Raw genomic sequence first — 55382 nt, 5'->3', positions numbered from 1 at the left:
CCAGCGTCATCGGCGTATCGTCACGCAGTCGCGCCCACTCTTCGCGCGAATAGACGCGGTAGGGGTTATACTGCTGCTCCGGTGCGCGGATATCCATGACGCGACCTCTCCACCTCGGCTAGTTGCCGCTCTTGCGCGACGCTTTCTCTTCCAACCCTGACATATTCGTACGCTTGTCCAGCGCCGCTTCCACCTCTTCCAGCTTTACGCCGCGGGACTTGAGCAGCACAAGGAAGTGATAGAGCAGGTCGGCACTTTCAGCGATCAGATGCGCGCGATCGTTTTCGACTGCTGCGATTACGGTTTCGACTGCTTCCTCACCGAACTTCTTGGCGCAATGCTCGGCGCCCTTGTCGAGGAGCTTACGGGTATAGGAGGCCTCGCCACCGGACGCCGCGCGGGCGTCGATGGTCTCGGCGAGATGATGGATCGTGAAACGCGCCATACAGAACACTCAATACACGTCCGGCTGAACGAGCCGGTCTCGCCCGCCTATGTAGCATTTTTATGAAGCGGAGTCGTCAGGCATCAAGGCGCATGGCTAGCCCGCGCCGGGCCATATGCTCCTTGGCTTCGCGGATGGTGAATTCCCCGAAGTGGAAGATCGAGGCGGCCAGCACCGCGGTGGCGTGGCCGTCGCGGATACCGTCGACGAGGTGGTCGAGATTGCCGACGCCACCCGAGGCGATCACGGGAACGGGAACGCTGTCGGCGATTGCCCGGGTCAGCGGGATGTCAAAGCCCTGCCTGGTGCCGTCGCGATCCATCGAGGTGAGCAGGATTTCGCCGGCACCGAGCGAGACCACTTCCTGGGCATATTCGATGGCATCGATGCCCGTGGAGTTGCGCCCGCCATGGGTAAAAATCTCCCAGCGGTCGCCGCCCGGGCGCTTCACCCGCTTGGCGTCGATCGCGACCACCACGCATTGCTCGCCGAACTTTTCGGCGGCTTCCTTGACGAACTCGCGGCGCGACACCGCGGCGCTGTTGATCGAGACCTTATCGGCGCCGGCGCGCAGCAGCGTCTTGATGTCGTTGACCTCGCGCACCCCGCCGCCGACGGTCACCGGCATGAAGCAGGCCTCGGCCGTGCGCCGGACCACGTCGAGCATGATACCGCGGTTCTCATGGGTCGCAGTGATGTCGAGGAAGGTGAGCTCGTCGGCGCCGGCGGCGTCATAGGCGATCGCGGCTTCGACGGGATCGCCGGCATCGCGCAGGTCGACGAAGTTGACGCCCTTGACGACGCGGCCGTCCTTGACGTCGAGGCAGGGGATGACGCGCACCTTGAACATGTGTCAGCTCCTGCGCGCGTCGCGGATCAAGGTGAGGGCGGCGGCAGGATCGAGCCGGCCGTCGTAAAGCGCGCGGCCGGCGATCGCGCCGGCGAGCTTTTTCGCGCGCGGCGTCAGCATGGCCTTGACGTCCTCGATCGAGGCGAGGCCGCCGGAGGCGATCACCGGAATCGAGATAGCGTCGGCAAGCGCGATGGTCGCATCCAGGTTCAGGCCCTTGAGCAGGCCGTCGCGCGCGATGTCGGTGAAGATGATGGCGGCGACGCCGGCATCCTCGAAACGCTTTGCGATCTCCAGCACCGTCACTTGCGAGGTCTCGGCCCAGCCTTCGACCGCGACCTTGCCGTCGCGGGCGTCCAGCCCGACCGCGACGCGGCTGGGGAATTTCTTCGCAGCAGACTTCACCAGCTCGGGATCGCGCACCGCGGCGGTGCCGATGATGACGCGGGTGATGCCCTTGTCGAGCCAGGCTTCGACGGTCTTGAGATCGCGAATGCCGCCACCGAGCTGCACCGGAATCTTGATCGTCTTCAGCATCGCCTCGACGGCCTCGGCATTCACCGGCTTGCCGGCAAACGCACCGTCGAGATCGACGACGTGGAGATACTCAAAACCCTGCTCGGCAAAGCTCTGCGCCTGCGCGGCAGGATTGAGGTTGAACACGGTCGCGCGCGCCATGTCGCCTTGCTCGAGGCGCACGCATTGGCCGTTCTTGAGGTCGATCGCGGGAAAGAGAATCACGGTTTCCATCGCAAGAAATTCGAGATCAGGGCCAGACCAAAACGCTGGCTCTTCTCGGGGTGAAACTGCGTGCCGACCGCGGTGTCCTTGGCGACGATCGCGGTGACAGGTCCGCCATAATCGGCGCGCGCGAGCACGTCCGCCTCGCTGGCGGGATTGAGGTGGTAGGAGTGCACGAAATAAGCATGCTGGCCCTTGGGGCCGAGCGGCAGCTTGTTCAGCACCGGATGCTCGCGCAACACCTCGAGCGTATTCCAGCCCATGTGCGGGATCTTCAGGTTTTCATCGCGCGGCGTGATCTTCTCGACGTCGCCGCCGATCCAGTTCAGGCCTTCGGTGATGACATGCTCCTTGCCGCGGCTCGCCATCAGCTGCATGCCAACGCAGATGCCGAAGAACGGCCGCGCCTTGACGCGGACCGCCTCGGTGATCGCCTCAACCATGCCGTTGACGGCATCGAGCCCGCGCCGGCAATCGGCGAAGGCGCCGACGCCCGGCAGCACCAGACGGTCAGCCTCATAGGCCTGATCGGGATCGCTGGTGACGAAAACCTTTTGCGGATTTTCCAGGCTGCGCGCGGCGCGCTCGAAGGCCTTCGCGGCGGAATGCAGATTCCCGGAACCGTAATCGATGATGGCGACGCTCATCTTGACCCTCCCGGTTCTGGAAACAAACCAATGATGCCGCCGGCCGGAATCGGCGGCGGGTTCGAGAATTGCTGGCCCGGCACGCTGCGGGTCGGCGGCGGGCCGCCGCGATCGACCGCCCATTGATCGTTGACGATGCCGTGCTGCTTCTGGCTCCAGCGCTCGAAGAAGCGGCGCTCGGCGGTGTCCTCGTCGTCGGCAATCACGACGTCGAGCTGCCGCCATTTGCCGCGCGACAACGTCCAGCGACGCAGGCTCGAGGCCTCAAAACCCATCAAGAGCGCGACGATGAGATCTGAGAAGAAGATCGACGAACGTCCGACACCGAGGCTGGACAGGCCGGCGTTGAATGCGGCCACGAAAATCAGATAGCCGATCAGCGCCAGCCAAAGCCGGTTCCACAGCAGCCAGAACGGGCCGAAGATCATCGCCCAGAAATGAAAGCCGTCGCGCACGAACACGAACTTGTCGGTCGCGCGCAGATCGGCTCCGGCAGGAGAGGGAGCATGAACTGTGTAGACAGGCATGGCGATGCCCCGTGCTCGAGAATTGAGTAGAAAGCGCAAGCGGCGCATGCCGCCGGCCGGAAGACGTCAGCCGCCGAGCGAGCCCTTGGTGGACGGGATCTCGCCCGCAGCCTTCGGATCGATCGCGACCGCGGTGCGCAGCGCCCGCGCGAGACCCTTGAAGCAGGACTCGGCGATATGGTGGCTGTTATCGCCATATAGGGTCTCGACGTGGAGAGTCACGCCGGCGTTGATGGCGAAGGCCTGGAACCACTCGCGCACCAGCTCGGTGTCGAACTCGCCGATCTTGTCGCGGGGGAAGTCGGCCTTGAACACCAGGAACGGGCGGCCCGAGATGTCGATGACCACGCGCGACAGCGTCTCGTCCATGGGCATGTGCACGCCGGCATAGCGGGTGATGCCCGCCATGTTGCCGAGCGCCTGCTTGACCGCCTGGCCGAGCGCGATGCCGGTGTCTTCGGTGGTATGGTGATAATCAATGTGCAGGTCGCCGACCGCCTTGACCGTGAGGTCGATGCGGGAATGGCGGGCGAGGAGATCGAGCATATGGTCGAAAAAGCCGATGCCGGTCGCGATATTGGCCACGCCGGTGCCATCGAGGTTCACGGAGACCTCGATGTCGGTTTCCTTGGTCTTGCGCTTGATCGTCGCGGTGCGCATGGAAAATCGGTTTCCACGTTGGTTTTGAGCATGATCTTGTCGGAAAACCGGTAGCCACTTTTCCGGATCATGCTCTTTGAGCCGAAAACGCCAGTCTCTTAACAGCCAAATGACGCCTTCGCTACTGCGGGAACGGCTGGCGGGGCCTCTACTTCTGCCTATGGTGAGCGAAATTCGGCCCGGAACGGCCCGTTGTGCGCCTGTTGTCCCTTGGCTCCCGACCCCCTAAATCAGCCCGGACAACGAGGATTACGATGCAGGATTCCCAGAACAGCTCGCCGGGCTGGCACGGCACCACGATTTTGACGGTCCGCAAGGGCGGCAAGGTGGTGGTCGGAGGCGACGGCCAGGTCTCGATCGGCCAGACCGTGATCAAGTCCAACGCCAAAAAGGTCCGCAAGCTCGGCAAGGGCGACGTCATCGGCGGCTTTGCCGGCGCCACGGCCGACGCCTTCACCCTGTTTGAGCGGCTGGAGAGCAAGCTCGAGCAATATCCGGGGCAATTGACCCGGGCCGCCGTGGAGCTGGCCAAGGATTGGCGCACCGACCGTTACCTCAGGCGGCTGGAGGCCATGATGATCGTGGCCGACAAGGACGTCTCCCTGGTGCTGACCGGCACCGGCGACGTGCTCGAGCCCGAGGCCGGCGTGATGGCGATCGGCTCCGGCGGCAACTATGCCCTGGCGGCAGCGCGGGCCCTGATCGACACCGACAAGGACGCCGAGACCATCGTCCGCCGCTCCCTCGACATCGCCGCCGACATCTGCGTCTACACCAACCGTAATCTGACCATCGAGAGCCTGGCGACCGGGTAGAGCTTGCCCGTGATTGGACGGCGGAGCTCAGGAGCCGTTGTAGCCTCTCCCGCTTGCGGGAGAGGTTGGCGCGTAGCGCCGGGTGAGGGCTCTCTCCACCCAGGGAGTGTCCCGATGCTGAGATACCCTCTCCCCAACCCTCTCCCGCAAGCGGGAGAGGGGGCGAAGCACCGTTGTGGCGGCTAGATGAGCCTCTCCTACACTTTCCGCCCGATGAGACCAGCCGACCTGCCGCTGATCCGGCGGTGGCTGAGGGAGGCGCATGTGCGGGAATGGTGGGGCGATCCGGACGAGCAGTTTACGCTCGTCAGCGGCGACCTCGATGAGCCCGCCATGGACCAGTTCATCGTGTTGGCTGACGACAAGCCGTTCGGCTATCTTCAGTGCTACCGCCTGACCGCCTGGAATACGGGCTTCGGGCCGCAGCCGGAGGGCACGCGTGGGATCGACCAGTTCATCGGCGAAGGCGACATGGTCGGGCGCGGCCACGGCTCGGCGTTCATCCGCCAATTTGTCGATGATTGCTTCCGGCACGGCCTGCCGCGCATGGTCACTGACCCCGATCCGCTCAACGCGCGCGCGCTGCGCGCTTACGAGAAGGCAGGTTTCGTCCGCGACCACATGGTCGACACGCCCGACGGGACGGCGCAGCTGATGGTGCGCGAGCCATGACGCTAGTCCACGCGCGCGCGAGTAGGGCCGCAGTCTCGCCGCTCGCCTGGGCCGGGATCGCGCTGTCGCTGCTGGCGCTGCAGGCCGCGGTGCTGTTCGCGATGGGGCGTGTGCCGATCTGCACCTGCGGCTATGTCAAGCTCTGGCACGGCGTGGTGAACAGCTCGGAGAATTCGCAGCACATTGCCGACTGGTACAGTTTCTCGCACGTCCTGCACGGCTTCCTGTTCTATGGCCTGACCTGGCTGCTGTTCGCGCGGCTGCCGCTGCTACGCCTCTCCTGGCCCGCCCGGCTGATCATCGCCATGCTGATCGAAGGCGCCTGGGAGATCGTCGAGAATTCGCCGTTCATCATCGAGCGTTACCGCGCCGGCACGATCTCGCTGGATTATTACGGCGACAGCATCGTGAATTCGGTCTCTGACACGCTGTTCATGATGCTCGGGTTCCTCGCCGCGCGTGTGCTCCCCATATCTGTGACCGTCCTCACCGGGCTCGCCTTCGAAATCATGCTGGCGCTCCACATTCGCGATAATCTGACGCTCAATATATTGATGCTGATCCATCCGATCGAGGCCGTGAAGCAATGGCAATCGGGCCCGCCCATCATCTGACCTAAAATGCGGCTTGTCCTTGGCCGCCTCCAGCCCTAGCTAAGCAGACATGACAGACTTCTCCCCCCGCGAAATCGTATCCGAACTCGACCGTTTCATCGTCGGCCAGACCGACGCCAAGCGCGCCGTCTCGATCGCGCTGCGCAACCGCTGGCGGCGGCAGCAGCTTGAAGGCTCGCTGCGCGAGGAGGTGCTGCCGAAGAACATTTTGATGATCGGACCCACCGGCGTCGGCAAGACGGAGATCGCGCGGCGGCTCGCCAAGCTTGCGAATGCGCCGTTCCTGAAGGTGGAAGCGACGAAGTTCACCGAGGTCGGCTATGTCGGCCGCGACGTCGAGCAGATCATCCGCGATCTCGTCGAGGTGGCGATCGCCCAGGTCCGCGAGCGCAAGCGCAAGGACGTGCAGGCGCGCGCGCAGCTCGCCGCCGAGGAGCGCGTGCTAGACGCGCTGGTCGGCGCCAACTCAAGCTCGGCGACGCGCGAATCCTTCCGCAAGAAGCTGCGCGCCGGCGAGCTCAACGACAAGGAAATCGAGATCGAGACGCAATCGTCCGGCAGCGGCATGCCGATGTTCGAGATCCCCGGCATGCCGGGCGCGCAGATGGGCGCGATCTCGATCGGCGACATCTTTGGCAAGCTCGGCGGCCGTCCCAAGACGCGGCGGCTGACAGTGGAAGGCTCGCACGAGATCCTCGTCAACGAGGAATCCGACAAGCTGCTCGATTCCGATCAGCTGACGCTGGAAGCGATCAGCGCCGTCGAGAACAACGGCATCGTGTTCCTCGACGAGATCGACAAGATCTGTGCGCGCGAAGGCCGCGCCGCCGGCGACGTCTCGCGCGAGGGCGTGCAGCGCGATCTGTTGCCGCTGATCGAAGGCACCACGGTCTCGACCAAGCACGGCGCGGTCAAGACCGACCACATCCTGTTCATTGCCTCCGGCGCCTTCCACGTCGCAAAGCCGTCGGACCTCTTGCCGGAATTGCAGGGCCGGCTGCCGATCCGCGTCGAGTTGCAGGCGCTGACCCGCGACGACATGCGCCGCATCCTGACCGAGCCCGAGGCCTCGCTGATCAAACAATATGTCGCCCTGATGCAGACTGAGGGCGTCACGCTCGACATCACCGACAGCGCCGTCGACGCGCTCGCCGACGTCGCGGTCGCCGTCAACTCCACCGTCGAGAATATCGGCGCGCGGCGGCTCCAGACCGTGATGGAGCGGGTGCTGGACGAGATCTCCTTCACTGCCCCCGACCGCAGCGGCGAGACCGTCAAGGTCGACGCCGATTTCGTGCAGAAGCACGTCGGCGACCTCGCCAAGAACGCGGATCTGAGCCGGTTTATTTTGTAGTTCGCGAGAGATCGGCTATCTATTCCGCCGTCGTCCCCGCCAACGCGGGGACCCATAACCACCAGCGGTCCTTATTGAAACAGATGGCGGCTCCGATTCCGGCACACACGACCTCCTGTGGTTATGGGTCCCGGGTCGCGCTTCGCTTGCCCGGGACGACAGCGGAGATAGATCGCGCCAGCTCAGGTGCGGCGTGATCGCTGACATCCAGAAAAATCCCTGGCGCGTGCTGCTCGCGATCAACGCGGCGGTCATCGTCGGCGTGTTCATTCACAAGATCCTGCTGCCGCCTTACGTCCCCTACATCCACCTCCTCGTCGACTACCATTTCGGCTTCATCAAGCGCGCGCTGATCGGGGCGATCGTCGCGCTGTTCACGGACAAGGTGCCGGTGTGGCTCGTGTTCGCCATCTCAGGCGCGGCGTGGCTGGTGACGCTGGGGCTGTTCCTCAGGCTCTTCCAGAAGACGTTCGGCTTCTCCAATAAGACGCTGCCGCTGTTCGTCCTGATCGCGGGCTCGCCGTACTTCCTGAAGAACTTCATGCACACGCTCGGCCATTTCGACATCTATGGCTGCGTGTTCGCGCTCATCCTGCTGCTGATGCCGGCCGGCTCGCTGCTGTTCGTCGCGACAGCCACGCTGTTCGCGATCATCCTGGTGCTGATCCACCACATCCATCTGCTGATGTATGTGCCGACCATCATCACCATCGTCGGAATCAAGCACTATCTCGTGCACGGCATCACCAGAACGAATATCGCATTCGGTTTTGTGGCGCTGCTGTGCGTGAGCACGCTGTTCCTCGCTGCGCAGTTCCTGGGAACGATGCCGATCCCCGAGGCGGATTTCCTGGCCTATCTGAAGAGCCGCATGGCCGATCCGTCCCGCACCAGCCTGCTCCAGTTCAGCTACATCTGGTACCAGCCGCTGTCGAAGGAGGTGTCCGACACCTGGAAATGGCTGCCGCACAACAGTCTCGGCCTGCCCGTGTTCGCGCTGCTGCTCTGGCTGCACACGCCACTGTGGCGCTATTTCGCCGACCTGATCGCCGCGCTCGCGAACGAGCTGCACCGGCGCTTGGTCATCGCGGCGCTGCTCGGCATCAGCCTCGCCTATCTCATCATGTTCGCGATGGTGTTCGATTATTCGCGCTGGATGTCGAACTGGGCGGTCTGCATGTTCCTGATCCTGCACGCGGTGAAGACGCTGCCCGCCGCGCGCGAAACCGCGTTGATCCCGTCGGACGACAAGAGGACCAACATCTTCGGCCTGGTCCTCACCCTGATCCCGCGCGTCGGAATCGTCCGGCCGTTCTAGCGGATTTAAAATCTCGCCCGCCTGATCCGCACATACAGCGCACCCTCGCCGCCGTGGCCGATTGCGGCCTCCTCGAAGCCGACGACGAAGGCGCGGAATTCCGGCAGGCTCAGCCACTCCGGCACTTGCCGTCGCAGCACGCCGCTTTCGCCGCCGCTGCGGCCCTTGCCGGTGATGACGAGCACGAAGGTCAGGCCGTCATGATGGGCGCGGTGCAGGAATCCGGTGAGGGCACGATGGGCGCGCATCTGGGTCATGCCGTGCAGGTCGAGCCGCGCCTCGATCTCGCTGCGGCCACGCGACAGTTTTGTGCGCTCGCGCTTGCCGAGCGGCGCCAGCGGCGGCATCGCCGGTTTTGCCACGCGCGGCGCGGGCGCAGCCGCAACCGGCCGCGGTGACGACGCAGGTCGCATAGCCGGCGCGGCGGGCGAAGACTCCGCGCGCTGCCCGGCCGGCGGCTTTGGCGCGCGATGCTTGCGCAGCGGCTTGACGTGCTTGGCGACGAGGTCCCACAGCTCGCGCTCCTCCTCGCTCAGCGCGCGGCGGCGCGGCGAGGGACGAGGCTCCAGCACGGGCGGACGGGACGATCGCTTCATTGCTGCCGATGGGACCGATTCTTCACCGGCCGCCGCGGCTCGGCAGCGGGCTCGATCACGGGACGTGGCACCGGTAGCGGGACCGGGCCGGCGGTAGCGACCGTCTCGCTTTTATCCGGCGTTGCGACCGCGGCAGGCGTGCCCTTGGCCAGATCCTTCGTGGGCCCGGTTTGCGGAAACAGCCTTGCGATCTTCTCCGACGGCCTGGGATCCGGCACCGGCAGCCGGGCGGCCCGCGCCGCGGGATCGATGCCCTTCGGCACCAGCATGACAAAGTGCATGGGATGGCGGAGCCGCCCGGAAACGCGACCGGCCTCCTGGCCGGCACCAAAGTAGAGATCGGCGCGCGCAGGGCCGATGATGGCCGAGCCGGTGTCCTGCGCGATCATCAACCGATGGAACGGTGTCTTGGACCGTTCGGAATCGATCGGCAGCTCGCCCTCGATAAAGAACGGCGTGCCGTAGACATGCAGCGACTTGTCGACCGCGATCGAGCGGCCGGCGGTGAGCGGAATGCCTTGCGCGCCGACCGCCTCGTCCTTGTCGGAGAGATTGACCTCGCGGAAGAAGATGTAGGAACGGTTCTGGCGCCGCAGCTCCTTGGCGCCGTCAGGGTTCTGCGCCATCCACTCCCTGATCTTCTGCATCGACATCTCTTCCTTCGGAATGATGCCGCGCTCGATCAGGATGCGACCGACGGCGGTGTAGGGATAGCCGTTATAGGCGTCGTAGTTGAGCCGGACGGTGCCGCCGTCGTCGAACTTGATCCGCGCCGAGCCCTGGATCTGGGCGAACAAGAGATCGGTCGGATCCTTCAGCCAGGCGATCTCGAGCCCGCGGCCGGCGATCTTGCCGTCCTCGATCTCACCGCGATCGTAATAGGGCACGAGCTTGCGGCGGCCGATCTTGCGGTACACCGGCCCCTTGTTGGGCAAGCTCACCGAATCCTGCTTGTAGCCGCGCACGAACAGGTTTGACGGGCGGCGATAGACCGGCACGTTGAAGACGTCAGTCTGCGTGCGCGATCCCTCCAGCACCGGCTCGTAATAGCCGGTGACGAAACCGTCGGGCTCGCCAAGGCGGGAGATGCGCAGCGGCGCGAAATTCTGCTCGAAGAAGGCTTTTGCTTTCGCGTCGTCGCTGAGGTCGAGCGATTTGGCGGCGCGGCAGGGCTCGTTCAGCGAGGCGCCGAGCGCTTTCGGCTCAGCCGCACCCGACTGTGCATTGATAGACTTGCAGCTCGCGCGAAAGGTCTTGTAGGCGGCGAGATGGTCGTCCTCGCTCCAGCCCTTCACGTCGGCCCAGGCCAGCGGCAGGTATTGCGCGCCTGATATCTCGAATGGCAAGGGAAGCTGCGGATAGGGCAAGGCCCGCGGAGGGTGGGCAGCCAATTCCGGGAGATGATGGTGATGACTGCGATAGTGGCGGCGGGCCGCCTCGGCGCCGAGCGAAAACGACGATAGCGCGACGACACCTGCGCAGAGCGCCGTCGCGCTATTCTTCAGAAGGGTCTTAATTCGCGCTTCCGGTGCCAACCAGCTTCCAGTTCGGATCGCGAGAGGTGGTGTCGCGGGCGAAAGTCCAGATGTCGGTGATGTCGGCCACCGTGTCGGCGCTGCCGTCGACGATGGTGCCGGTCTTGTCGCGGGTCGCCGAGATCATCTGCGAGACGAAGCGCACGGTGAGCTGGGCGGTACGGTCGCGCAGCTCGGCGCCGACGAGCTCGGCCTTGTCGATCGAGACGAAGCGCGTCTCGGTCTTCTGCTCGTTCTTCTCGCGCTCCTTGATCGCGGCGTCGAAGCTCTCATAGACCTCCGACGACAACAGGTCGCGCAGCGCGCGGCGGTCGCCATTGGCAAAGGCCAGCACGATCATCTCGTAGGCGCCGCGCGCGCCCGAGATGAAATGGCGCGGGTCGAAGGTGGAATCCTTCTCGACGATGGCGTCGAGCCCCTGGGCGAGCGGGGTGCCCGGCTCGGCGAGGCCCTTCCAGCGATCGGAGGGCGGGGCCGGCTCGGTCGCCGGCGCCAGCGGGGCCTGGTCGATCACCTTGCCCGGCATGGTCACGACGTTCTTGTCCTGGGCGCCCTGAAGCGCGTTGCGGTCGAACGGCGGCGGCCGCTCGTTGCCCGTGCGCTGCCCCAGCACGCTGCGCAGCCTCAGGAAGATAAAGACCGCCAGCGCCAGGAAGATGATGGTGTAGATGTCCACGTCGTATTCGCTTTCTGGTCTTATCGAGAAGGGTCTTCGGGATCGTTGCCGGGAAAATCAATCCGGCCAGTAGACCGTTCCATACGGGAACGGCAAGTCTACATCACCATTTTAGGTCCACGTCAGGTCCGTGGGATGTAGGCACGGAATCTTGCCCGGCCAATGGCGCCTTTTGGCACAGCCGCGAGTGTAGCGCGTTTTATCCTTAAGGGGAAACCCGATCGTGCCCGGAAATCGCGCATCTTCAATCATTTAAGGCGTAATTTCGCCAAAAGGCCGGGCCGAGCGTCACAGTTGTGGGCGCGGCCCCGGATACCTCATCCGGCACCGTTCGTCCTTGTGGAACGAGGCGGCCCTATGTTAGCCAACCGCCGCGAAATTCAGCCCCAATCGGGTAAGGAGAGACTTTCATGACCAACGGTAACGGCACCCCTCCCGAGGCGGCCCAGGCTCCCCAGCTCAACGTGCTGGCGCAGTATACCAAGGACCTGTCGTTCGAAAATCCGAACGCGCCCAGCTCGCTCCAGCAGCAGAGCCAGCCGCCCCAGATCAACATCCAGATCAATGTCAGCGCCAACAATCTCAGCGAAACCGAATTCGAGGTGACGCTGTCGGTCGACGGCAAGGCCGAGACCGCGGGCAAGATCATGTTCTCGTTCGAGCTCGCCTATGCCGGCGTGTTCCGCGTCGCCAACGTGCCGAAGGAGAACCTGCATCCGCTGGTCATGATCGAGTGCCCGCGCCTGCTGTTCCCGTTCGCACGCGAGATCATCGCGACCGCCGTGCGCGACGGCGGCTTCCCGCCCCTGATGCTGGACCCGGTCGATTTCGTCGGCCTCTACCGCCAGAACATGGAGCGGCAAATGGCCGCCCAGGGCGGTCAGCCCGGCCAAGCCTGATCAGCAAGCCTGATCGGCGAGCCTAACCGGCAGCGACGGCGGCTGGAGCGGCGAGGTACTCGTTCCAGATCGCCTTCTCGCCGAGGGTTGCGATGAAGGCCTTGTGCGCCTCGCGCTCGGCGTCTGAAACCCGCGGCGCAAGCGGCACCAGCCGCTGCCGCCGCGGCGCATCGCCGGTTGTGCCGACGCGAATCTCCTCGGCGTCCGACGCCAGCAGCAGCTGCGACTGCCGTGCCCCGACCAGATCGACATAGACTTCGGCCAGAAGCTCGGCGTCGAGCAGCGCGCCGTGCTTGGTGCGGTGCGAGTTGTCGATCGAATAGCGCGAGCAGAGATCGTCGAGCCGGTTCGACACGCCGGGATGCTTGCGTCGCGCCAGCAGCAGCGTATCGACCAGCCGCTCGCGCGGGATCGCCACACGCTTGATGCGGTCGAGCTCGGCATTGATGAAGCTGATGTCGAACGAGGCGTTGTGGATCACCAGCGGCGCATCGCCGATGAACTCCAGAAACGCGTCGACCACCTCGTGGAACAGCGGCTTGGTCGACAGGAATTCGGCCGACAGCCCGTGTACCGCAAAGGCTTCCGCCGGCATGTCCCGCTCGGGATTGATATAGACGTGATACGTCTGTCCCGTCGGCATGCGGTTGAAAATCTCGACGCAGCCGATTTCGACCAGGCGATCGCCGCGGAGCGGATCAAGGCCGGTGGTTTCGGTGTCGAGAACGATTTCGCGCATGATCTTGAGGAAGCCGGGTGGGTCGACGAATCAGGTCCGCCGCTGCGGCATCTTAACGACCTCGGCCAGGATGTGCGCGATTTGCGCCCGCACGGGTTCAAGTCCGTGTGACGTATCCACCACGAAATCGGCGCGCCTGCGCTTTTCGGCGTCGGGTGTCTGCTTGGCGATGATGGCGTCGAGCTTGGCCTCGTCCATCGTGCCGCGCGCCAGCACCCGCTCGCGCTGAAGTTCCGGCGAGGTCGAGACCACGACCACGGCATCGACACGTTTTTCGCCGCCGGTCTCGAACAGCAGCGGGATATCGAGAACCACGACCGGCGCCTTGGCCGCTTCGGCATCGGCAAAGAATTTTTGCCGGGAGGCGCCGAGCATCGGATGAACGATCTGCTCGAGCTGCTTGATCGCGGCGGGATCGTGCACGACGCGCGCGGACAGTTTGGGCCGGTCGACCTTGCCGTTCACGGTGGTGCCGGGGAAGGCGGCCTCGATCGCGGGAGCAGCCTCACCTTCATAGAGCTGGTGGACGGCGGCATCGGCGTCGTAGACGGGCACGCCGGCCTCCGCGAACAATTTTGCGGTGGTGGATTTGCCCATCCCGATCGAGCCGGTCAGTCCGAGGATACGCATCAGCGCCGAGCCATTCCTGTTCACTCACACCGCAACTAGCCGTTCGCGCCGCAGGAACGCAAGCAGCGGCAACAGCGGCAGGCCGAGAATGGTGAAATGGTCACCCTCGATGCGCTCGAACAGGTGCACGCCCAGGCCTTCGAGCTGATAGGCGCCGACGCTGGTTGTGACCACCTCGCCGGCGGCGTCGAGATAGGCGGACAGTTCAGCATCGGTCATCGACCGCATGGTCATGCGGGCGACCGAGACATCCTCAAAGACGATCTTGCCGTCATGCGCTACGGCCACGGCGGAATTCAGCTCATGGCTGTTGCCGGCGAGATCGCGCAGTTGCGCCAGCGCCTGGGCGCGGCCGGCGGGCTTGTTGAAGAGGCGATCGCCAAGCGCCAGCGTCTGGTCGGCGCCGATCACGTAGCTTCCCGGATGATGAGCCGAGACCGCCTTCGCCTTCTCGCGCGCCAGCAGCAGGCCGATCTCGCGCGGGCTGGAAAGTTTTGACGCAGCCTGTATGCCGCGCTCGTCGATGTCAGCGGTGAGGGCCTTGAACTCGAGCCCGGCATTGGCCAGCAGCAACTTTCGCGCGCTGCTTTGCGAGGCCAGAATCAACGGAGTTTTGCCGCGCCAGAGAGCCATTATTCCGACGGCCGGTTGCGCTGACGATCGCTGTAGAGCTTCATGATCGCCGCCGCGGTTTCCTCGATCGAGCGGCGCGTGACGTCCAGCAGCGGCCAATCATGCTTGGCGCTGAGCTTGCGCGCAAACGCGACCTCCTCGGTGACCGACTGTCTGTCGGTGTAGGTGTCGCTGCCGGAGTCGGCGCCGAGTGAGAGCAGGCGGTTCTGACGGATCTGGATCAGGCGTTCCGGCGTTGCGTGCAGGCTGACGACCAGCGGCCGTGTCAGCTTCTCCAATTGCTCGGGCACCGGGATGCCGGGAACCAGCGGCACGTTGGCGGTGCGGATGCCGCGATTGGCGAGGTAAATCGACGTCGGCGTCTTCGAGGTGCGGGACACGCCGACCAGCACCACGTCGGCATCGTCGAGGCCTTCGACATGCTGGCCGTCGTCATGAATCATCGTGTAGTTCAGCGCGTCGATGCGCTTGAAATATTCCGCATTCAGGACGTGCTGGGCGCCGACGCGGCCCGTCGTCGCAGCACCGAGATAAGCTTCGAACAGCTGCATCACCGGGCCGATGATCGACAGGCTAGGAACATTGATCCCCTTGCACTTGTCCTCGAGCCTCGAGACGAGGTCCTTCTCGAGCAGCGTGAACAGCACGATCCCCGGCGCCTCCTCGATCTCGTCGAGCACGCGGTCGAGCTGCTTCTGGCTGCGCACCAGCGGATAGACATGCTCGACCGGGGTCACGTTGGCGTATTGGGCGGCGACGGCGCGCGCCACGGTGATCAGCGTCTCACCGGTCGAGTCGGAAACGAGATGCAGATGGAAATAATTGTTCGAGGTCGGCACAAAAACCCTTTGAATTTCGTTGGGGCGGTTTGTGGATTTCTGTGGAGCTTAACCGCTCGGAAAGGGATGCGCGACACCAGGGGCGGGACAAGTGCCAATTTTCTTCACACCGCTGCCCATCAGAACAAGTCCGGCGCCCTCGCGGCAGGAAAACGGGATTGCGCGGACAACTCCCTTGATAAGCTGCCGACGGAAGCGTGCAAGCCTTTGAAGCTGGGCGACTTATCGGAAGTCGCCGGAGCTTGCCGGGATATGTTGATGGATGTGAACAAGCGCGCGCGAACCGGCGGACGGCGTTGCGTGAGTCCAATCCACGGTCACTCAGACTCAAACCTTTAAGAATCTAAGATTCTAGATTTGAGGAAGGCGCTACGGACGGATATGTGTGCAGGGGAAGACCTTAACGAGTTCTTACTATCCCCAGCCTTCCCTAGGCTGGGCGGGAATCCGGGCGCAGAGCATGTTCGAAGACGTCTATCTCTGGATCAAGGCGCTGCATGTGATCGCCGTCATCTCCTGGATGGCGGGCATGCTCTATCTGCCGCGGCTGTTCGTCTATCACTGCGAGGCCGAGATCGGCTCGAAGCAGTCCGAGACGTTCAAGATCATGGAACGCCGGCTGCTCAAGGCGATCATCAATCCCGCCATGATGGTGACCTGGCTCGCCGGCCTCTATCTGGCCTGGTCCGGCCACTGGTTCACCTTCGGCTGGCTGCACGTAAAACTGGCACTGGTGCTGGCGATGTCCGCGGTCCACGGCTTTTTTTCCCGCTGGGTGAAGGACTTCGCTGCCGACCGGCGCCCGCGCAGCCAGAAATTCTATCGAATTATCAATGAGGTGCCGACCGTCCTGATGATTGTCATCGTCATCATGGTAATCGTGAAGCCGTTCTAGGCAGCCCGCGCGACGTTTCGCTCAGCGCTTCGTCTTGCAGAGCCGAAAGCGATTTTCTATATTATCGCCATCCCACCCAACGCAGGCGGATGTGGTTGTGTCTGAGCTTTCCAGAGGCCGGACACCGCATCAGGTTTGAAGCCTCACCGGCACTCTCCTTGCCAGACCTGCGGACCTTACCTTCTCACGTCCGCATTTCAGAGCCTCCTCGCACCCCCTCTCCCCAGGTTACCCCACAGGACCACCCCAATGCGGGAAATTAAACTCCAGGACCTCAAGTCGAAGACGCCGGCCGAGCTCGTCTCGTTCGCGGAAGAGAATGGGGTCGAGAACGCCAGCACCATGCGCAAGCAGGAGCTGCTCTTCGCCATCCTCAAGCAGCTTTCGCTCGCCGAGACCGATATCGTCGGCGAAGGCGTCGTCGAGGTTCTTTCCGACGGCTTCGGCTTCCTCCGTTCGCCCGACGCGAATTATCTTCCGGGCCCTGACGACATCTACGTTTCGCCCTCGCAGATCCGCCGTTTCGGCCTGCGCACGGGCGACACCATCGAAGGCCACATCCGCAGCCCGAAAGAGGGCGAGCGCTACTTCGCGTTGCTGAAGGTCAACACGCTCAATTTCGAGGACCCGGAAAAGGCCAAGCACAAGGTCAATTTCGATAATCTCACCCCGCTGTTTCCGAATCAGCGTTTCCGCATGGAGATCGACGATCCGACGCGGAAAGACCTGTCTGCACGTGTGATCGACATCGTGGCCCCAATCGGCAAGGGCCAGCGCGCACTGATCGTGGCGCCGCCGCGCACCGGTAAAACCGTGCTGATGCAGAACATCGCGCACTCGATCACGCACAATCATCCCGAATGCTATCTGATCGTGCTCTTGATCGACGAGCGTCCGGAAGAAGTCACGGACATGCAGCGTTCGGTGAAGGGCGAGGTCGTGTCGTCGACCTTCGACGAGCCGGCGGTGCGTCACGTCCAGGTCGCCGAGATGGTGATCGAGAAAGCAAAGCGCCTGGTCGAGCATGGCCGCGACGTCGTGATCCTGCTCGATTCGATCACGCGCCTCGGCCGTGCCTACAACACCGTGGTGCCGTCATCCGGCAAGGTGCTGACCGGCGGCGTCGACGCCAACGCGCTGCAGCGTCCGAAGCGCTTCTTCGGTGCCGCCCGCAACATCGAGGAGGGCGGCTCGCTGACCATCATTGCGACCGCGCTGGTCGATACCGGCAGCCGCATGGACGAAGTCATCTTCGAAGAGTTCAAGGGCACCGGTAACTCGGAACTGATCCTGGACCGCAAGGTCTCGGACAAGCGCACCTTCCCGGCGATCGACATCTCGCGCTCCGGCACCCGCAAGGAGGAGCTCATCACCGATCCGCAGGTGCTCAAGAAGATGTACGTCCTCCGCCGCATCCTCAATCCGATGGGCACGATGGACGCGATCGACTTCCTGCTCGACAAGCTGCGCTCAACCAAGAGCAATTCGGAGTTCTTCGACTCCATGAACACCTGAGTGCAGTGCAGCAAAAGATCAGAGGGCGCCTTTGGGCGCCCTTTTTGTTTGTGCGGTCTTGCTGCGCAAAAAGTGCAGCATGGCTGGTGAGTACGATCGAAACTATCGGGTTTAGTAACTTGTTGATATACAATCAGAATGCTTGACTTTTATCGCCGATGAGTCGTGCGCGGGAGTAAGGTATTACAGTAAAGGCGGTGTGTTTTGCTGCATTGCAATATCGATTTTGTTGCGCGCGGAACCGCAGCAAAACTGGCGACTGAGGCTGCTTGGAAAGCTGCGTTTGCCTTTTCCCCGCCAGCCGGACAAATAGGCCATGCATCCGCGAGACCAGACCATCTTTGCGCTGTCGTCCGGCCGTGCACCGAGTGCGATCGCGGTGGTGCGCGTCTCGGGTCCGCAAGCTAGCGCGGTCCTGACGGCGCTCGCGGGCAGGCTGCCGGCGCCGAGGCAAGCCAGCCGGCGACTGCTGCGAGATGGCGCGGGCGAGCCGATCGACGACGCGGTCGTGCTCTGGTTCCCGGGGCCAGGCAGCGCGACCGGCGAGGACGTCGCCGAATTCCATGTCCATGGCGGACGAGCAGTGCTGGCTGCGCTCTTCGCCGCTATTTCGTTAATTCCGAATTCGCGCACGGCCGAGCCGGGTGAGTTCACGCGCCGCGCGTTCGAGAACGGCAAGCTCGATCTCACCGAGGCCGAAGGCCTCGACGACCTCATTCATGCCGACACCGACCGTCAGCGGCGCCAGGCGCTACGTCAGCTTGAAGGCCTGCTCGGCAATCGTGCGCGCGACTGGCGCGAGCGGATCATCGAGGCGTCGGCGCTGATCGAGGCCGGCATCGATTTTTCCGACGAGGGTGATGTGCCGGCCGCGCTGATGGCGCCGGCGGTGCACGCGATCGGGGCGCTGCATGATGAGATTGCAAAAGTCCTTGCGGCACAGGGACATTCTGAACGCCTGCGCGACGGCATCGTGGTTGCGATCGCCGGCGAGCCGAATGTCGGCAAGTCGACGCTGATGAACCAGCTCGCGCGCCGCGAGGTCGCGATCGTCTCGCCGCATGCCGGCACGACACGAGACGTGATCGAGGTGCAGCTCGACCTCGACGGCTATCCGGTCACGGTCATCGACACCGCCGGCATTCGCGAGACCAGTGATCCGGTCGAGCAGGAGGGCGTCCGCCGGGCGCGGGCGCGGGCCGAAGACGCCGACCTCGTGCTGTGGTTGGTGGAGGCTGAGCAAGTCGTCGATCCGGACGCGATGCGGTCGCTTCGGAAATCCGGAGACGATCATCAGTCAGGCGGCCCGGTCTGGATCGTGCGCAACAAGATTGATCTCGGGTTCGAACCCCGGTCGTCGGGAGAGTTCGCCATTTCGGCAAGCCGGGGGGATGGCATCCCGGCCATGGTCGACGCGCTCATAAAATTCGCCGCCGAGTTTTTCGGTACCAGCGAGGGCGCGTTGGTGACCCGGGCGCGCCAGCGCGAGCTGCTGGGCCAGGCGCGAGATAGCTTGCGCCGGAGTCTGGAGCTTGTAGAAGAGGGCGAGGAGCTCGCCGCTGAAGAGCTTCGTTCCGCTGCCTATGCCCTGGGACGGCTTTTGGGCCGGGTGGATGTCGAGGACGTCCTCGGGGCTATTTTCCAGAAATTCTGCATTGGAAAGTAGAGCTAGTTCTTCATTCTAGAACTAGTGCTTCTTCCATTACTTGTGTTTCACGTGAAACAACGCGCCGGCTGGCTCGACCAGGTTTTGCGTGAAACGCGACTAGAGTTCGCGTCCGAGAGGGCATGGGTTCCAACGCGCCGATCGATTTCGCTGCGGGAACGGTGCGTGCTGGGGCTGACGAGTTTGCCTCGATCTCCGTCATTGCGAGGAGCTCTTGCGATGAAGCAATCCTGGCTGCTTCCGCGGTGGCATTCTGGATTGCTTCGCAACGCTCGTCATGACGGGCGTAGTGTCAACCTCGCTCTCCTACGCCTGCGCCCCGGTGTCGCGGTGTTAGCTCTGTCGCCACCCTGTCGCGCCGTCGGACCAGCTTGTTTCACGTGAAACAGCAGTCCGCTCAGCGCCCGCCTACTGTGCATGGGGTTGTTTTCACCACAACGCATTCGCCCCCGCCGTCCGTTTCACGTGAAACACCCGCGCACCCAGTTTCTACTTCCGGCTTTCACACCTCTGAGCTAGAAGTCGGCCCATGCGAACAGAGCGAGAGAGCTTCGACGTCATCGTGATTGGCGGCGGCCACGCCGGCTGTGAGGCCGCGGCTGCGTCTGCACGGCTGGGCGCAACGACCGCCCTGGTGACGCACCGTTTCGCCACCGTCGGCGCGATGTCCTGCAATCCCGCCATTGGCGGTCTCGGCAAAGGCCATCTCGTCCGTGAAGTCGATGCGCTCGACGGCCTGATGGGCCGCGTCGGCGACGCCGGTGGTATCCAGTTTCGCGTCCTCAACCGCCGGAAGGGTCCCGCTGTGCGTGGTCCTCGGGCCCAGGCGGATCGGAAGCTCTACGCCGCCGCGATGCAGGCCGCGATCCGGGAGACCGTGGGTCTTTCGGTCATCGAAGGTGAGGCCGACGAGCTGATCGTGGTCGACGGCCGGGTGACTGGGCTGCGCCTGGCAGATGGCCGGGAGCTTCGGGCAGGGGCTGTTGTGGTCACGACCGGCACCTTCCTGCGCGGTCTGATCCATCTCGGTGAGAAGAACTGGCCAGCCGGTCGAGTCGGTGAGGCCCCTGCGATGGGTCTTTCGACCTCCTTTGAACGCGCCGGCTTCACCCTGGGACGGCTCAAGACCGGCACCCCGCCGCGCCTGGACGGCACCACGATCGACTGGTCTGCGGTCGAGATGCAGCCGGGAGATGAGCCGCCGGAGCCGTTCTCGGTGATGACGGAGCGGATCACGACCCCGCAGATCCAGTGCGGCATCACCCGGACCACGGCCGCGACCCATGAGGTGATCCGGGCGAACGTCCATCGTTCCCCGATGTACTCCGGCCAGATCAAGAGCTCCGGCCCGCGCTATTGCCCCTCGATCGAGGACAAGATCGTCCGCTTCGGTGACCGCGACGGCCACCAGATCTTCCTGGAGCCGGAAGGGCTCGACGACAGCACAGTTTATCCCAACGGCATCTCGACCTCGCTGCCGGAGGAGGTCCAGCTCGCGATCCTCGCCAGCATCCCCGGCCTCGAGCGGGTCAAGATGGTCCGGCCGGGCTATGCCATCGAATACGACCATATCGATCCCCGCGAGCTCGATCCGACCCTCCAGACCAAGCGTCTGCGTGGCCTGTTCCTGGCCGGGCAGATCAACGGCACTACTGGATACGAGGAAGCCGCCGGGCAGGGCATCGTGGCCGGCCTGAACGCCGCGCTCGCCGCCAGTGGTGCGGCGCTGACCGTGTTCGACCGCGCCGACGGCTATCTCGGGGTGATGATCGACGACCTCGTCACCCGCGGGATCACCGAGCCCTATCGGATGTTCACGTCGCGCGCCGAATACCGGTTGACGCTGCGGGCTGACAATGCCGACCAGCGCCTGACCGAAAAGGGGATCGCTCTCGGCTGCGTCGGGAGTGCCCGGACCCAGCATCACCGCGCCAAGATGGACGCTCTGAACGCCGCCCGGACCCTCTCGAAGTCGCTCACGATCACTCCGAACGAGGCGATCAAGCATGGACTGTCCCTAAACCGGGACGGCCAGCGCCGTTCGGCCTTCGAGCTGATGGCCTATCCGGAGATCGGCTGGAGCCAGGTCCGATCGATCTGGCCCGAGCTGTCCGCGATCGATCCCGTCATCGCCACCCATCTTGAGATCGACGCCAAGTATGACGTCTACCTCGAGCGCCAGAGCGCCGACGTCGAGGCCTTCCGGCGGGACGAGGGCATGGTGCTCTCGGATGTCGACTACAAGCTGGTCCCGGGTCTCTCCAATGAGGTCCGCGCCAAGCTGGAGAAAGCCCGCCCGTTCACGGTCGGCCAGGCCGGCCGGATCGACGGCATGACGCCGGCGGCGCTCGGCATCCTCGCGGCCTATCTCCGCCGCGAAGCGCGGAAAACCTCCAAGGCAATCGCATAAGCCAATCGTATAGGCGTTTCACGTGAAACAGCGCGGACCGGGCGGGGACAGACCGCTATCCCGACGACCCGGAGCGGGTGAGGGCGCCGCTCGCCGATCCGACTCGGCGCAGGCCAAACCGAAGATCGACAAGGCCAGCGCGAACGATCAATCGCTCGACGCCGTCATCGCCGCCGACAAGATTGCCGCGCTGAAGCTCGCTTCCGTTTCACGTGAAACCGAGGACCGGCTCGATCGCTACATCGCGCTGCTGCGCGAATGGCAGGCCAAGACCAATCTGGTCGCGCCCTCGACCCTACCGAACGTCTGGACGCGGCACATCGCCGATTCGCTTCAACTGGTCGATCTGGCGCCGACCGCAAGGCGCTGGGCCGATCTCGGCAGCGGCGGCGGCTTTCCCGGCGTGGTGCTCGCCTGCACCATGGCGGGGACGCCGGGTACGAGCGTCCATCTCGTCGAGCGAATCGCCAAGAAGGCCGCGTTTTTGCGTGAAGCAATTCGCGTCACCGCATCTCCGGGGGTCGTACATCTCGCTGAGATCGGGGATAATGTGGATAGAATCACTGGCCCCGTCGATTGCGTCACCGCGCGTGCGCTGGCTCCGCTACATCAACTCATCGGCTTTGCGGAGCCGCTGATGCGCCAGGGCGCAAAGGCGCTATTTCTCAAGGGTCAAGATGTAGAGGCTGAATTGACCGAAGCCGCTAAATATTGGAATATTGAGCCGCGACTCTACCAAAGCCGGACTGGGGACGGCTGGATCGTCGAGCTGACTTCAGTTGAACGGCGCGGGTGAAACGTTCAGGGGTTGAGTGGGGAATTTGCGATGACCGTGATTGACGAGCCGCAGCAAGAACAGACCGCAGAAGTCCCGCAGGGCCACCCGCGCATCCTGGCGCTGGCGAATCAGAAGGGCGGTGTGGGAAAAACAACCACAGCGATCAATCTCGGCACGGCACTCGCCGCGATTGGCGAGCGTGTCCTGATCGTCGATCTCGATCCGCAGGGCAACGCCTCCACCGGCCTCGGCATCGACCGCCGCAACCGAAGCTGCTCGACCTATGACGTGCTGATCGGCGAAGCGAGCTTGCGTGAAGCGGTGGTCTCGACCGCGGTGCCGCGGCTGCACATCGCGCCCTCGACCATGGATCTCTCCGGCCTCGAACTCGAGCTCGGCACCACGCCCGGCCGCGCCTTCAAGCTGCGCGACGCGATCGGCGCGCTCAACAACAATGTCTCGCCGGACGCCGACTACACCTATGTGCTGATCGACTGTCCGCCCTCGCTCAACCTGCTCACGGTCAACGCGATGGCGGCATCCGACGCGATCCTGGTGCCGCTGCAGTGCGAGTTCTTCGCGCTCGAAGGTCTGTCGCAATTGCTGCAGACGGTGGAGCAGGTGCGCTCGACGCTCAACCCGAGCCTGTCGATCCACGGCATCGTGCTGACCATGTTCGACTCGCGCAACAACCTCTCGAACCAGGTCGTCGCCGACGTCCGCCAGTTCATGGGCGAGAAGGTCTACAAGACCATGATCCCGCGCAACGTGCGCATCTCCGAGGCGCCGTCCTACGGCAAGCCGGTGCTGGTCTACGATCTCAAATGCGTCGGCAGCGAAGCTTACTTGCGGCTCGCCACCGAGGTGATCCAGCGCGAGCGCGAGCTGCGCGTCACACATTGACGGTGCCGTAGGGTGGGCAAAGGCGTCTTCGCCGTGCCCACCATCTTCCGCACATGACCAACCGGTGGGCACGCTTCGCTTTGCCCACCCTACGATTCGAAATTCAGTTCTGGAGTGCTGCACCGTGAATCCAAGGGAGTTGGCAATGGCCGACGAAGCGCGTTCGCGATTGGGCCGGGGTCTTGCGAGTCTGATCGGTGATGTCGGCGGCGAGGCTCAGCACGTCGACCGTCCGCGCACGCAGCGCAAGGTACCGATCGAATTCCTCAAGGCCAATCCGCGCAACCCGCGCCGCACCTTTTCGGACACCGAGTTGAAGGAGCTCTCCGAGTCCATCAAGCAGCACGGCGTGATCCAGCCGATCGTGGTGCGGCCGGTGAAGGGCGCTCAGGACCGCTACGAGATCATCGCCGGCGAGCGGCGCTGGCGCGCTTCGCAGATGGCGGGCCTGCATGAAGTGCCGATCGTGCCGGTCGACATCAGCGACAGCGATGCGCTGGAGTTCGCGATCGTCGAGAACGTGCAGCGCGAAGATCTCAACCCGATGGAAGAGGCGCTCGGCTATCACGCGCTCGCCAACGAGTTCAAGCGCAGCCAGGACGACATCGCAAAGGTCGTCGGCAAGAGCCGCAGCCACATCGCCAACATGATGCGGCTGACAAAACTGCCGACCGAGGTGCAGGCCCTGATCACCAGCGGCGATCTGACCGCCGGCCATGCCCGCGCGCTGATCGGTGTGCCCGATCCGCTTGCGGCCGCCAAGCGCATCGTCGAGGAAGGTCTCAACGTCCGCCAGGCCGAGGCGCTCGCGCATGAAGAGGGCGTGCCCGAGCGCAAGCCGCAGAAGGCGCGCTCGACCGGTGGCAAGGAAAAGGACCCCGACACCATCGATCTGGAGAAGCGCGTCAGTGACGCGCTCGGTCTCAAGGTCACCGTCAACCATCGCGACCCCGGCGGCTCGGTCCAGGTCAACTACCGCAACCTCGATCAGCTCGACGAGGTGATGAAGCGGCTCGCCAAGGGCGTGCTGTAGACGTACCCACTCTCTATCACCGTCCCCCTGAGGTGGCCGCTTCTTCAGCGTCCCTCGAAGGGCGACGGCCCGGCTGCATCGGGGCCGTTCATCCTTCGAGGCTCTCCGCGCGCCGCGTTGCGCCACGCGGCTCGCACCTCAGGATGACGGATCTGACGTTTCGCTGCGTTATTGCGGCGCATCGGTTTCCACATCGTCATTGCGAGCGCAACGAAGCAATCCAGAATCTCCCCGCGGAGGGACTCTGGATTGCTTCGCTTCGCTCGCAATGACGGCAGTAAGAGTGGAGATCTCAGCCCCGCCGCTTCGCGTTCGCGGCAATCGCCATCAGTGTGCGCTGGGCGATGGCGGCGGCGAGGGTCGATTGCTTGCGGGTGTCGAGCGCGGCGGTCGCGAGTTGCTCGATCACGGCGGTAAGCCGCGCCACGCTGAAATTGCGCAGTGCCGTTTCGACCATGGGCTTGCGCGAAAAATGCAGCCGCGGATAGCCGCCGTCGAGCACCGCGGAGGCAGGCTGTCCGTCGGCGATCGCGAGCGCGGATTTGTGCAGCCACGCCGCCTGGCGCTGCGCGGCCGAGATGATTACGCCGGGATAGGTGCCGGCGATCATGGCTTTTGCGAATTCGGTCTCGACGATATCGGGCCGGCCGGCGAAGGCGCCGTCGACTATCGGATCGAGCTTCAGTTCGGACGCATCGGCGACCACGGACATCACATCATCCAGCGTGATCTCGCCCTTGCCATGAGCATAGAGCGTGAGCTTGCGCAGCTCGTTGCGCGAGGCCTGGCGGTCGCCACCGAGGAAGGACATCAGCGCGGCGCGGGCATCCTGCGTGATGCGCAGATTGGCGATGCGGAGCTCGTCTTCCATCAGTTTTGCGAGGTCGCGCTCGGTGTCGGGATAGCAGCCGATCGCCACCGCGGTCTTGGCCTTCTCGCAGGCCTTGCGCAGCGGCGACTCGGGGCGCAGCTCGCCGGCCTCGATCACGATGCGGCAATCCTTCACGCTCATGTCCGCAAGCGTGTCGACGCCGCTGGCAAAGCTGCGCGAGCCGGCGCGGATGCGGATGGCGCGGCGGCCGCCGAACAGCGGCACGGTCATGGCTTCATCGACCAGGCGCGACGGCTCGGCGGAGAGCTCGTCGCCGTCGAGCTTGACCAGCGAGAAGGGATCGTTGGGATCATCGACCGCCGAGGCGATCAGCGCATCGGCGCGCTCGCGCACGAGGCCGGCGTCAGGTCCATAGAGCAGGATGATCGGACGGCCCGCATCGGGACGGGCGAGGAAGGCATCGATCTCTTTTCCGCGCAGCGCGACCATGTTGCCTCAACGGCGTCATTCCGGGGCGCGCGACGCGCGAGCCCGGAATCCAGAGGTTGGGGATCGAGATTCCGGGTTCACGCTTCGCGTGCCCCGGAATGACGGAAGGGTTTTACGTACCCGCGGTGAAGAACGCGGCCAGCCGGGTCGTGATGTTCTCGGCGATCTCGTTGGCGGCGCGATCCTCGGCGTCGCGCACGGCGCGGTTGCGGGCGAAGCGCTGATAAGAGCCCGGCATGTCGTAGGACACGCGCGAGAACGTGGTGCCGGTCATCACCGACTTGCCGGTGGCGACTTCGATCAGGTTGTACTGGGCGTCGATCCCGTAGTTTTCGCTGGTCGGCAGGGCCGTATTGGGATCGACCAGCAGCGACGACTTGCTGGAAGTGAAGCGGATGTCGAGGCGGTGGGTCGGCGGCATGCCGGTGGCGGTGCCGTAGAGCTTGAAGGCCAGGGCGTTGCGGACCTCGACCCCGACACGGGCCTCGCGGGAGGCGTTCGGCTTGGCGATCGGCGGAAGCTCGACCCCCATCAGCTTTTCGCGCAGGCCGGGGGTGCCGTCGGTACGCTCGGCATACATCGGCTGGAAGCAGCCGGCCGTCAGCGCCGCCAGAGCGGCAACCGCCACCAAGCGGGCTGCGATACGGATCCTAGCCGACAACATTCACGATCCTCTTGGGGACGATGATCACCTTGCGGACGGGCTTGCCGTCCAGGGCCAGCTTTACCGCATCGAGGGCCAAAACGGCAGCCTCGATTTCCGGATTCTGGGCCGCTGTTGCAACTGTGACCTCGCCCCGCTTCTTGCCGTTGACCTGGACCACCAGGGTCACGCTGTCTTCAACCAGCAAATCGCGTTCGATTTGCGGCCAATTGGCCTCTGAAACCAGCCTGGAGTGACCCAGGACCTGCCAGCACTCCTCGGCCAGGTGCGGCATCATCGGGGAGAACAGCTGGACCAGGATCTGGCTCGCCTCCCGGATCGCCCAGGCCAAATCAGGGGCCGGCTGGCCGGGACGCTGCAGCACCTCCGAAAACGCATTCGTGAACTCGCGGATATGGGCGAGGCATACGTTGAAGTGCAGCCGTTCGATGCCGGTGGTGATCTTGTCCAGCGCACCATGGGCCGCCTTGCGCAAGGCGGTCGCGTCAGGGCCGAAGGAGGCGGGCCGATCCGCCGGCGCGGCCTTGCCGAGATCCACGGAGTCGTTCACCAGCCGCCACAGCCGCTGCACGAAGCGCGAGGCGCCCTGGACGCGCTCGTCGCTCCAGATCACGTCGCGGTCGGGCGGGGAGTCCGACAGCATGAACCAGCGGGCGACGTCGGCGCCGTAGGTTTCGATGATGTCGTCCGGATCGACCGTGTTCTTCTTCGACTTCGACATCTTCTCGATCGGGCCGATCGTGATGTCGTCGCCTGATGCCAGCAGCGTCGCGCGCCTGCCATTAGCGCCGACCTCGATCTTCACCTCGGCCGGCTGCACGTAGGTGCCGTCGGCCGTCTGGTAGGTCTCGTGCACCACCATGCCCTGCGTGAACATGCCGGCGAACGGCTCGTCCAGCGCGATGTGGCCGGTCGCCTTCATCGCGCGGGTGAAGAAGCGGCTGTAGAGCAGATGCAGGATCGCGTGCTCGACGCCGCCGATATACTGGTCGACCGGCAGCATCCGGTTGGCGACCGCAGGCGTCGTCGGCGCGTTCTCGTTCCAGGGATCCGTGAAGCGCGCAAAGTACCAGGACGAATCCACGAAGGTGTCCATGGTGTCGGTTTCGCGTTGCGCCTTGCCGCCGCATTTCGGGCAGGTGACGTGCTTCCAGGTCGGATGATGGTCGAGCGCGTTGCCCGGCTTGTCGAAGCTCACATCCTCCGGCAGCACCACCGGCAACTGGTCGTCCGGCACCGGCACCACATCGCATTTCGGGCAATGGATGACGGGAATCGGGCAGCCCCAATAGCGCTGGCGCGAAATGCCCCAGTCGCGCAGGCGGAAATTGACCTGGCGCTCGCCTACCGGCGCATTGCCGCGCAGCTCGCTCTCCAGACGCTTCGCCACCTCTTCCTTGGCCTGATCGATGGTCATGCCGTCGAGGAAGCGCGAATTGATCATGCGGCCGTCACCGTCATAGGCGGTGTCGGTGATGACGAATGATTTCGGGTCCTGGCCTTCGGGGCAAACGACCGGCGTGTTGCCGAGATTGTATTTGTTGACGAAGTCGAGGTCGCGCTGGTCGTGCGCCGGGCAGCCGAAGATCGCGCCGGTGCCGTACTCCATCAGCACGAAATTCGCGACATAGACCGGCAGCTTCCAGGAGGGATCGAACGGGTGCACCGCGCGGATGCCGGTGTCAAAACCCTGCTTCTCCGCGGTGTCGATGATCGATTGCGCGGTGCCGATCTTCTTGATGTCGGAGATGAATTCCGCAAGCTTCGGGTTCTTCGCGGCAGCGGCCTGCGCCAGCGGATGATCCGACGAGATCGCCATGAATTTCGCGCCGAACAGCGTGTCGGGGCGCGTCGTGAAAATCTTCAGCTCGCTCTCGCCGGCAGGTGTCGTCGCCTGATCCAGCGCGAAGCGGATCAAGAGGCCCTCGGAGCGGCCGATCCAGTTGCGCTGCATCAGCCGCACCTTGTCGGGCCAGCGGTCGAGCCCGTCCAGCGCGGACAGAAGCTCCTGCGAGTACTTCGTGATCTTGAAGACCCACTGGCTCATCTCGCGCTGCTCGACAATTGCGCCCGAGCGCCAGCCGCGGCCGTCGATCACCTGCTCGTTGGCGAGCACGGTCATGTCGACCGGATCCCAGTTGAGCTTGCGCTTCTCGCGCTCGGCGAGGCCCGCGGCGAGCATGTCCAAGAACATCTTCTGCTGATGCTTGTAGTAGCTGGGGTCGCAGGTCGCGAATTCGCGTGACCAGTCCAGCGACAGCCCGATCGAGCGGAGCTGCTTCTTCATCGCGGCGATGTTGTCGTAGGTCCAGGACTTCGGCGCGACCTTGCGTTCGATGGCGGCGTTCTCGGCCGGCAGGCCGAACGCGTCCCAGCCCATCGGGTGCAGCACGTTGTAGCCCCTGGCGCGCATGAAGCGGGCCAGCACGTCGCCGAGCGTGTAGTTGCGGACATGACCGATATGGATGCGTCCGGACGGGTAGGGGAACATCTCGAGGACGTAGTATTTCGGCCGCGAATCGTCGTTCTTCGAGACGAAGATCGCTTGTTCGTCCCATTGGCGTTGCCAGCGCGGTTCGGCGTCGCGGGCGTTGTAGCGTTCGGAGGTCATGGAATCGTTGGTTTTCTTGGATTCGGCCGTCTAAAGACGGCGGACTAGGCCATAGAAGTCCTCAGGGGGTCAATGGGTTGCCGCGATTTGGAACTTTGGCCAGCGGCATCCGCATAAGTACTGAGCCCTCGTTGGGGGGTGATTAAGGGCTCGGTGCGAGGTTGCGGCCTGCTAAGGCCCAGATGCCGCGATGGATTCCAGCTTCGACGATCCCGATTACGACTATGCCGCGTCCATCGCCGGACGGGCGATGCGGGCCATGGCCGAACAGCAGATTCCGCCGACGCCGATCAATTTTGCCGTCTGGTTCCAATATTTCGCGGGCAGCCATGACGATCTGCGCAACGCCATCGATCTCCTGATCGACCACAACCGGCCTTTCGACAGCAGGACCAATCTGGATCTGTTCGAGACCTATGTCGCGCCACAGGTGAGCGCCGTCGTCGCCGACACGTCCGAGCGGCTGCATACGCTGATGGGTACGGCGAGGGAGTTTCTGACGACCGCGATCGCCGATAATCATTCCCAGATGCAGGCGATCAGCGAAGTTGCGGACCAGGGCAAGGCCGGCGTCGATCCGAAGGTGCTGGTCGCCCAGCTCATGAACGAGCTGGCGCGGGCCGCGACCAGGGCGACGCGGCTCGAGGCCGGCTTTGCCGAAAAGACCCGCGAGCTCGACGTGATCCGCGATTCGCTGTCGCGGTCCGAGGAGCGCGCCCGGACCGACACGCTGACGGGGCTCGCCAACCGCCACGCGCTCGACGAATTCCTGCGCAAGGCGCAGGCGACCGCGGATTGGGGTGAGCCGCTCAGCGTGCTCCTGCTCGACATCGATCACTTCAAGACCTTCAACGACAATTTTGGTCACGGCGTCGGCGACCAGGTGCTGCGGCTGATGGCAAAAGTGTTGCGCGAAAAGGTCCGCCCGCAGGATCTGCCGGCGCGCTATGGCGGCGAGGAGCTGATCGCGGTGCTGCCGGACGCCGACCTCGCCACCTGTGCCGAGCTCGCCGAGCGCATCAGGCGCGCGATCGCCGAATGCACGATCACGCGCCGCTCGACCGGCGAGACCCTGCCCGGCATCAGCGTGTCGATTGGCGTTGCGCAGTACCGGGCCGGCGAAGCGATCACTGATCTGATCGAGCGCTGCGACCGCGCGCTCTATCTCGCCAAGGGCGGCGGCCGCAATCGCGTGGTGACGGAGATCGAGCTCGATCGCGCCGGCGCTGCCGGCTAGGCGCTGGCGGCTATCATCATCTGTGCGCCGCCGGCGTCGATCACCTGCACGCCGTGCTCGACGACGTTGTTGCGGCCGCGGTGTTTTGCGGCGTAGAGCGCGGCATCGGCGGCTTCGATGAGATCGCCGGGACGCAAGGCCTCGTTCGGCTTGGTCGCGGCAACGCCGATCGAGACGGTGACGATCATGTGGCTGGAGGTGATGTGCGGCAGGCACAGCTTCAGCACGGCCGCGCGCACCTGCTCGCCGATCTCGACGGCGCGGTTCACGTCGGTGTTCGGCAACAGCAGGCAGAACTCCTCGCCACCATAGCGGGCTGCAAATCCCATCGTATCAGCGGCGATGCCGGACAGCGATTCGCCGAGCCTGGTCAGGCAGGAATCCCCTTCGAGATGGCCATAGGTGTCGTTGAAGAGCTTGAAGTGGTCGACGTCGATCATCAGCAGCGCGAGCTCGCTGCCATATTGCTGCGCGCGCATCCATTCGAAATCGAGCCGGCTCTGAAAGCCGCGGCGGTTGGCGAGGCCCGACAGCATGTCGATCGAGGCCATCACGGTCAGGCGGTCGTTGCTCGCGATCAGCTCGCGCTCGCGCTGGCTGAGCTGCGCCGCCATCGCGTTGAAGGCGCGGGCCAGCGGCACGAACTCGGCGGGCAATCGGTTGCGCGCGGCGCGCGCCGAGAGGTCGCCTTCGCCGAGGCGCTTGGCCATGTCGGCCAGCATCTCGATCGGCTTGATCACCAGCTTCTCGGCCGCGATCAGCGCGCCGAGTAGGACGAACACCACGACGAAAGCGAGCTGAAGATAGGCGGTGCGGATGTCGCGGCTGACCGCCGCGGACACCTTGTCCTCGTCGATGCTGGCGATCAGGCGGGCATTGGTGCCGGCAATGCGGATGTAGCTGACCGCGCGGCGCGAGCCGTCGGCGGCGAGAAAGGACAGCGAGCCTTCGTCCTGGTCCGACCGCAATGCCTTGTCGGCGATCGCCGACATCAGCGGCATGTTGTCGAGGGGGCGGCCGACCGCGCTATGCTGGTCGGCGGGCGCGGCCAGCACCGTGCCGGCGCTATCGACCAGCACCGCGGTGATGCCGGCGCGGCCGCCGAGATTGCTCATGACCTTCGACATCCAGTCGAGGTTGACGGTGGCGAGCACGACGGCATCCGTGACGCCGCTGAAGGCGGACACCGGATAGACGGCCATCACGGTCGGCGATGGCACCGGCCGCGACAGGATGAAGTCGCTCAGCACGAAGCGGCCGGTTTCCTGCGCCTGCTGGAAGTAGGGCCGGTCACTGAGGTCGAGGCCGACATACATGTTGTTGGTGGCGCACTGGATGCGGCCGTCCTGGCCGGCGATCAAGAGCGTGCGGATCCAGGGAAGGTTCGACGGTAGGCTCGCGCGCAGCACGTCGCAGCTCTTGCTGATGCCGCCGGCGGAGGCGCGGATGAAGGCTTCCGATTTCAGGATGGTCTCGACCGACGAGATCACCTCGCGCTGCGCATCGGCGCTGTGCCTGGCAATGGTGGTGAATTCGGCCGCAGCCTGCGCGATCTGCTTGGCGCGCGTGTCTTCGAGCGAGCGGATGCGCTCGAACATCAAGGGCGTCACCAGAATCACCGCGAGCAAGGCGAGCCGCGCCCGGATCCCGAGAACCTGCTTGAGTTTCGCTCGTTTGCGGTTGAAACTGACGTTTGCCATCTTCGCTGCCCACCCCGCGGGCAAGGTAAAGCGAAGGGTTCAAAAACTCTTTCTTGAACTCGGTAAAATTGGACTTACCTCCCGTACGTTCACGGTCAATCGACGTCATGACAGAACACAACGACGCGCCGGTAACCGGCGATTCACCAAGCGCGCTCGCCGCGGTCGAAGCCGAGATTGCACGCGCCTGCAAGGATGCGCAGCGCGATCGCGCCTCGGTGACGCTGATCGCGGTGTCGAAGACGTTCGCCGCGGATGCAATTACACCGGTCATCGACGCCGGACAGCGCGTATTTGGCGAGAATCGCGTGCAGGAGGCCAAGGGCAAGTGGCCGGCGTTAACGTCTGTTTACCTCGATATCGCGCTGCACCTGATCGGGCCGCTGCAATCTAACAAGGCGAAAGAGGCCGTTGCGCTGTTCGACGCCATCCATTCGGTTGACCGCCCGAGCATTTGCCAAGCGTTAGCCAAGGAAATCGAATCCCAGATAAAGCACCCGCAGCTGTTCGTCCAGATCAACACCGGCGAGGAGCCGAAGAAGGCGGGCATCGCCCCCGGCGAGGCCGACGCCTTCCTCGCGAGCTGCCGCGACACCTATGGGCTGACGATCTCCGGCCTGATGTGCATCCCGCCGGTGGACGAGCCGCCGGCGGCGCATTTTGCGCTGACCGCGAAGATCGCCGCGCGAAATGGATTGAAGAACCTGTCGATGGGCATGAGCGCGGATTTTGCGACAGCCATCATGCTGGGCGCCACCCATGTGCGGGTGGGGAGCGCGATCTTCGGGCACAGGTAGTCTTTGTCGTCCCGGACAAGCGCAGCGAAGCGGAGCGCAGATCCGGGACCCATAACCACAGGGAGCAGTTTGGCGAAGACTCGTGGTTGCCAACTCGCGCCACGCCCCTCCCTGGGGTTATGGGTCCCTGCTTTCGCAGGGACGACAGTGGGTGTGCTACCTACGCAAACCCCACCGACACCTTCCCCAGCACACCAAAATCCACCGCAAAATAATCGCCGGCCTGGATCGGCAGCGGCGGATGGCAGGTGCCTGTGGTCACCACCTCCCCTGCCCGCAAGGTGATGCCGAGCCCGCGCAGCTCATTGGCGAGCCAGGCGAGCGCAACGCGGGGGTCGCCGAGCACGTTCTTGCCGTGGCCGGTGTAGTGCTGGCCGCGCAGCGTGATCTGCGGCCGCTCGTCGACGAGATCGATCGCGCGCCAGTTCGCCGATGTCGCCGCGCCCAGCACGAACAGATGCGCGCAGGCATTGTCGGCGATGAGCTGCGCTTCGCCGGCGCTGGCGAAATCGGCAAAGCGCGAATCGGGAATCTCGATCGCAGGATGCAAGCTCTCGACGGCCGCAAGCACCTCGTCGACGCTGTAGGACGCGGCACGTGGCGGCAGGTCGTGTCCCATGCGAAAGGCGAATTCAGGTTCGCCGACGCGCATCTCGTTACCCTTCATCGACGCGGTGCCGCCGTCGGCGATCACCGTGTCGCTCATGATACGACCGGCCAGCGGCCCCGCGACGTTGATGTGCTTCTGGCCGGCCTCGCTGGTTGCTGCGATCTTCCAGCCGAAAAGTTTTCCGAGCGACTGCGTTTCGAGCGCGGCCTGGATGGCATAGCCGTCAGCGCGGCTCTGCGGCCGCAAACTCGTCTCCAGCGCGCCGAGCTTGGTGCCGTCGCGCCAATGCTTGACCAGGACGTTGGAAGCTGTGGCGATGTGATCCTTGCCGAGCATGTGCCCTCACCCGATGATGATTTTTGTTTTGGGTCCGAGCCGTCGCAGCAATTGCAGCATCGCCGCCTTGGTCATGGAGACGCAGCCTGCTGTCGGCCCGAAATTGTCGCGCGCCAGGTGGAGGAAGACGGCGCTGCCGCGGCCGGCGATGCGCGGCCTTGTGTTGTGGTCGATCTCGATGATGAAGTCGTAGAGATGGTCGTCTCGCTTGAGACGGTCGCCGCCCTCGCCCTGCCCGCGCCGGATCCACTGGTTGTAATGGCGATCGACAGGATCTTCGCACCAGGCGTCCGCGCCGGTGATGGTCCTGGCCGGAAGGAAGGTCTTGGGACGGCTGTGCCGGTCGGCGCGCCACCACAATTGCCTGGGACGGAAACTGCCCCTGGGGGTGCCGCCGTCGCCCTCGCGCTTGTTGGCGAGAATGCCGCCCCGCCCCAGCGCCACCGGAATTGTCAGCGCGCCGGCGGTCAACCAGCCCCGGCGTGGATTCCCGGCGGCAGGCCTAACGCGGATCGCAGGCAGCGGTCCGGCGCTCCGATTTCGGGTGTAACTAGCTGATATAGCTTTGTTTTTCATGTGACCGTGCAATGTCGAATTCATTACAGGACATTCATCAAATCGCCCTGCTATTCTGCGTTAGAGTGGTTCTGGCTTGAGAATCGGCAACAGCCCACTACTTCAACACGAACAACAATAATAACGGCGACCCCTAACTTTCCCTCGCGGCTGGGTGCAGCATGTATGCGCGCTGAGCCGGACTCCAAAAGGATGACCCCCTATGGCCAATGCCCGCAAGATCCTGATCGTGGATGACGATACCGATCTGCGCGATACGTTGGTGGAGCAATTATCGCTGCACGAAGAATTCGAAGCCTCCGCCGTCGATACCGGCGCCAAGGGTGCAAGCGCCGCAAAGGCCAATTCCCCCGATCTGGTCCTGATGGATGTCGGCCTGCCCGACACCGACGGCCGCGAGGTGGTCCGCTCCTTGCGCAAGGGCGGCTTCAAGGCCCCAATCATCATGCTGACCGGGCATGACACCGATTCCGATACGATTTTGGGGCTGGAATCCGGCGCCAACGACTACGTCGCAAAGCCCTTCCGTTTCGCCGTGCTGCTGGCCCGTATCCGTGCCCAGCTTCGGCAGCACGAGGCCAGCGAGGACGCGGTGTTCTCGGTCGGCCCCTACTCCTTCCGTCCCGGCTCGAAAATGCTGACCGCGGCCAATGCCCGCAAGGTGCGGCTGACGGAAAAGGAAACCGCCATCCTCCGCTTCCTCTACCGGGCAGGCCAGATGCCGGTCTCGCGCGAGACCCTGCTCCAGGAGGTCTGGGGCTACAATTCCGGCGTCACTACGCACACGCTGGAAACCCACATCTACCGTCTGCGCCAGAAGATCGAGAAGGACGCCGCGAACCCGGAGATCCTGGTCACGGAAGCCGGTGGCTACAAACTGGTGCCGTGATACGCTTCGGGGGCGCGCGAATCGTTTTAGATATCGTGCCCTTGAGCCTCGGACCTGAATGTCAATCGACGACGACGTAGCGCTTCTCGAGCGTGTCCCGACCTTGCGCCTGTTGGGAGACGCCTCGTTGCGCATGCTGGCGATCGGCTCCGAGCAGCGCAACTTCGTCCGCGGCGACGTCCTGTTCAATCTCGGCGACGAGGCCGATGCCGGCTTCGTGGTCCAGCGCGGCGCCTTCCGGGTCGACGACGGCGCCGGTGCCGAGATGATCGCAGGCCCCGGCGCGCTGATCGGCGAGCTCGCGCTGGTGGTGCCGATGAAGCGGCCGTCGAGCGCGGTCGCGCTGGAGCACGCCTCCGTCATCCGTGTCGCGCGCAGCCTTTTCCAGCGCGTGCTCGAAAGCGATCCCGCTGCCGCGGTCCGCTTGCGGGATGAATTCGCGGTGCGCTCGAGCCAGATTGCCAGCGATATCCTGATGGCGGGCGCGAAGCTGACGTCGTGAGGTCGGTCTCTCCACCCGTCATTCCGGGGCGCGCGTAGCGCGAGCCCGGAATCCATTGAGCGTCAGCGACGGTGGATGAGTGGATTCTCAGGTGCGCAATTGCGCACCATCGCCTGCGACTTTGTCGCGCCCCGGAATGACGGCAGGGGTTTAAACCTCCAGCGTCACGGTCACCGGCACGTGGTCCGACGGCCGTTCCCAACTGCGCGCATCACGCAGGATCTTGAAATCGCTGACCGCATCCTTCAGCGCGCGCGAGACCCAGATGTGATCGAGCCGGCGGCCGCGGTCGCCGACGGTCCAGTCGGCGGAGCGGTAGCTCCACCACGTATAGACTTTTTCCGACATCGGGATGCGGTCGCGCGCGACGTCGATCCATTCGCCGGCGGCAAGCGCAGCCTTCAGCTTCTCGGTTTCGACAGGCGTGTGCGAGACCACCTTCAACAGCTGCTTGTGCGACCACACGTCGTTCTCGTGCGGGGCGACGTTGAGATCGCCGACGAGGATGTGACGGTCCTCGCCGCGTGGATGCAGCGGCTCGCACGCCGTCATCTCGTCGAGGAAGCGGAGCTTGTGGTCGAACTTCTCGTTCAGCGCGGGATCGGGAACGTCGCCGCCGGCGGGCACGTAGAAATTATGCAGCACCAGCGGCTTTGCGATGTTGGCCTTCTCACCGAACGACACCGAGACATGGCGCGAATCCACCTTGTCGCAGAAGGTGCGGATGTCTTTCGATTCGAACGGAATCTTCGAGACGATGGCAACGCCGTGATAGCCTTTCTGCCCGTTCAGCGCGACATGCTCATAGCCGAGCCGCTTGAAGCGCTTCAGCGGAAAGGCATCGTCGATGCACTTGGTTTCCTGGAGACACAGCACGTCCGGCCGCGCGCTCTTGAGGAATTTCGCGACCAGGTCGATGCGCAGCCGCACCGAATTGATGTTCCAGGTTGTCAGGGAAAGACGCATGAGGGTTGCGTCTTAGCATGGATTGGCGTGGGCAAAATGCTTGTCCACAGCAAGCCCTCGTAGGATGGGCAAAGCGAAGCGTGCCCACATTGCCTCCACGAGGACGAGATGGTGGGCACGGCGCAAGCGCGCCTTTGCCCACCCTACGGCAGCGGAGCGCTTATCCCGGCGCCGGGCCGTAATTGGTGAAATCGATCTTGAACATGCCGGGATCGAGCTTCTTGCTCGAATCCAGATTGTAGACCGCGATCGTGGTGTCGTAGCCCTGCGGGTCGGTGACGGTCCATTGCTTGAGCTGGCCGTCCTTGGCGCCGAACATCAGCAGCAAGCGGCTGGTGCCGACCAGCGCCTGCTTCTCCTCGATGGTCACGCTGACGAAGAGGTCGTCGGCCGTGACGTTGACGACATTGGTGTCCTTCATCAGGTCGATGCGGTCGGACAACAGGAAGCGCAGCGGCGTCTGCGACAGCGGATAGACGTCCTGGGTCGCCAGCTTGCGGTCGCGCACCACCAGCGAGGAGCCGTCGGCGACGATGTCGATCGGGCTCGGCGCGTCATATTCGAAGCGCACCTTGCCGGGCTTCTGGATGTAGAAGTCGCCCTGCGTCTTGCTGCCGTCGGGACCGACCTGGACGAAATTCCCGACCAGCGTCTGGAGCGAGGACAGATAGGCGCTGACCTTGGCCGCCTGCGCCTTCTGCTTGTCGTCGAAGGTCTGGAAGATGCTGCTCGGCACATTGCGGCGCGGATCCGGGATTACCGGATTCGGCGGCTGCTGGGTCGCACCGGTGACCGCGGGGCCGCCAGCGGATGCCCCGCCATCGCGGCCCTTCGGCGCGGGTTTTGGCACGGGGACGTTCTGCGCGAGCGACGCAGTGGTCACCATCGCGGCGGTGACGAGAAGCACGCCGGCCATGCGCGCGCTTCGCGCGGCAATGCTGGCAGCGAATCGAGTGTCCGGATGTCTGATCAACGCGTCGTCCTGTGTGGCTGGGCGTCTTTTAGCGTGATTTCGGGCAAAAGCAGATATCGATTCTACGTGAAATTTCGTTCAGAGGCAGCTGCCTCACATATGGCTGTCTTCTTCCTCGACCAGAATCTCGCGCTTTCCGGCGTGGTTAGCGGGTCCGACGATGCCTTCCAGTTCCATGCGCTCCATCAGCGATGCGGCGCGATTATAGCCGATCTGCAGGCGGCGCTGAATGTAGCTGGTCGAGGCCTTGCGGTCTCGTTTGACGATCGCAACGGCCTGCGCGAACAGGTCGCCGCCGCCGTCCGCGCCCATGCCGGTGGCGTCGAACACCGCCCCGTCCTCGTCCTCGGTCGGCTCTTCGGCGGTAACCGCTTCGAGGTATTCCGGCTGGCCCTGCGTCTTGAGGTGACGCACCACCTTCTCGACTTCCTCGTCGGACGCGAACGGTCCGTGCACACGGCTGATGCGGCCGCCGCCCGCCATGTACAGCATGTCGCCCTGGCCGAGCAGCTGCTCGGCGCCCATCTCGCCGAGAATGGTGCGGCTGTCGATCTTCGACGTCACCTGGAAGGCGATGCGGGTCGGGAAGTTGGCCTTGATGGTGCCGGTGATGACGTCGACCGACGGCCGCTGCGTCGCCAGGATCACATGCAGGCCGGCGGCGCGCGCCATCTGTGCGAGGCGCTGCACCGCGCCTTCGATGTCCTTGCCCGCGACCATCATCAGGTCGGCCATTTCGTCGACGATGATGACGATGTAGGGCAGCGGGTCGAGCGAGAGCTTCTCTTCCTCGTAGATCGCCTTGCCGGTCTCCTTGTCGAAGCCGGTGTGTACCGTGCGCGTCGGCTCCTCGCCCTTGGCCTTCAACTCGCCGAGGCGCGTGTTGTAGCCGTCGATGTTGCGCACACCGAGCTTGGCCATGTTCTTGTAGCGCTCTTCCATCTCGCGCACGGCCCATTTCAGCGCGACCACCGCCTTCTTCGGATCGGTCACGACAGGCGTGAGCAGATGGGGAATGCCGTCATAGACGGAGAGTTCGAGCATCTTCGGATCGACCATGATCAGCCGGCACTGATCGGGGCGCAGCCGGTAGACCAGGCTGAGGATCATGGTGTTGATGGCGACCGACTTGCCCGAGCCGGTGGTACCGGCGATCAGCATGTGCGGCGTGCGCGCGAGGTCGATGATGACGGGGTCACCGCCGATGGTCTTGCCGAGGCAGAGCGGCAGCTTCGCGACCGTCTCGGTCGCTTCCTTCGCGACCAGCAGTTCACGCAGGTAAACCTTTTCGCGATGCGCGTTCGGCAGCTCGATGCCGATCGCATTGCGGCCCGGCACGACGGCGACGCGCGCCGACAGCGCGCTCATCGAGCGGGCGATGTCGTCGGAGAGGCCGATCACGCGTGAAGACTTGATGCCGGGCGCCGGCTCCAGCTCGTACAGCGTGACGACCGGACCCGGATTGGCCTTCACGATTTCGCCGCGCACGCCGAAATCTTGCAGCACGCCTTCGAGCGAGCGCGAATTGGCTTCCAGCTCGGCCTTGCTGAGTGGTTGGCGATCGCCGGCCTTGGGCGCGGCCAGCACGGAGACGGACGGAAGCTCGAACTTGTCGGAGGATTTCTTGGAAGCGGCCTTCGGCGCAGCCTTCTTGCGCGGGGCGCGCGCGGCGGGCTCTTCCTCTTCTTCCTCTTCCTCCTCGCCTTCCTCTTCGTCCTCCTCGTGCTCGCCCTCGTCGTCCTCGTCTTCGGACTGCGGCGAGATCGAGGGCGCGGTGCGGCCGCCGCCGAGATTCGGCTCCTGGCGGCTGAACGCAACGGCCTTGGTCTTCGGTCCGCTCGAGACCAGCGCGCGGTAGGCGGCACCACACAGCCAGATCAGGCGTGCCTTGGTGCTCATCAGGGCGTGGAACAGCCAGCCCAGCGACACCGAGCCGCGATCGCTCCCCTCGTCCTCATCGAGCGGCTTGTCGTCATCCTCGATCTCGGCGAGCTCGTCGTCATGCTCGCGTGCGCCGAGGCCGCAGGCGATCAGGAACGTCGCAGTCATCGCGGCGAACAGGATCGTGCCGAGTACCATGCGGTAGATCGTGCCGGCGGGTCCGAAAATCACCGCGGGCGCGCGCACCAGGGCGTCGCCGACCACGCCGCCGAGGCCGGTCGGCAGCGGCCAGGCGCCGCCATGCGGCCAGCAGCTGACGAAGCCCGCCGCGATCACCGTGCAGAGAATCCAGGAACCGAGCCGCAGCGCTTCGCGGTCGAACGGGCGATGCGTCATCATGCGCCAACCCCAGACCGCGACGGTCAGGACCAGCATGATGGCGCCGAGCCCGAGGATCTGCATCGCAAGGTCGGCGCCGATCGCACCGGCATAGCCGAGAATGTTGCGGATCGGCCGCGAGGTCGCGTGGCTGAGGCTGGGATCCTGCACCGACCAGGTCATCAGCGCGGCCGAGGCCACGCCCGCCAGCCCGACCATGCCGAGGCCGGTGAGCTCGCGCATCCGCCGCGCCAGACCCTCGCGGATCGACGGCGGCAGATGGCCGACCAGTGGAATGACACGTTCGATTGCCGACATGCTCATGGGCCCCGCCTAACCCAGAGTTTCGACCAGCCGGTGCAACGCCTGCGCCGTGGTCTCACTATCCTGCACCAGCGCCAGGCGAATGTAGCCGGCACCGGGATTGAAGCCGTCAGGTTGAAGCCGCGCGAGATAGGAGCCGGGCACCACGCGCACGCCGGCTTCCCTAAACAGCTTCAGGGTCACCGAGACGTCGTCACCGATCTCGGACGTGTTGAGCCAGACGCAAAAGCCGCCGTCGGGCCGGCGATAGCCGTAGCGATTGCCGATGATCTGGTCGGCGAGATCGAACTTGATCCGGTAGAGCCTGCGGTTCTCCTCGACATGCGCCTCGTCGCCATAGGCAACGGTCGCGACATGCTGCAGCGGCACCGGCACCTGCGGCGCCGCAATGTTGCGCAGCTCGAGGAACATGCCGATGAACTTCTTGTCGCCCGCGGCGAAGCCGACGCGCAGGCCCGGCAAATTGGAGCGTTTTGACAGCGACTGGAACGCAGCCACGCGGGTGAAGTCGGCACCCGCGGATTCGAGCGCGCTGCCTGGCGCCTCGCGGGTGTAGATCTCCGAATAGCACTCATCGCTGAGGATCATGAAGTTGTAGCGGTCGGCGAGCTGCTTCAGCCGCCTGAAATAATCGGGCTTGGCGACCGAACCCTGCGGATTTGCGGGCGAGGCCAGATAGAACGCCACGGTGCGCGCCAGCGTCGCCTCGTCGATGGCGTCGAGATCGGGCAGAAAACCGTTTTCGACGGTGGTCGGCAGATAGACCTGTTCGCAGGCTGCGGCACCGGCGCCCGCGCCATAGACCGGATAGAACGGGTTCGGCATCAGGATGGCAGGCTTGCCTGGCTTCGGCCCGACATAGCGCGCCGCTGCAATCGCGGCGAGGAACAGCCCCTCGCGGCTGCCATTGAGGACGAGAATTTCGGTCTTGGGGTCGAGCGGTCGCGGCAGCTTGAAGCGCGACGACAGCCAGGCACCTGCTGCCTGGCGGAACGGCTCGGTGCCCTGGTTCATCGGGTAACGGCCGAAATCGGCGATGTGCTTGGCCAGCACCGGGCCGACGAACTCGGGCACGGGATGCTGGGGCTCGCCAACTGCAAGCGAAATCAAGGGCTTGCCCGGCTGATGCGGGGCCAGCAGCTCGTTCAGCCGGACGAAGGGCGAGCGTTGGGAATCGGAGCTACCACCGCCCTGCGGCGCACGGGATGAAGCGGTCAGAGCCATTCGTTGGGCGCCAGTACTCTTGGAACAGCCGGTCGCATCAAGGCGCCGGCGGGAAGCGGTTCAGTTCACCATAGATAGGGCGAGGTTAAGACGCGATTAACCATCGGCCGCCGCCTCCGTCCAGAGCGGGGATAATGAGACCGGATAACAACGGGATGGAGGGCGATTCCGACCTCTCCCGCTTGCGGGAGAGGTCGGCGCGCCCCGGGCGATGCGTAGCATCGTCCCGCGCGCCGGGTGAGGGCTCTCTCCTCTTGGCGAATCCCACCGCGGAGGCGCCCTCCCCCGCATTCGCGGGAGGGAGCGCACCATCATCGCGACCTTAATGCCCCGGCAGCTTATCGAATGTCTTCATGCCCGCGGGGATCGCGTGGAACTCCTGCATGTCGCAGGTGTAGATCGCCATCTGCGGGTGGAACTGTTTCGGCTCGTCCAGCGTGCCGACCTTCAGGATCGCGGCGGGCAGGCCGGGGACCTTGGTCACCAGATGCGTGCCGCATTCGGCGCAGAATTCGCGCGTCACGGCGCGTTCGAGGTCCTTGCGCGTGAACTGCTTCGGCTGCCCGGTGATGTAGCTGAAGCCGGCCGCCGGCATCGCGATGAAGGTGTTGGGCGCGCCGCCCGAGATGTACTGGCACTCGCGGCAATGACACTGGGCCTGCATCATCGGGTCGCCCTCGGCCACGTAGCGCACTTCGCCGCAATAGCATCCGCCTTCCAAACGCATGACGACCTCCCGGTTTGTTGTTCGTTGTGGCCGGTATTTCTGCGCCGGCAATCTGGAATGGCAATCCTTTTCTTTTGCGCGCGGTCAAAAAGAAAGGGGCTCCAACTTGCGCTGGAGCCCCTCAACGGTCGGGGCATTGCCGGGTATGTGCCCAAACCGTAGTTGTGGACGCGGTCCCCTAGGAGACCGCGCCCGGGAGGAGAGGTTACATGTTGTAGGCGCGCTCGGTGTGCTCGGTGATGTCGAGGCCTTCACGCTCGCTCTCGACATTGGCGCGGAGGCCAACGATCACGTCGACGACCTTGTAGAGGATCGCCGAACCGACGCCCGACCACACCAGCGTGGTGCCGACAGCCTTGAGCTGGGACAGCATCTGCACGGCGAAGTCGTAATCGGCAACCTTGGGCGGGATCGCGGTGTAGTCGATGATGCCCGCACCACCGAGAGCCGGATTGACCAGGATGCCGGTGCCGAGCGCGCCGACGATGCCGCCGATGCAGTGCACGCCGAACACGTCGAGGCTGTCATCGTAGCCGAGCGCGTTCTTCACGACGGTGCAGAAGAACAGGCAGACCACGCCGACCACGAGACCGAGGACGATCGCGCCCATGACACCGGAGAAGCCGGCGGCAGGCGTGACGGCCACGAGGCCCGCGACAGCGCCGGAGATGACGCCGAGCACCGACGGGTGACCCTTCACGATCCACTCCGCGAACATCCACGACAGCGCGGCGGCCGCGGTGGCGACGAAGGAGTTGGTCATGGCGAGGGCGGCGCCGCCGTTGGCTTCGAGGTTGGAGCCGGCGTTGAAGCCGAACCAGCCGACCCAGAGCAGCGAGGCGCCGATCATCGACATGGTCAGCGAGTGCGGAGCCATCAGCTCCTTGCCGTAACCGACGCGCTTGCCGATCAGGAGAGCGCCGACGAGGCCTGCGATGCCGGCGTTGATGTGCACCACGGTGCCGCCGGCGAAGTCGATCGCGCCTGCCTTGAAGATCCAGCCAGCATCGGCGTTGATCTCGTCGAGCTTGGCCTGCGCCGCGGTCTTCGCCGCCGCGTCAGTGGCAGCAGCAAGAGCCTTGGCCGCATCCTGGATCGCGTCCGGGCCGGGCCAGTACCAGACCATGTGCGCGATCGGGAAGTAGATCAGCGTGACCCAGAGCGGGATGAAGAGCGCGATCGCCGAGAACTTCATGCGCTCGGCGAAGGCGCCGACGATGAGGGCGGGCGTGATCGCCGCGAAGGTCATCTGGAAGCACATGTAGATGAGCTCCGAGATGTTGGCGTCGACCGAGAAGGTCGCGGCCTTCGAGTCGGTGGTGACACCCATCATGAAGGCCTTGGAGAAGCCGCCGATGAAGTCGGAGCCGCCCGTGAAGGCGAGGCTGTAGCCGTACACGGCCCAGATCACGGTGACGACGCAGACGGTGTAGAACACCTGCATCAGCACCGAGAGCATGTTCTTGGAACGGACGAGACCGCCGTAGAACAGCGCGAGGCCGGGGATCGTCATCAACAGCACGAGCACTGTCGATGTCAGCATCCAGGCGTTGTCTCCCTTGTTGACCGTTGGCTCGGCGTAGGCTGCGGTCGCAGCGAACAGGCCGACTGCGAGAGCCGCCAATCCCGCGCCATAGGGACGCTTAAACGTCATTTTATTCACTCCTGATTGGATAAGGTTGAGCGCGAAATCAAAGGGCCGCGGCGTCGGCCTCGCCGGTGCGGATGCGAACCGCATGGTCGAGACTGATCACGAAGATCTTGCCGTCGCCGATCTGTCCGGTTTTCGCCGCGGACGTGATGGCGTCGATGGTCTTGTCGACCTGGTCGGAGGCGACAGCGACCTCGATCTTGATCTTGGGCAGGAAGCTCACGGCATATTCGGCGCCGCGATAGATTTCCGTATGGCCTTTCTGGCGGCCATATCCCTTGACTTCCGTCACCGTGAGTCCGTGAACGCCAATGGCGGTCAGGGCGTCACGGACTTCTTCCAGCTTGAATGGCTTGATAATCGCCATAACAATTTTCATGGGTCCTATCCCCGCTTGAGCCCGGTCCGGACGTGGCCGGGCGTTTCTCGACTGGTTCGCCACGAGGGAGAGTTCACTACGCGGGCACAGCCGGGACCCTTAGAATCAAATGCCGTGCCAGATCGGGCGCATTGCCTAACGGACTATGAAAACGGGTGTTTTCGCGCTCGACGGGTATTGCGCTGCAGTGCGCTAATACGTCGCGCTCAAAACGTGGTCAGATCTGCTTAAAATGTGAGCACGACAGGCTGCCGACACAATGTTGCTCATGTGTCGGGCAGCCCAAAGGTATCAGCTTAGGGGGTGAGGGGCGCGCTGAGCCGCAAAATATCGAGCCTAGGCGCCGGTGCCCACGCGATACGCGCAACCGATCATGCAGATGAGCGGCCGCAGGCGGAGTGTCAGGCAGCATCGCGCGCTGCAAAAACCCGATCGATCAATCCCCATTCGACCCCCTGCTGCGCGGTCATGAAGTGGTCGCGGTCCAAGGTCCGCTCCACCTCCGCCTCGGAGCGCCCGCAATGCTGCGCATAGAGCCGGATGAGGCGCCGCTTGGTTTCCTGCATCTCGTTGGCATGGATCAGGACGTCGGAAGCCTGGCCCTGAAAGCCGCCGAGCGGCTGATGCACGTGAAGGCTTGCATTGGGCAAGGCGGCGCGGTGACCGGGCTCGCCGGCCATCAGCAGGAACGAGCCCATCGAGCGCGCGGTGCCCATGCACAGCGTATGGACCGGCGCCTTGATGAACTGTAGGGTGTCGTACATCGCAAGTCCAGAGGTGACCACGCCGCCGTAGGAATTGATGTAGAGATTGATCGGCCGGCTCGGATTCTCCGCTTCCAGGAACAAGAGCTGCGCGCAGACCAGTCCGGACATCGCGTCATTGACCTCGCCGTTGAGGAAGATGATGCGCTCGCGCAGGAGCCGCGAATAGATGTCGAAGGATCGTTCGCCGCGCGCCGATTGTTCGACGACCATAGGGACGAGCTGAAGCATGTCGCGCATCGGCGACCTCCATGTCTACGGGTGATGAAGTCTTGTTGGGGTTAAGCGGCCGCGCGCATCAGGCAGCAATTGCTGTTGGCCGGCTGCGGCAGCTTCGTTCGATCGTCGCAGGCTTGCTGGATGATGCGGAAGCGGGTGCCGCCGTCCTCGTTCGGCTCGATCCGGAAAATGACGTGGCTCTCTCGATACGGCGGCTCGGAATCGCGTAGCCGGTAGCGCACCTCTTCGCCAGGGATCGCTGATTCCGGCTCGGCGCCCGCAAGGTCGCAATCCGGCAGCCAGCGCTCGCGCAATTCAGGAATGGTCACGGCGCGCCAGACCTTTGCCGGCGGCGCATCGAAATCATATTCGAGCACGAGGTTTGCGTCGGGATGATCAGGTTTCGCGGCGTCGCTCATTGATCCCTGTCCTTATTGATCCATGTCCTTCAAGAGATCGGCGAGTGCTTCCATGCGCTTCGGCCAGTAGGCGCGGTAGCGCGCGAGCCATGTCCCGATGGCGGCGATCCCGTCCGGATCGACCTCGTAATTCACAAAGCGGCCTTGCCGCTGCTCGCGCACGAGCCCCGCCGCACGCAGCACCGAAAGATGCTGCGACATCGCCGGCTGGCTGATCTCCAATCCGTCGCGCAAGGCGCTGGCATTCAGGCTTCCGCCAGCGAGCTTCTCAAAGACTTTTCGGCGCGTCGGGTCGGCGAGTGCCTTGAAGATGTCGGCTTCGATCATGACGACACATAAGCACGTGCTTATGTGTCGTGCAAGCCCTTACTGCAAGGCCTCGCCGTGCTGGGTGATGTCGAGACCCTCGAGCTCCTGCTCACGGGAGACGCGCAGGGGTACGAACAGGGCGACCAGCTTGAGCAGGATGAAGCTCACGCCCGCCGCCCAGACGAAGGTGACGGCGACGCCATAGAGCTGGATCAGGAGCTGCTGCGGATGGCCCTCGATCAGGCCGGCGGTGCCGCCGATCGCGCTGGTTGCGAACACGCCGGCCAGAAGCGTGCCGGTCAGTCCGCCAATGCCGTGGACGCCGAACACGTCGAGCGAGTCGTCATAGTTGAAGCGATGCTTCAGCCAGGTACAGGCCCAGTAGCAGACCGCGCCGGCGGCGATGCCGATAACGATGCCGTGCCACGGCGCGACGAAGCCGGAGGCCGGCGTGATAGTGCCGAGGCCTGCGACCGCGCCGGAGATCATGCCGAGCACGGAAGGCTTGCGCCGGGTCGACCATTCGATCGCGCCCCAGGTCAGCGCGCCGGAGCAGGCGGCAAGATGCGTCGCGATGATCGCCATCACCGCGCGCGAATTGGCCGCGCCCGCCGAGCCGCCGTTGAAGCCGAACCAGCCGACCCACAACAGGCCGGTGCCCATCACCGCGAGCGACAGATCGAACGGCGAGAGATTTTCGGTGCCGTAGCCGTGGCGGCGTCCCATCACCTTGGCGGCGACGAGGCCGGCGGTGCCGGCCGACAGATGCACGACGAGGCCGCCGGCGAAATCCATCACGCCCATGCTGGCGAGGAAGCCGCCGCCCCACACCCAATGCGCCAGCGGAATGTAGACGAAGATGAACCAGGCGACAGAGAACAGCAGATAAGCGGAGAACCGCATCCGGTCGGCGACCGAGCCTGCGACCAGCGCCACCGTGATGATGGCGAACGTCATCTGGTACAGCATGAACAGCGATTCCGGGATCGTCTTCGCCGCCGGATTGACGCTATCCATGGTCATGCCCGCGAGGAACCAGCGGTCGAGCGAGCCGATCCACGGGCCGTCGCCGACGAAGCACAGCGAATAGCCGAACGCGACCCAGAGAATCGAGATGATCGTCACCGCGGCGAGGCTTTGCGCCATGGTGGCGAGCACGTTCTTCTTGCGCACCATGCCGGAGTAGAACAGCGCCAGCCCGGGGATCGTCATCATCAGCACCAGCGCGGTGGCGACGATCATCCAGGCGGTGTCGGCGGTGTTGATCTCGGAGCTTGCTGCATGCGCCGGCGCAGCCAAAGCGAACACAAATCCGATCGGCGCAGCCAAAGCGGCCGCGCGGCGCAACAATCCCGCCATGTCATTTCCCCCGGCATCAATTGGCGTCGCACGCTGCGGCGTCGTTGCCCGGTGCGATCGAAAGGTTCAAAGCGTTTTCAAGCGAAGTGGATACCAGTTCGCGTGAAGAAAACGCGTCAAACAAGAATCTAAAGCGCGTCGCTGTCGGTCTCGCCGGTGCGGATGCGCAGCGCATGGTCGATCGGCGTGACGAAGATCTTGCCGTCGCCGATCTGACCGGTGCGCGCGGACGCGGTGATCACGCCGACCGCCTTGTCGGCGATGTCGGAGGCGACCGCGATCTCGATCCGCAGCTTCGGCAGGAAGTTCACGACATATTCGGCGCCGCGATATATTTCGGTGTGGCCCTTCTGGCGGCCGTAACCCTTCACCTCGGTCACAGTCATGCCGTGGACGCCGATCGCCGTCAGGGCCTGGCGGACCTCATCGAGCTTGAAGGGTTTGATGATCGCGACGACGAGTTTCATGGTCAGGCCTATTCCCCGGGATGCGCCGCGCCGTATGTCCCCGGCGCCGCGTCAATCTGGCATCTTTCCGGGCAAATGGCATAAAAAAGTTGCAGGTTGAAGCGGAAAAACGTTTGGCCGTGTGAACGGCCGCCTCTGTACAGGGCAGCCGTTCATCATTCACAATGCATTTTTGGCATGGATGCGGTGAACCTGCGCCTGTCGAGCGGTACATAAGTATTTTGAGGGGGACGCTTCATGGCAAGTTGGTTTTACGCGGCTGAGGGCAAGCAGCAGGGGCCGTTCCAGGAAGGGCAATTCCGCGATCTGGTCGCGCAAGGAATCGTGCGGCCGGATACGCTGGTGTGGTCCGAGGGCATGGCCGGCTGGCAGAAGGCTGCCGAAATCCCCGGCCTGATTGGCGGCGGCGGCGGCGGTGCGCCGCCGATGGTCCCGGCCGGCGGCCCGCCGATGATGGGTGGCGGAGCTTATGCTGGCGCCGGCGGAGCACTCGCGGTCGATTTCGGCATCCTCGAGTTCACCTGGCGAACGATCGTGATGGTGATCGCCTCGTGCTTCATCATCCCGATCCCGTGGGTGTTCGTCTGGTACACGAAGTGGATCGTGTCCTGCGTGAAGGTCCCGGGACGTCCGAACCTCAGCTTCACCGGCAATGCGATGACGCTGGTGCCGTGGTTCTTCGGCTTCATCGTGCTGGCAATCGTGATTGGCTACATCGGCAGCCAGCTGCTCAGCAATTTGCTGTTCATCGTGCAGATCGTGCTCTACTGGCTCCTGATCAAATGGATGGTCGCGAACCTCGCCTCCAACGGGCAGCCGCTCGGCCTCAGCTTCTCCGGCTCGGTCTGGGCCTATATCGGCTGGAATCTGCTGTTCGCGATCTCGATCATCACCATCATCGGCTGGGCTTGGGTCGCCGCGGCCCAGATGCGCTGGTTCTGCCGCAGCGTCGAAGGCACGCGCCGCGAGATCGTGTTCAAGGGCAGCGGTCTCGGGATTCTCTGGCGCGGAATCGTGGCAGCGATCCTGTGCAGCCTGATCATCCCGATCCCGTGGGTGTATCGCTGGATCATGAACTGGTTCGCATCGCAGACCGAGCTCGCTCCGCGCGGGTCGCTCTAAGCATGGTCCGGTAAGCCATCAGCGCGAATTATCGCGTTTATGGCGATCGGGCTTTTCCGCGCGGATGTATCAGGCGTGGATCGCCAGCTGTGGAGCGATCGCTTCCGCCACGGTGCGCATGTCTCGCGCAAGCGCCAGCGAGGTTGCGCGGTCCAGCTGGCTGCCGAGGCCGACGGCCGCGATCGTGTGCGAGATCGTTCCCTTCGCGTTCAGGACCGGCACCGCGACGATCGTGACGCCGGCAATGTAATTGCCGCGATCGATGCTGAAACCCTGCTTGCGCACCTGATCGACTTCCTTGCGCCAGGCCTCGAAGGTCGGCGCGTTATGCCAGCGCAGCAGGCGAAAGCGCTTTTCGATCTCCTTCTCCGGCTGGCCGCTGAAGGCGGCGACGCAGCGTCCCGTGGCGCTGATCAGCGCCGGAAAGCGGCTTCCGATGTCGACATGAAGCCGCACCGGCGCCTGACTGCGCGCCAGCGCGACGACGATCATGTTGTCGAGGTCCGGCACCTCGACGCCGATCGCAGTGACGCCGTATCGGCCTGAAAGCTCCTCGAGCTTCGGCCGCATCAGGCTGGGAAAATCGGCATTATCGAGCACCGCGCGCGCCAGCGGCAGCATGCCGACGCCGAGGCTGTAGCGCTTGGTCTGCGGATCGACCTGGAGCAGATCTTCCGCCAGCAGCGCGCGCACGATGTGCAGTGCGGTGCTCGGCACCAGCTCGAGCGTGTCCGCGATCGCCTTGAGACTCTGCGGCGCGGGATTGCGGCTGAGCAGGCGGAGGATGGCGACCGCGCGCGTGACCGCGGGCACGGCGCGGACGCGGGGTGATTTGGGATTCGGCATGATCGTATCGGTACAACAGCGGCCGGAGCGCAACAACACTGTCTCGTCGAAGCACAGATCGTCGTCGTCGCGGCGCAGCGCGTTCGTCATCGCTTCGGGCTAATTGTACATATACAATTCATAGCGCTATTTGACAATTAACGTGGCGTCGGTATCTTGCCGGCCATGACCAAGCTGACCGACTACACGAGCTACGCCGCCGCGCAGACGATGTTCTCCCCGGAGAAGCTCTGGGAATTGTTCGACGGCAATCGTGCGCAGCTGAACATCGCGCATGAATGCATCGACCGGCATGCCGGTCGATCCAATCCGGCCGTGATCGTCGTTCACGCGGACGGGCAGGACGAGGTGCTGAGCTTTGCCGAGCTTGCCGAAGCGTCCGCGCGCTTCGCGCATGATCTGGTAAGCCGCGGGATCAAGGCCGGTGATCGCGTCGCGGTCATGCTCGAGCCCTCGCGCGCCTTCTACGTAGCGGTGTTCGGCACGATGAAGGCCGGCGCCATCGCCGTGCCGCTGTTCACGCTGTTCGGGCCCGACGGCGTCAAGCTGCGCGTCGACGACTGCAAGCCGCGGCTGATCGTGACCAACGCCGAGAAGGCCCAGCTGCTCGCCGGGATCGGAACCGAAGTGGTGGTCGCCGATGCCGCCTTCCTGAACGATCTGCAACGCTTTGCGCCGCACTTCACGCCGGACACGGCGGCCGACGCCATGGCGCTGTTTCAATATACCTCGGGCACCACGCGCGAATTGCCGGAAGCGGTCAGGCACACGCATCGCTCGATCGTCACGCTGATGGTCGCGGCGCTCTACGGCACCGGCCTGCGCCCGGGCGATCGCTTCATCTGCCCGTCATCGCCGGCCTGGGGACATGGGCTCTGGCACGGCACGCTCGCGCCGCTGGCGCTCGGCATCACCATCGGCTCCTATGCCGGCAAGTTCAATCCGGAGCGGCTGCTCGCCGCGCTCGAACGGCACCGGTTCACCAACATCTCGGCGGCCGCTACGCATTATCGCATGATGCGGAATTCCGGCGCTGCGCCGCGCTACCGCTATGTGCTGGAGAAAATGTCGTTCACCGGCGAGCCGATCGACAGCGAGACGGCAGCCTTCATCAGCGACACCTTCGGCCATCAGGTCTGCAGCATGTACGGCACCACCGAGATCGGAGTGATCCTGGTGAGCTATCCCGGCGCGCGCGATTTCGTCGTCAAGCCGGGGTCCCTGGGCAAGCCAATCCCCGGTGGGCGCGTCGAAGTGCAGGACGCCGAAGGCAAGCCCTGCGCGCCCGGCGTGACCGGCGAGCTCAAGCTCTGGCGTCGTGGCGAGTGGATCGCGACCAAGGACCTCGGGCGCATCGACGAGGACGGCTACTTCTATCACGGCGGTCGGGCCGACGACGTCATCATCTCCGCCGGCTGGACCATGAGCGCCGTCGAGATCGAGGATGCGATCCTAAAGCATCCGCAGGTGCGCGAGGCCGCGGCCATCGGCGTTCCCGATCCGCTCCGCGGCCAGGTCGTGAAGGCCTTCGTGGTCACCGACCGGCCGGGCGATGCGTCCTTCGAGCACGAGATCCAGGACGTCGTGCGTCAGCGCCTCAGCCATCACGAATATCCGCGTCTGGTCAGCTTCGTCGCGGAGCTGCCGAAGACGCCGGCCGGCAAGGTCAATCGCAAGGTGCTGCGCGACCGCGAGCACGCCGCCAAGCAATCAGAAGCGACGAATTAACGAGAGGAACGCTATATGCTGGACAAGACCGAAACCAGGTTTCCGAAGATCACGGAAGAGGGCCTCGACGATCTGCGCAAGCGCATCGGCGTCACGATCGGCGTGACCGCCGAGCCCTGGTGCTACGAGGCGACGCGCGACAACATCCGTCACTACGCGCACGGCATCGGCGACGACAATCCGCTCTGGTGCGATCCCGACTACGCCGCCAAATCCAGTTACGGCGGGATCATCGCGCTGCCGAGCTTCCTGTTCTCGACCAGCCGCATCGTGTCCGGCTATGTCGGGGGCCTGCCCGGCGTCCACGCGATGTGGTCCGGCGCGGACTGGACCTGGCACAAGGCCGTCCGCCGCAACGACGTGATCTCGACCGAGGCCAAGCTGAAGGACCTCGTCGAGCATCAGACCCGGTTCGCCGGCCGCGCCATCCAGCAGACTTATCACGTCGATTTCTTCAACCAGCAGGGCGACCTCGTCGCCGAAGCCGACAGCTGGTGCTTCCGCACCGAGCGCGACCACGCGCGCGAGCAGGGCACCAAATACAAGGAAGTCAGGGCGCGCGAGCCGCGCCGCTATACAGAGCAGGAGCTGGCTGCGGCCTACAAGCACTATGCCGAGGAGCGGATCCAGGGCTCGCGGCCGCGCTACTGGCAGGACGTCACCGAGGGCGAAGCGCTGCCGGTGATGCTGAAGGGGCCGATGACGGTCACCGGCTTCATCGCCTATGCGCAAGGCTGGGGCGGTCTTTACATCCGCGCCAACAAGCTGGCCTGGAAGCTCGCCGACGCCCATCGCGGCCTCGGCATCCCGAACCGCTTCAATATCCCCGACTGCCCCGAGCGCGTGCACTGGGAAGAGGAGTTCGCGCTCGAGGTCGGCGCGCCCGGCGCTTATGATTACGGTCCGGAGCGCTGCTCCTGGCTCACCCATCACCTCACCAACTGGATGGGCGATGACGGCTTCCTGCGCCGCGCCACCTGCAAGATCCGTCGCCACAATCCCGAGGGCGACATCCTGTTCATCAAGGGCAAGGTGAAGCGCAAGTTCGTCGAGAACGGCCGTCACCTCGTCGAGATCGAGCAGGAAGCGCGCAACCAGGATGACGAGCTCTCCGTGCTCGGCACCGGCATCGTGGAATTGCCAAGCCGCAGCTGACAACAACCAGATGGGCGCATGAGCATGCCCGCACCAGATCTCACGCGCGGAGCGGTGACCGGCCTCAAGGTCGTCGATCTCTCGCGCGTACTGGCGGGACCGCTGTGCACGCAGATGCTGGCCGATCATGGCGCCGACGTCGTCAAGATCGAGCCGCCATCCGGCGATGAGACGCGCGGTCTCGGGCCGCCCTTCGACGCGGCGGGACAGGCGGCGTATTTCGGCGCCGTCAATCGGGGCAAGCGCGGCATGGCGCTCGATCTGTCGCGCGCCAACGGGCGCGCGGTGCTCGAAGCGCTTCTGAAGGATGCCGATGTGCTGGTGGAGAATTTCCTGCCCGGCACCATGGAGCGCTGGGGGCTCGGATACGAGGGGCATCTGTCCGAACGCTTTCCGCGACTGATCTACTGCGCCATCTCCGGCTTTGGCGCCGATGGGCCGCTCGGCGGCCTGCCCGGCTACGATGCGGTGCTCCAGGCCATGTGCGGCCTGATGAGCATCAACGGCACACAGGACTCCGGCGCAACGCGCGTCGGTGTGCCCATCGTCGACTACGTCACCGGCTACAATGCGCTCACCGGAATCCTGCTGGCGCTCGCGGCGCGCGAACGAAGCGGACGGGGGCAGCGCGTCGAGGTGACGCTGTTCGACACGGCGCTCGGCCTCCTGGTGCCGCACGCGGCGAACTGGCTTTGCTCGGGCAGCACGCCTGGTCGCCTCGGCAGCGCCCATCCCAACATCGCCCCTTACGACAAGTTCGCGGCGGCCGACGGCGAGATCTTTCTCGGCATCCTCAATGACGGCCAGTTCCGCCGCTTCTGCCAGAAGGTCGGGCGCGGCGATCTCCTGGATGATCCGCGCTTCCGGACCAACGCCGATCGGCTCAGCCACGTCGCCGCGCTTCGCGCTGAGCTGGAGCGTACGCTGGCCGGCTTCAAATCGGACGCGCTTTGCCGCGAGTTGATGCAGGCCGGCGTTCCCGCGGGCGCCGTCAACACCGTGCCGCAGGCGTTCGCGCAGGCGCATGTCGCCCACCGCGACATGCTGGTCGAGGGCGAGGGCCACCGCGCGCCCGGCATTCCCGTGAAGCTCAAGCAGACGCCCGGCAGCACCGGACGTCGGCCACCGCGCTTCGGCGAGCATGTCCGTGAAATTCTGGCGGATGCCGGTTTCGACGAGGCAACGATCGATCGCCTGATCGACACCGGGGTCGTCACGCCGCAACGGAAGGACAGCGCGCAACGATAGAAGGCGACGACAACAATCAAAAACAAACAAATATAACGAGAGGAAACGAAGATGCTGAAATCCGCGAGATGGGCCGTGGGATTGCTGGCCCTGCTATGGAGCTGCGCAAGCCTTGCGCAAACCTATCCGACCAGGCCCGTCAAGATCATCGTTCCCTATCAGGCGGGCCAGGGCACCGACGTCGTGGCGCGATATCTGGCCGACCATTTGTCGCGGACGCTGGGCCAGCGCTTCTATGTCGAGAACAAGCCCGGCGCCGGCGGCAATATCGGGGCCGAGCAGGCGGCGCATTCCGAGCCCGACGGCTACACGCTGATGATGGGCACCAACGCTACCCAGACCATGAACGAGTTCATGTATCCTTCGATGGGCTTCGTGCCGGACAAGGATTTTGCCCCGATCATCCTGGTCGGCAAGCTGCCGCTGGTGATCACGGCCAGCCCGTCGTTCGCCGGAAACAACGTGGCGGATCTGATCACGGCGGCCAAGGCGAAGCCGGATCGGATCGACATCGCGCTGCCGAGCACGACGGCGCGCGTCATCTTCGAGTTTCTGAAGGAAGTGACTGGCGCGCCTATGTTCGGCGTCCCCTACAAGGGCTCCGCGACGGCGATGACCGACGTGCTCGGCGGGCAGGTGCCGCTGCTGATCGATACCGTCACGGCGGTGCGCACCCAGATCGACGACGGCAAGCTGAAGGCGCTCGGCGTCACCGTGCTGAAGCCGAGCGAGCTGCTGCCGGGCGTGAAGCCGGTGGCCGAGCAGGGCGTGCCCGATTTCGAGATGGCGGGATGGAATGCCTTCTACGCGCCGCGCGACACGCCGCAGGCCATCATCGAGCTTCTGAACGGCGAGTTCGCCAAGGCGCTGGCCTTGCCCGAGACGCGCAAGCGGCTGCAGGAGCTCGGCTTCGATCCGGCAGGCGGAACGCCGACGGACCTCGCCAAGTTCGAGGCGCGCGAGCGGCTCAAATGGGGGCCGGTGATCAAGGCGACGGGCTTGCAGGGCGGCTGAGGTCGCTCAGGTCTTTGCTTGAGCATGATCTCGTCCGAGAACCGGTTCCCGCTTCTCGGGATCATGCCTTGCGCTCGCGCACCGAGCCTTCCTGCGCCACCGACGCGACCAGCGTGCCGTCGGGCTTGAAGATGAGGCCGCGCGACAGGCCGCGGCCGCCGCGCGCGTTCGGCGAATCCTGGGCGTAGAGCAGCCATTCGTCGGCGCGGAACGGGCGGTGAAACCACATCGCGTGATCGAGGCTCGCCGGCATCATGCGCTTGTCGAACAGCGTGCGGCCGTAGCGCGCCATGATTGCATCGAGCAGCGAGAAGTCCGACGCATAAGCGAGCGCGCACAGATGCAGCGCGGGATCGTCGGGGAGCTTCGCCGCGGTGCGGATCCAGATGTGGATGCGGCCGTCGTCGACCTTCTGGCCGAAATAGCGGCCGATCTCGACGGGCCGCAATTCGATCGGACGATCCATCTCGTAATAGCGGCGGATGAACTCCGGCATTTCCTTGAAGATCGGCTGCTTGGCCACCTCCTCCGCGGTCAGCTTCTCCGGTGGCGGCACATCAGGCATCTTGTCCTGGTGATCGAAGGCGCTCGCCTCC

At 64.4% G+C, this 55382-nt stretch carries 56 protein-coding genes (2 of these 56 cut by a window edge); 22 read left to right on the top strand and 34 right to left on the bottom strand.

The genetic code is table 11. The features are described from left to right. The 7 genes from coaA to hisB form a co-directional block, all read right to left on the bottom strand. A protein-coding gene (gene coaA / locus BRAGE_RS0138875) for a type I pantothenate kinase (protein ID WP_027561667.1) crosses the window boundary here: on the bottom strand, nucleotides 1-97 show its beginning. The gene continues 860 nt to the left of window position 1, outside the view; the window shows 97 of its 957 coding nt (coding positions 1-97); its start codon is at nucleotides 95-97; the stop codon falls past the left edge of the window. A gap of 21 nt (nucleotides 98-118) precedes the next feature. Continuing rightward, entirely contained in the window at nucleotides 119-445 is a 327-nt protein-coding gene (locus tag BRAGE_RS0138870) for a phosphoribosyl-ATP diphosphatase (RefSeq protein ID WP_027561668.1), read from the bottom strand. Between the two features lie 76 nt (nucleotides 446-521). Then, complete coding sequence (gene hisF, locus BRAGE_RS0138865) at nucleotides 522-1295, bottom strand: imidazole glycerol phosphate synthase subunit HisF (protein WP_027561669.1); 774 nt, start codon at nucleotides 1293-1295, stop codon at nucleotides 522-524. Nucleotides 1296-1298: 3 nt separating this feature from the next. Continuing rightward, nucleotides 1299-2036 (bottom strand): 1-(5-phosphoribosyl)-5-[(5-phosphoribosylamino)methylideneamino]imidazole-4-carboxamide isomerase, encoded by a 738-nt coding sequence (gene hisA, locus BRAGE_RS0138860; RefSeq protein ID WP_027561670.1) that lies wholly within the window; start codon nucleotides 2034-2036, stop codon nucleotides 1299-1301. After that, nucleotides 2033-2683, bottom strand: a complete 651-nt coding sequence (gene hisH / locus BRAGE_RS0138855; RefSeq protein ID WP_027561671.1) for an imidazole glycerol phosphate synthase subunit HisH — start codon at nucleotides 2681-2683, stop codon at nucleotides 2033-2035. The genes hisA and hisH overlap by 4 nt, the downstream gene beginning before the upstream one ends. Then, complete coding sequence (locus BRAGE_RS0138850; protein WP_027561672.1) at nucleotides 2680-3210, bottom strand: DUF2628 domain-containing protein; 531 nt, start codon at nucleotides 3208-3210, stop codon at nucleotides 2680-2682. Before BRAGE_RS0138850 ends, hisH begins: the two co-directional genes overlap by 4 nt. A 66-nt stretch (nucleotides 3211-3276) precedes the next feature. Beyond that, nucleotides 3277-3870 carry an imidazoleglycerol-phosphate dehydratase HisB gene (gene hisB / locus BRAGE_RS0138845; protein WP_027561673.1) on the bottom strand — a complete coding sequence of 198 codons (594 nt, stop codon included), beginning with the start codon at nucleotides 3868-3870 and terminating at the stop codon, nucleotides 3277-3279. Between the two features lie 254 nt (nucleotides 3871-4124). Here hisB and hslV point away from each other — a divergent pair, with 254 nt between their 5' ends. From hslV to BRAGE_RS0138820, 5 genes are all read left to right on the top strand, one after another. Beyond that, nucleotides 4125-4685: an ATP-dependent protease subunit HslV gene (gene hslV, locus BRAGE_RS0138840; protein WP_027561674.1), complete on the top strand. Its 561-nt coding sequence runs from the start codon at nucleotides 4125-4127 to the stop codon at nucleotides 4683-4685. A gap of 186 nt (nucleotides 4686-4871) precedes the next feature. Then, nucleotides 4872-5357 carry a GNAT family N-acetyltransferase gene (locus tag BRAGE_RS0138835; protein WP_027561675.1) on the top strand — a complete coding sequence of 162 codons (486 nt, stop codon included), beginning with the start codon at nucleotides 4872-4874 and terminating at the stop codon, nucleotides 5355-5357. Continuing rightward, the gene (locus BRAGE_RS0138830) at nucleotides 5354-5971 is read left to right on the top strand and encodes a DUF2585 domain-containing protein (RefSeq protein ID WP_027561676.1); all 618 of its coding nucleotides are present in this window, start codon (nucleotides 5354-5356) and stop codon (nucleotides 5969-5971) included. Before BRAGE_RS0138835 ends, BRAGE_RS0138830 begins: the two co-directional genes overlap by 4 nt. A 49-nt stretch (nucleotides 5972-6020) precedes the next feature. Further along, nucleotides 6021-7325 (top strand): ATP-dependent protease ATPase subunit HslU, encoded by a 1305-nt coding sequence (gene hslU, locus BRAGE_RS0138825; RefSeq protein ID WP_027561677.1) that lies wholly within the window; start codon nucleotides 6021-6023, stop codon nucleotides 7323-7325. A 193-nt stretch (nucleotides 7326-7518) separates the two neighbouring features. Then, nucleotides 7519-8643 carry a hypothetical protein gene (locus tag BRAGE_RS0138820; RefSeq protein WP_027561678.1) on the top strand — a complete coding sequence of 375 codons (1125 nt, stop codon included), beginning with the start codon at nucleotides 7519-7521 and terminating at the stop codon, nucleotides 8641-8643. 5 nt (nucleotides 8644-8648) lie between these two features. Here BRAGE_RS0138820 and BRAGE_RS0138815 read toward each other — a convergent pair whose 3' ends face one another. From BRAGE_RS0138815 to BRAGE_RS0138805, 3 genes are read right to left on the bottom strand one after another with little or no spacing between them, the layout of a single operon-like run. Next, the gene (locus BRAGE_RS0138815) at nucleotides 8649-9239 is read right to left on the bottom strand and encodes a Smr/MutS family protein (protein WP_027561679.1); all 591 of its coding nucleotides are present in this window, start codon (nucleotides 9237-9239) and stop codon (nucleotides 8649-8651) included. Further along, nucleotides 9236-10774: a murein transglycosylase A gene (gene mltA, locus BRAGE_RS0138810; protein WP_027561680.1), complete on the bottom strand. Its 1539-nt coding sequence runs from the start codon at nucleotides 10772-10774 to the stop codon at nucleotides 9236-9238. The genes BRAGE_RS0138815 and mltA overlap by 4 nt, the downstream gene beginning before the upstream one ends. Next, on the bottom strand, nucleotides 10752-11450 hold the full coding sequence (locus tag BRAGE_RS0138805; RefSeq protein ID WP_027561681.1) for a Tim44/TimA family putative adaptor protein: 699 nt from the start codon (nucleotides 11448-11450) through the stop codon (nucleotides 10752-10754). Before BRAGE_RS0138805 ends, mltA begins: the two co-directional genes overlap by 23 nt. Before the next feature lie 410 nt (nucleotides 11451-11860). On the opposite strand from BRAGE_RS0138805, the gene secB reads away from it, so the two are divergent. Then, a complete protein-coding gene (gene secB, locus BRAGE_RS0138800) occupies nucleotides 11861-12349 on the top strand; it encodes a protein-export chaperone SecB (RefSeq protein WP_027561682.1) in 489 nt (162 codons plus the stop codon). A gap of 22 nt (nucleotides 12350-12371) precedes the next feature. Here the strand turns inward: secB and dnaQ are convergent, their stop codons facing one another. From dnaQ to BRAGE_RS0138780, 4 genes are read right to left on the bottom strand one after another with little or no spacing between them, the layout of a single operon-like run. Beyond that, nucleotides 12372-13088 carry a DNA polymerase III subunit epsilon gene (gene dnaQ / locus BRAGE_RS0138795; RefSeq protein ID WP_027561683.1) on the bottom strand — a complete coding sequence of 239 codons (717 nt, stop codon included), beginning with the start codon at nucleotides 13086-13088 and terminating at the stop codon, nucleotides 12372-12374. 30 nt (nucleotides 13089-13118) lie between these two features. After that, entirely contained in the window at nucleotides 13119-13718 is a 600-nt protein-coding gene (gene coaE / locus BRAGE_RS0138790) for a dephospho-CoA kinase (RefSeq protein ID WP_027561684.1), read from the bottom strand. 24 nt (nucleotides 13719-13742) lie between these two features. Further along, the gene (locus tag BRAGE_RS0138785) at nucleotides 13743-14351 is read right to left on the bottom strand and encodes a Maf family nucleotide pyrophosphatase (RefSeq protein ID WP_027561685.1); all 609 of its coding nucleotides are present in this window, start codon (nucleotides 14349-14351) and stop codon (nucleotides 13743-13745) included. Then, on the bottom strand, nucleotides 14351-15190 hold the full coding sequence (locus BRAGE_RS0138780; protein ID WP_027561686.1) for a pyruvate, water dikinase regulatory protein: 840 nt from the start codon (nucleotides 15188-15190) through the stop codon (nucleotides 14351-14353). Before BRAGE_RS0138780 ends, BRAGE_RS0138785 begins: the two co-directional genes overlap by 1 nt. Before the next feature lie 460 nt (nucleotides 15191-15650). Here BRAGE_RS0138780 and hemJ point away from each other — a divergent pair, with 460 nt between their 5' ends. The 7 genes from hemJ (at nucleotide 15651) to BRAGE_RS0138745 (ending at nucleotide 24390) form a co-directional block, all read left to right on the top strand. Continuing rightward, on the top strand, nucleotides 15651-16085 hold the full coding sequence (gene hemJ / locus BRAGE_RS0138775) for a protoporphyrinogen oxidase HemJ (protein WP_027561687.1): 435 nt from the start codon (nucleotides 15651-15653) through the stop codon (nucleotides 16083-16085). A gap of 249 nt (nucleotides 16086-16334) precedes the next feature. After that, complete coding sequence (rho, locus tag BRAGE_RS0138770) at nucleotides 16335-17600, top strand: transcription termination factor Rho (RefSeq protein ID WP_011083462.1); 1266 nt, start codon at nucleotides 16335-16337, stop codon at nucleotides 17598-17600. A gap of 316 nt (nucleotides 17601-17916) precedes the next feature. Then, nucleotides 17917-19266, top strand: coding sequence for a tRNA uridine-5-carboxymethylaminomethyl(34) synthesis GTPase MnmE (gene mnmE, locus BRAGE_RS0138765; RefSeq protein WP_027561688.1), 1350 nt, complete (start codon nucleotides 17917-17919; stop codon nucleotides 19264-19266). A gap of 529 nt (nucleotides 19267-19795) precedes the next feature. Next, nucleotides 19796-21676, top strand: a complete 1881-nt coding sequence (gene mnmG / locus BRAGE_RS0138760; RefSeq protein ID WP_027561689.1) for a tRNA uridine-5-carboxymethylaminomethyl(34) synthesis enzyme MnmG — start codon at nucleotides 19796-19798, stop codon at nucleotides 21674-21676. Between the two features lie 22 nt (nucleotides 21677-21698). Continuing rightward, nucleotides 21699-22472, top strand: coding sequence for a 16S rRNA (guanine(527)-N(7))-methyltransferase RsmG (gene rsmG, locus BRAGE_RS0138755; protein ID WP_027561690.1), 774 nt, complete (start codon nucleotides 21699-21701; stop codon nucleotides 22470-22472). 30 nt (nucleotides 22473-22502) lie between these two features. Beyond that, on the top strand, nucleotides 22503-23357 hold the full coding sequence (locus tag BRAGE_RS0138750) for a ParA family protein (RefSeq protein WP_027561691.1): 855 nt from the start codon (nucleotides 22503-22505) through the stop codon (nucleotides 23355-23357). A gap of 145 nt (nucleotides 23358-23502) precedes the next feature. Next, the gene (locus BRAGE_RS0138745; RefSeq protein WP_027561692.1) at nucleotides 23503-24390 is read left to right on the top strand and encodes a ParB/RepB/Spo0J family partition protein; all 888 of its coding nucleotides are present in this window, start codon (nucleotides 23503-23505) and stop codon (nucleotides 24388-24390) included. Between the two features lie 292 nt (nucleotides 24391-24682). On the opposite strand, the gene holA is transcribed toward BRAGE_RS0138745, so the two are convergent. From holA to leuS, 3 genes are all read right to left on the bottom strand, one after another. Beyond that, nucleotides 24683-25711 (bottom strand): DNA polymerase III subunit delta, encoded by a 1029-nt coding sequence (holA, locus tag BRAGE_RS0138740; RefSeq protein WP_027561693.1) that lies wholly within the window; start codon nucleotides 25709-25711, stop codon nucleotides 24683-24685. A gap of 112 nt (nucleotides 25712-25823) precedes the next feature. Beyond that, nucleotides 25824-26375, bottom strand: a complete 552-nt coding sequence (gene lptE / locus BRAGE_RS0138735; protein ID WP_027561694.1) for an LPS assembly lipoprotein LptE — start codon at nucleotides 26373-26375, stop codon at nucleotides 25824-25826. Beyond that, nucleotides 26362-28986: a leucine--tRNA ligase gene (gene leuS, locus BRAGE_RS0138730; protein WP_027561695.1), complete on the bottom strand. Its 2625-nt coding sequence runs from the start codon at nucleotides 28984-28986 to the stop codon at nucleotides 26362-26364. Before leuS ends, lptE begins: the two co-directional genes overlap by 14 nt. A 190-nt stretch (nucleotides 28987-29176) precedes the next feature. On the opposite strand from leuS, the gene BRAGE_RS0138725 reads away from it, so the two are divergent. After that, entirely contained in the window at nucleotides 29177-30223 is a 1047-nt protein-coding gene (locus BRAGE_RS0138725) for a GGDEF domain-containing protein (RefSeq protein ID WP_027561696.1), read from the top strand. Here the strand turns inward: BRAGE_RS0138725 and BRAGE_RS0138720 are convergent. Next, nucleotides 30220-31923, bottom strand: coding sequence for a sensor domain-containing diguanylate cyclase (locus tag BRAGE_RS0138720; RefSeq protein WP_027561697.1), 1704 nt, complete (start codon nucleotides 31921-31923; stop codon nucleotides 30220-30222). The genes BRAGE_RS0138725 and BRAGE_RS0138720 overlap by 4 nt on opposite strands. Nucleotides 31924-32030: 107 nt before the next feature. Between BRAGE_RS0138720 and BRAGE_RS0138715 the strand changes: the two genes are divergently transcribed. Continuing rightward, complete coding sequence (locus BRAGE_RS0138715; protein WP_027561698.1) at nucleotides 32031-32720, top strand: YggS family pyridoxal phosphate-dependent enzyme; 690 nt, start codon at nucleotides 32031-32033, stop codon at nucleotides 32718-32720. A 160-nt stretch (nucleotides 32721-32880) separates the two neighbouring features. Here BRAGE_RS0138715 and BRAGE_RS0138710 read toward each other — a convergent pair whose 3' ends face one another. Then, complete coding sequence (locus BRAGE_RS0138710) at nucleotides 32881-33666, bottom strand: 2-keto-4-pentenoate hydratase (protein ID WP_027561699.1); 786 nt, start codon at nucleotides 33664-33666, stop codon at nucleotides 32881-32883. A gap of 6 nt (nucleotides 33667-33672) precedes the next feature. Then, entirely contained in the window at nucleotides 33673-34242 is a 570-nt protein-coding gene (locus tag BRAGE_RS0138705; protein ID WP_027561700.1) for a L,D-transpeptidase family protein, read from the bottom strand. Nucleotides 34243-34444: 202 nt separating this feature from the next. Between BRAGE_RS0138705 and BRAGE_RS0138700 the strand changes: the two genes are divergently transcribed. Next, a complete protein-coding gene (locus tag BRAGE_RS0138700) occupies nucleotides 34445-35131 on the top strand; it encodes a response regulator transcription factor (protein WP_008142830.1) in 687 nt (228 codons plus the stop codon). Nucleotides 35132-35189: 58 nt separating this feature from the next. Beyond that, nucleotides 35190-35633 (top strand): cyclic nucleotide-binding domain-containing protein, encoded by a 444-nt coding sequence (locus BRAGE_RS0138695; RefSeq protein WP_027561701.1) that lies wholly within the window; start codon nucleotides 35190-35192, stop codon nucleotides 35631-35633. A gap of 150 nt (nucleotides 35634-35783) precedes the next feature. Here the strand turns inward: BRAGE_RS0138695 and xth are convergent, their stop codons facing one another. The 12 genes from xth to BRAGE_RS0138635 all read right to left on the bottom strand — a co-directional run bounded on the left by xth (nucleotide 35784) and on the right by BRAGE_RS0138635 (nucleotide 47673). Further along, entirely contained in the window at nucleotides 35784-36599 is an 816-nt protein-coding gene (gene xth / locus BRAGE_RS0138690) for an exodeoxyribonuclease III (protein ID WP_027561702.1), read from the bottom strand. A 160-nt stretch (nucleotides 36600-36759) separates the two neighbouring features. After that, a complete protein-coding gene (locus BRAGE_RS0138685) occupies nucleotides 36760-37515 on the bottom strand; it encodes an outer membrane lipoprotein carrier protein LolA (RefSeq protein WP_027561703.1) in 756 nt (251 codons plus the stop codon). A gap of 150 nt (nucleotides 37516-37665) precedes the next feature. Continuing rightward, nucleotides 37666-40155, bottom strand: coding sequence for a DNA translocase FtsK (locus BRAGE_RS0138680; RefSeq protein WP_027561704.1), 2490 nt, complete (start codon nucleotides 40153-40155; stop codon nucleotides 37666-37668). A gap of 9 nt (nucleotides 40156-40164) precedes the next feature. After that, the gene (locus BRAGE_RS0138675) at nucleotides 40165-41379 is read right to left on the bottom strand and encodes an aminotransferase class I/II-fold pyridoxal phosphate-dependent enzyme (RefSeq protein ID WP_027561705.1); all 1215 of its coding nucleotides are present in this window, start codon (nucleotides 41377-41379) and stop codon (nucleotides 40165-40167) included. 322 nt (nucleotides 41380-41701) lie between these two features. After that, the gene (locus BRAGE_RS0138670) at nucleotides 41702-42106 is read right to left on the bottom strand and encodes a GFA family protein (protein ID WP_027561706.1); all 405 of its coding nucleotides are present in this window, start codon (nucleotides 42104-42106) and stop codon (nucleotides 41702-41704) included. 205 nt (nucleotides 42107-42311) lie between these two features. Next, a complete protein-coding gene (locus BRAGE_RS0138665; RefSeq protein WP_027561707.1) occupies nucleotides 42312-43760 on the bottom strand; it encodes an ammonium transporter in 1449 nt (482 codons plus the stop codon). A 37-nt stretch (nucleotides 43761-43797) separates the two neighbouring features. Further along, entirely contained in the window at nucleotides 43798-44136 is a 339-nt protein-coding gene (locus BRAGE_RS0138660) for a P-II family nitrogen regulator (protein ID WP_027525082.1), read from the bottom strand. Between the two features lie 401 nt (nucleotides 44137-44537). Further along, nucleotides 44538-45140, bottom strand: coding sequence for an ATP-dependent Clp protease proteolytic subunit (locus BRAGE_RS0138655; protein ID WP_027561708.1), 603 nt, complete (start codon nucleotides 45138-45140; stop codon nucleotides 44538-44540). Between the two features lie 41 nt (nucleotides 45141-45181). Continuing rightward, nucleotides 45182-45538 (bottom strand): SRPBCC family protein, encoded by a 357-nt coding sequence (locus BRAGE_RS0138650; RefSeq protein ID WP_027561709.1) that lies wholly within the window; start codon nucleotides 45536-45538, stop codon nucleotides 45182-45184. A 12-nt stretch (nucleotides 45539-45550) separates the two neighbouring features. Continuing rightward, the gene (locus BRAGE_RS0138645; protein WP_027561710.1) at nucleotides 45551-45865 is read right to left on the bottom strand and encodes an ArsR/SmtB family transcription factor; all 315 of its coding nucleotides are present in this window, start codon (nucleotides 45863-45865) and stop codon (nucleotides 45551-45553) included. Nucleotides 45866-45904: 39 nt separating this feature from the next. Continuing rightward, entirely contained in the window at nucleotides 45905-47206 is a 1302-nt protein-coding gene (locus BRAGE_RS0138640; protein WP_027561711.1) for an ammonium transporter, read from the bottom strand. Nucleotides 47207-47334: 128 nt separating this feature from the next. Further along, nucleotides 47335-47673, bottom strand: coding sequence for a P-II family nitrogen regulator (locus BRAGE_RS0138635; RefSeq protein WP_027535359.1), 339 nt, complete (start codon nucleotides 47671-47673; stop codon nucleotides 47335-47337). 237 nt (nucleotides 47674-47910) lie between these two features. On the opposite strand from BRAGE_RS0138635, the gene BRAGE_RS0138630 reads away from it, so the two are divergent. Beyond that, nucleotides 47911-48795 carry a DUF4339 domain-containing protein gene (locus BRAGE_RS0138630; protein ID WP_027561712.1) on the top strand — a complete coding sequence of 295 codons (885 nt, stop codon included), beginning with the start codon at nucleotides 47911-47913 and terminating at the stop codon, nucleotides 48793-48795. 69 nt (nucleotides 48796-48864) lie between these two features. Here BRAGE_RS0138630 and BRAGE_RS0138625 read toward each other — a convergent pair whose 3' ends face one another. Then, nucleotides 48865-49731, bottom strand: a complete 867-nt coding sequence (locus BRAGE_RS0138625) for an IclR family transcriptional regulator (protein ID WP_231164174.1) — start codon at nucleotides 49729-49731, stop codon at nucleotides 48865-48867. A 75-nt stretch (nucleotides 49732-49806) separates the two neighbouring features. Between BRAGE_RS0138625 and BRAGE_RS0138620 the strand changes: the two genes are divergently transcribed. The 4 genes from BRAGE_RS0138620 to BRAGE_RS0138605 are packed head-to-tail and all read left to right on the top strand — an operon-like array spanning nucleotide 49807 to nucleotide 54786. Next, the gene (locus tag BRAGE_RS0138620; protein ID WP_027561714.1) at nucleotides 49807-51369 is read left to right on the top strand and encodes an acyl-CoA synthetase; all 1563 of its coding nucleotides are present in this window, start codon (nucleotides 49807-49809) and stop codon (nucleotides 51367-51369) included. A 15-nt stretch (nucleotides 51370-51384) separates the two neighbouring features. Beyond that, nucleotides 51385-52524 carry an FAS1-like dehydratase domain-containing protein gene (locus tag BRAGE_RS0138615; protein ID WP_027561715.1) on the top strand — a complete coding sequence of 380 codons (1140 nt, stop codon included), beginning with the start codon at nucleotides 51385-51387 and terminating at the stop codon, nucleotides 52522-52524. A gap of 18 nt (nucleotides 52525-52542) precedes the next feature. Then, on the top strand, nucleotides 52543-53772 hold the full coding sequence (locus tag BRAGE_RS0138610) for a CaiB/BaiF CoA transferase family protein (protein ID WP_027561716.1): 1230 nt from the start codon (nucleotides 52543-52545) through the stop codon (nucleotides 53770-53772). Nucleotides 53773-53823: 51 nt separating this feature from the next. Next, the gene (locus tag BRAGE_RS0138605) at nucleotides 53824-54786 is read left to right on the top strand and encodes a Bug family tripartite tricarboxylate transporter substrate binding protein (RefSeq protein WP_051378275.1); all 963 of its coding nucleotides are present in this window, start codon (nucleotides 53824-53826) and stop codon (nucleotides 54784-54786) included. A gap of 61 nt (nucleotides 54787-54847) precedes the next feature. Here BRAGE_RS0138605 and tesB read toward each other — a convergent pair whose 3' ends face one another. Further along, nucleotides 54848-55382: the 3' portion of an acyl-CoA thioesterase II gene (tesB, locus tag BRAGE_RS0138600; RefSeq protein ID WP_028146488.1), read on the bottom strand. The gene runs 329 nt beyond the window's last position; 535 of the gene's 864 nt are visible here — the last part of the coding sequence; its start codon lies beyond the right edge, outside the window; the stop codon is at nucleotides 54848-54850.

The sequence above is a fragment of the Bradyrhizobium genosp. SA-4 str. CB756 genome (assembly GCF_000473125.1).
Classification (GTDB): Bacteria; Pseudomonadota; Alphaproteobacteria; order Rhizobiales; family Xanthobacteraceae; genus Bradyrhizobium; species Bradyrhizobium arachidis.
Note: the sequence above shows the minus strand (reverse complement) of the source record. Positions and strands in the feature narration are given on the sequence as shown.

Bases quoted from the DNA above. Each gene is read 5' to 3' on its own strand.
- BRAGE_RS0138870 (WP_027561668.1), bottom strand. From the start codon at position 445: ATGGCGCGTTTCACGATCCATCATCTCGCCGAGACCATCGACGCCCGC.
- hisF (WP_027561669.1), bottom strand. From the start codon at position 1,295: ATGTTCAAGGTGCGCGTCATCCCCTGCCTCGACGTCAAGGACGGCCGC.
- hisH (WP_027561671.1), bottom strand. From the start codon at position 2,683: ATGAGCGTCGCCATCATCGATTACGGTTCCGGGAATCTGCATTCCGCC.
- BRAGE_RS0138850 (WP_027561672.1), bottom strand. From the start codon at position 3,210: ATGCCTGTCTACACAGTTCATGCTCCCTCTCCTGCCGGAGCCGATCTG.
- hisB (WP_027561673.1), bottom strand. From the start codon at position 3,870: ATGCGCACCGCGACGATCAAGCGCAAGACCAAGGAAACCGACATCGAG.
- hslV (WP_027561674.1), top strand. From the start codon at position 4,125: ATGCAGGATTCCCAGAACAGCTCGCCGGGCTGGCACGGCACCACGATT.
- BRAGE_RS0138835 (WP_027561675.1), top strand. From the start codon at position 4,872: ATGAGCCTCTCCTACACTTTCCGCCCGATGAGACCAGCCGACCTGCCG.
- BRAGE_RS0138830 (WP_027561676.1), top strand. From the start codon at position 5,354: ATGACGCTAGTCCACGCGCGCGCGAGTAGGGCCGCAGTCTCGCCGCTC.
- hslU (WP_027561677.1), top strand. From the start codon at position 6,021: ATGACAGACTTCTCCCCCCGCGAAATCGTATCCGAACTCGACCGTTTC.
- BRAGE_RS0138815 (WP_027561679.1), bottom strand. From the start codon at position 9,239: ATGAAGCGATCGTCCCGTCCGCCCGTGCTGGAGCCTCGTCCCTCGCCG.
- secB (WP_027561682.1), top strand. From the start codon at position 11,861: ATGACCAACGGTAACGGCACCCCTCCCGAGGCGGCCCAGGCTCCCCAG.
- dnaQ (WP_027561683.1), bottom strand. From the start codon at position 13,088: ATGCGCGAAATCGTTCTCGACACCGAAACCACCGGCCTTGATCCGCTC.
- coaE (WP_027561684.1), bottom strand. From the start codon at position 13,718: ATGCGTATCCTCGGACTGACCGGCTCGATCGGGATGGGCAAATCCACC.
- BRAGE_RS0138785 (WP_027561685.1), bottom strand. From the start codon at position 14,351: ATGGCTCTCTGGCGCGGCAAAACTCCGTTGATTCTGGCCTCGCAAAGC.
- hemJ (WP_027561687.1), top strand. From the start codon at position 15,651: ATGTTCGAAGACGTCTATCTCTGGATCAAGGCGCTGCATGTGATCGCC.
- rho (WP_011083462.1), top strand. From the start codon at position 16,335: ATGCGGGAAATTAAACTCCAGGACCTCAAGTCGAAGACGCCGGCCGAG.
- mnmE (WP_027561688.1), top strand. From the start codon at position 17,917: ATGCATCCGCGAGACCAGACCATCTTTGCGCTGTCGTCCGGCCGTGCA.
- mnmG (WP_027561689.1), top strand. From the start codon at position 19,796: ATGCGAACAGAGCGAGAGAGCTTCGACGTCATCGTGATTGGCGGCGGC.
- BRAGE_RS0138750 (WP_027561691.1), top strand. From the start codon at position 22,503: ATGACCGTGATTGACGAGCCGCAGCAAGAACAGACCGCAGAAGTCCCG.
- BRAGE_RS0138745 (WP_027561692.1), top strand. From the start codon at position 23,503: ATGGCCGACGAAGCGCGTTCGCGATTGGGCCGGGGTCTTGCGAGTCTG.
- holA (WP_027561693.1), bottom strand. From the start codon at position 25,711: ATGGTCGCGCTGCGCGGAAAAGAGATCGATGCCTTCCTCGCCCGTCCC.
- lptE (WP_027561694.1), bottom strand. From the start codon at position 26,375: ATGTTGTCGGCTAGGATCCGTATCGCAGCCCGCTTGGTGGCGGTTGCC.
- leuS (WP_027561695.1), bottom strand. From the start codon at position 28,986: ATGACCTCCGAACGCTACAACGCCCGCGACGCCGAACCGCGCTGGCAA.
- BRAGE_RS0138725 (WP_027561696.1), top strand. From the start codon at position 29,177: ATGGATTCCAGCTTCGACGATCCCGATTACGACTATGCCGCGTCCATC.
- BRAGE_RS0138720 (WP_027561697.1), bottom strand. From the start codon at position 31,923: ATGGCAAACGTCAGTTTCAACCGCAAACGAGCGAAACTCAAGCAGGTT.
- BRAGE_RS0138715 (WP_027561698.1), top strand. From the start codon at position 32,031: ATGACAGAACACAACGACGCGCCGGTAACCGGCGATTCACCAAGCGCG.
- BRAGE_RS0138710 (WP_027561699.1), bottom strand. From the start codon at position 33,666: ATGCTCGGCAAGGATCACATCGCCACAGCTTCCAACGTCCTGGTCAAG.
- BRAGE_RS0138705 (WP_027561700.1), bottom strand. From the start codon at position 34,242: ATGAAAAACAAAGCTATATCAGCTAGTTACACCCGAAATCGGAGCGCC.
- BRAGE_RS0138700 (WP_008142830.1), top strand. From the start codon at position 34,445: ATGGCCAATGCCCGCAAGATCCTGATCGTGGATGACGATACCGATCTG.
- BRAGE_RS0138695 (WP_027561701.1), top strand. From the start codon at position 35,190: ATGTCAATCGACGACGACGTAGCGCTTCTCGAGCGTGTCCCGACCTTG.
- xth (WP_027561702.1), bottom strand. From the start codon at position 36,599: ATGCGTCTTTCCCTGACAACCTGGAACATCAATTCGGTGCGGCTGCGC.
- BRAGE_RS0138685 (WP_027561703.1), bottom strand. From the start codon at position 37,515: ATGGCCGGCGTGCTTCTCGTCACCGCCGCGATGGTGACCACTGCGTCG.
- BRAGE_RS0138680 (WP_027561704.1), bottom strand. From the start codon at position 40,155: ATGAGCATGTCGGCAATCGAACGTGTCATTCCACTGGTCGGCCATCTG.
- BRAGE_RS0138675 (WP_027561705.1), bottom strand. From the start codon at position 41,379: ATGGCTCTGACCGCTTCATCCCGTGCGCCGCAGGGCGGTGGTAGCTCC.
- BRAGE_RS0138670 (WP_027561706.1), bottom strand. From the start codon at position 42,106: ATGCGTTTGGAAGGCGGATGCTATTGCGGCGAAGTGCGCTACGTGGCC.
- BRAGE_RS0138665 (WP_027561707.1), bottom strand. From the start codon at position 43,760: ATGACGTTTAAGCGTCCCTATGGCGCGGGATTGGCGGCTCTCGCAGTC.
- BRAGE_RS0138660 (WP_027525082.1), bottom strand. From the start codon at position 44,136: ATGAAAATTGTTATGGCGATTATCAAGCCATTCAAGCTGGAAGAAGTC.
- BRAGE_RS0138655 (WP_027561708.1), bottom strand. From the start codon at position 45,140: ATGCGCGACATGCTTCAGCTCGTCCCTATGGTCGTCGAACAATCGGCG.
- BRAGE_RS0138650 (WP_027561709.1), bottom strand. From the start codon at position 45,538: ATGAGCGACGCCGCGAAACCTGATCATCCCGACGCAAACCTCGTGCTC.
- BRAGE_RS0138645 (WP_027561710.1), bottom strand. From the start codon at position 45,865: ATGATCGAAGCCGACATCTTCAAGGCACTCGCCGACCCGACGCGCCGA.
- BRAGE_RS0138640 (WP_027561711.1), bottom strand. From the start codon at position 47,206: ATGGCGGGATTGTTGCGCCGCGCGGCCGCTTTGGCTGCGCCGATCGGA.
- BRAGE_RS0138635 (WP_027535359.1), bottom strand. From the start codon at position 47,673: ATGAAACTCGTCGTCGCGATCATCAAACCCTTCAAGCTCGATGAGGTC.
- BRAGE_RS0138630 (WP_027561712.1), top strand. From the start codon at position 47,911: ATGGCAAGTTGGTTTTACGCGGCTGAGGGCAAGCAGCAGGGGCCGTTC.
- BRAGE_RS0138625 (WP_231164174.1), bottom strand. From the start codon at position 49,731: ATGACGAACGCGCTGCGCCGCGACGACGACGATCTGTGCTTCGACGAG.
- BRAGE_RS0138620 (WP_027561714.1), top strand. From the start codon at position 49,807: ATGACCAAGCTGACCGACTACACGAGCTACGCCGCCGCGCAGACGATG.
- BRAGE_RS0138615 (WP_027561715.1), top strand. From the start codon at position 51,385: ATGCTGGACAAGACCGAAACCAGGTTTCCGAAGATCACGGAAGAGGGC.
- BRAGE_RS0138610 (WP_027561716.1), top strand. From the start codon at position 52,543: ATGAGCATGCCCGCACCAGATCTCACGCGCGGAGCGGTGACCGGCCTC.
- BRAGE_RS0138605 (WP_051378275.1), top strand. From the start codon at position 53,824: ATGCTGAAATCCGCGAGATGGGCCGTGGGATTGCTGGCCCTGCTATGG.